General features: G+C 67.1%; 56 protein-coding genes and 1 tRNA gene (2 of these 57 running past the window's edge). 23 read left to right on the top strand and 34 right to left on the bottom strand.

All coding sequences use genetic code 11. The features are described from left to right. Positions 1–178: the 3' end of a hypothetical protein gene (locus tag ACIPRI_RS19725; RefSeq protein ID WP_446623170.1), read on the top strand. 251 nt of this gene lie to the left of the window's left edge; the window shows 178 of its 429 coding nt (coding positions 252–429); the start codon falls outside the window, past its left edge; its stop codon occupies positions 176–178. Between the two features lie 33 nt (positions 179–211). Here the strand turns inward: ACIPRI_RS19725 and ACIPRI_RS19720 are convergent, their stop codons facing one another. From ACIPRI_RS19720 to ACIPRI_RS19655, 14 genes are all read right to left on the bottom strand, one after another. Beyond that, positions 212–883 (bottom strand): hypothetical protein, encoded by a 672-nt coding sequence (locus ACIPRI_RS19720; RefSeq protein WP_446623169.1) that lies wholly within the window; start codon positions 881–883, stop codon positions 212–214. Next, positions 856–1,275, bottom strand: coding sequence for a hypothetical protein (locus ACIPRI_RS19715; RefSeq protein ID WP_446623168.1), 420 nt, complete (start codon positions 1,273–1,275; stop codon positions 856–858). Before ACIPRI_RS19715 ends, ACIPRI_RS19720 begins: the two co-directional genes overlap by 28 nt. Before the next feature lie 208 nt (positions 1,276–1,483). Next, positions 1,484–2,725, bottom strand: a complete 1,242-nt coding sequence (locus ACIPRI_RS19710) for a tyrosine-type recombinase/integrase (protein WP_446623167.1) — start codon at positions 2,723–2,725, stop codon at positions 1,484–1,486. A gap of 215 nt (positions 2,726–2,940) precedes the next feature. Further along, positions 2,941–3,017, bottom strand: a tRNA-Pro gene (locus tag ACIPRI_RS19705). Between the two features lie 26 nt (positions 3,018–3,043). After that, entirely contained in the window at positions 3,044–3,544 is a 501-nt protein-coding gene (locus tag ACIPRI_RS19700; RefSeq protein WP_446623166.1) for a MerR family transcriptional regulator, read from the bottom strand. Between the two features lie 75 nt (positions 3,545–3,619). Beyond that, positions 3,620–3,970, bottom strand: a complete 351-nt coding sequence (locus ACIPRI_RS19695; protein WP_446623165.1) for an integration host factor subunit alpha — start codon at positions 3,968–3,970, stop codon at positions 3,620–3,622. Positions 3,971–4,001: 31 nt separating this feature from the next. Next, on the bottom strand, positions 4,002–6,422 hold the full coding sequence (gene pheT / locus ACIPRI_RS19690; protein WP_446623164.1) for a phenylalanine--tRNA ligase subunit beta: 2,421 nt from the start codon (positions 6,420–6,422) through the stop codon (positions 4,002–4,004). A 25-nt stretch (positions 6,423–6,447) separates the two neighbouring features. Then, on the bottom strand, positions 6,448–7,518 hold the full coding sequence (gene pheS / locus ACIPRI_RS19685) for a phenylalanine--tRNA ligase subunit alpha (protein WP_446623163.1): 1,071 nt from the start codon (positions 7,516–7,518) through the stop codon (positions 6,448–6,450). A 116-nt stretch (positions 7,519–7,634) separates the two neighbouring features. Further along, the gene (gene rplT / locus ACIPRI_RS19680; RefSeq protein ID WP_017758897.1) at positions 7,635–7,994 is read right to left on the bottom strand and encodes a 50S ribosomal protein L20; all 360 of its coding nucleotides are present in this window, start codon (positions 7,992–7,994) and stop codon (positions 7,635–7,637) included. Positions 7,995–8,018: 24 nt separating this feature from the next. After that, positions 8,019–8,222, bottom strand: a complete 204-nt coding sequence (rpmI, locus tag ACIPRI_RS19675; RefSeq protein ID WP_286558543.1) for a 50S ribosomal protein L35 — start codon at positions 8,220–8,222, stop codon at positions 8,019–8,021. Positions 8,223–8,364: 142 nt separating this feature from the next. After that, positions 8,365–8,973 carry a translation initiation factor IF-3 gene (gene infC / locus ACIPRI_RS19670; RefSeq protein WP_446623332.1) on the bottom strand — a complete coding sequence of 203 codons (609 nt, stop codon included), beginning with the start codon at positions 8,971–8,973 and terminating at the stop codon, positions 8,365–8,367. Positions 8,974–9,083: 110 nt separating this feature from the next. Then, positions 9,084–10,991, bottom strand: a complete 1,908-nt coding sequence (thrS, locus tag ACIPRI_RS19665) for a threonine--tRNA ligase (RefSeq protein WP_446623162.1) — start codon at positions 10,989–10,991, stop codon at positions 9,084–9,086. 301 nt (positions 10,992–11,292) lie between these two features. After that, positions 11,293–12,612 carry an isocitrate lyase gene (gene aceA / locus ACIPRI_RS19660; protein WP_446623161.1) on the bottom strand — a complete coding sequence of 440 codons (1,320 nt, stop codon included), beginning with the start codon at positions 12,610–12,612 and terminating at the stop codon, positions 11,293–11,295. A 244-nt stretch (positions 12,613–12,856) separates the two neighbouring features. After that, complete coding sequence (locus ACIPRI_RS19655; RefSeq protein ID WP_446623160.1) at positions 12,857–13,249, bottom strand: gamma-glutamylcyclotransferase family protein; 393 nt, start codon at positions 13,247–13,249, stop codon at positions 12,857–12,859. Here ACIPRI_RS19655 and ACIPRI_RS19650 point away from each other — a divergent pair. Further along, positions 13,244–14,275 carry a DMT family transporter gene (locus ACIPRI_RS19650; protein WP_446623159.1) on the top strand — a complete coding sequence of 344 codons (1,032 nt, stop codon included), beginning with the start codon at positions 13,244–13,246 and terminating at the stop codon, positions 14,273–14,275. The genes ACIPRI_RS19655 and ACIPRI_RS19650 overlap by 6 nt on opposite strands. Before the next feature lie 119 nt (positions 14,276–14,394). Further along, positions 14,395–14,808 (top strand): SWIB/MDM2 domain-containing protein, encoded by a 414-nt coding sequence (locus tag ACIPRI_RS19645; protein WP_446623158.1) that lies wholly within the window; start codon positions 14,395–14,397, stop codon positions 14,806–14,808. A gap of 64 nt (positions 14,809–14,872) precedes the next feature. Here the strand turns inward: ACIPRI_RS19645 and ACIPRI_RS19640 are convergent, their stop codons facing one another. Then, positions 14,873–16,594 (bottom strand): thiamine pyrophosphate-binding protein, encoded by a 1,722-nt coding sequence (locus tag ACIPRI_RS19640; RefSeq protein WP_446623157.1) that lies wholly within the window; start codon positions 16,592–16,594, stop codon positions 14,873–14,875. Between the two features lie 104 nt (positions 16,595–16,698). Between ACIPRI_RS19640 and ACIPRI_RS19635 the strand changes: the two genes are divergently transcribed. The 5 genes from ACIPRI_RS19635 to ACIPRI_RS19615 all read left to right on the top strand — a co-directional run bounded on the left by ACIPRI_RS19635 (position 16,699) and on the right by ACIPRI_RS19615 (position 21,874). Continuing rightward, positions 16,699–17,337: a TetR/AcrR family transcriptional regulator gene (locus ACIPRI_RS19635; protein WP_446623156.1), complete on the top strand. Its 639-nt coding sequence runs from the start codon at positions 16,699–16,701 to the stop codon at positions 17,335–17,337. Positions 17,338–17,634: 297 nt separating this feature from the next. Then, positions 17,635–18,615, top strand: a complete 981-nt coding sequence (locus tag ACIPRI_RS19630) for a tripartite tricarboxylate transporter substrate binding protein (RefSeq protein ID WP_446623331.1) — start codon at positions 17,635–17,637, stop codon at positions 18,613–18,615. Between the two features lie 25 nt (positions 18,616–18,640). Continuing rightward, positions 18,641–19,804, top strand: a complete 1,164-nt coding sequence (locus tag ACIPRI_RS19625) for a Gfo/Idh/MocA family protein (RefSeq protein WP_446623155.1) — start codon at positions 18,641–18,643, stop codon at positions 19,802–19,804. Positions 19,805–19,808: 4 nt separating this feature from the next. Continuing rightward, positions 19,809–20,993, top strand: coding sequence for a dihydrodipicolinate synthase family protein (locus ACIPRI_RS19620; protein WP_446623154.1), 1,185 nt, complete (start codon positions 19,809–19,811; stop codon positions 20,991–20,993). 2 nt (positions 20,994–20,995) lie between these two features. Beyond that, a complete protein-coding gene (locus ACIPRI_RS19615; protein ID WP_446623153.1) occupies positions 20,996–21,874 on the top strand; it encodes a sugar phosphate isomerase/epimerase family protein in 879 nt (292 codons plus the stop codon). Between the two features lie 12 nt (positions 21,875–21,886). Here the strand turns inward: ACIPRI_RS19615 and ACIPRI_RS19610 are convergent, their stop codons facing one another. The 4 genes from ACIPRI_RS19610 to ACIPRI_RS19595 form a co-directional block, all read right to left on the bottom strand. Further along, entirely contained in the window at positions 21,887–23,152 is a 1,266-nt protein-coding gene (locus ACIPRI_RS19610) for a PQQ-dependent sugar dehydrogenase (protein WP_446623152.1), read from the bottom strand. A 75-nt stretch (positions 23,153–23,227) separates the two neighbouring features. Further along, a complete protein-coding gene (gene ettA / locus ACIPRI_RS19605; protein ID WP_446623151.1) occupies positions 23,228–24,889 on the bottom strand; it encodes an energy-dependent translational throttle protein EttA in 1,662 nt (553 codons plus the stop codon). A gap of 2 nt (positions 24,890–24,891) precedes the next feature. Then, the gene (locus ACIPRI_RS19600; protein ID WP_446623150.1) at positions 24,892–25,323 is read right to left on the bottom strand and encodes a type II toxin-antitoxin system VapC family toxin; all 432 of its coding nucleotides are present in this window, start codon (positions 25,321–25,323) and stop codon (positions 24,892–24,894) included. Next, a complete protein-coding gene (locus tag ACIPRI_RS19595; protein WP_446623149.1) occupies positions 25,310–25,546 on the bottom strand; it encodes an AbrB/MazE/SpoVT family DNA-binding domain-containing protein in 237 nt (78 codons plus the stop codon). Before ACIPRI_RS19595 ends, ACIPRI_RS19600 begins: the two co-directional genes overlap by 14 nt. A gap of 312 nt (positions 25,547–25,858) precedes the next feature. Here ACIPRI_RS19595 and ACIPRI_RS19590 point away from each other — a divergent pair, with 312 nt between their 5' ends. Further along, positions 25,859–27,661, top strand: coding sequence for a DEAD/DEAH box helicase (locus tag ACIPRI_RS19590; protein WP_446623148.1), 1,803 nt, complete (start codon positions 25,859–25,861; stop codon positions 27,659–27,661). A 240-nt stretch (positions 27,662–27,901) separates the two neighbouring features. On the opposite strand, the gene ACIPRI_RS19585 is transcribed toward ACIPRI_RS19590, so the two are convergent. Continuing rightward, positions 27,902–28,594, bottom strand: a complete 693-nt coding sequence (locus tag ACIPRI_RS19585) for a Crp/Fnr family transcriptional regulator (RefSeq protein ID WP_446623147.1) — start codon at positions 28,592–28,594, stop codon at positions 27,902–27,904. A 41-nt stretch (positions 28,595–28,635) separates the two neighbouring features. On the opposite strand from ACIPRI_RS19585, the gene ACIPRI_RS19580 reads away from it, so the two are divergent. From ACIPRI_RS19580 to ACIPRI_RS19560, 5 genes are read left to right on the top strand one after another with little or no spacing between them, the layout of a single operon-like run. After that, the gene (locus tag ACIPRI_RS19580) at positions 28,636–29,772 is read left to right on the top strand and encodes an aminotransferase class V-fold PLP-dependent enzyme (protein ID WP_446623146.1); all 1,137 of its coding nucleotides are present in this window, start codon (positions 28,636–28,638) and stop codon (positions 29,770–29,772) included. 14 nt (positions 29,773–29,786) lie between these two features. After that, positions 29,787–30,272 (top strand): hypothetical protein, encoded by a 486-nt coding sequence (locus tag ACIPRI_RS19575; protein WP_446623145.1) that lies wholly within the window; start codon positions 29,787–29,789, stop codon positions 30,270–30,272. Then, complete coding sequence (locus ACIPRI_RS19570) at positions 30,269–31,252, top strand: Bug family tripartite tricarboxylate transporter substrate binding protein (RefSeq protein WP_446623144.1); 984 nt, start codon at positions 30,269–30,271, stop codon at positions 31,250–31,252. Before ACIPRI_RS19575 ends, ACIPRI_RS19570 begins: the two co-directional genes overlap by 4 nt. An 8-nt stretch (positions 31,253–31,260) precedes the next feature. Continuing rightward, positions 31,261–31,644, top strand: a complete 384-nt coding sequence (locus ACIPRI_RS19565; RefSeq protein WP_446623143.1) for a RidA family protein — start codon at positions 31,261–31,263, stop codon at positions 31,642–31,644. 32 nt (positions 31,645–31,676) lie between these two features. Next, a complete protein-coding gene (locus tag ACIPRI_RS19560) occupies positions 31,677–32,456 on the top strand; it encodes a cyclase family protein (protein WP_446623142.1) in 780 nt (259 codons plus the stop codon). 37 nt (positions 32,457–32,493) lie between these two features. Here ACIPRI_RS19560 and ACIPRI_RS19555 read toward each other — a convergent pair whose 3' ends face one another. From ACIPRI_RS19555 to ACIPRI_RS19510, 10 genes are all read right to left on the bottom strand, one after another. Continuing rightward, positions 32,494–33,282 (bottom strand): FadR/GntR family transcriptional regulator, encoded by a 789-nt coding sequence (locus ACIPRI_RS19555; protein ID WP_446623141.1) that lies wholly within the window; start codon positions 33,280–33,282, stop codon positions 32,494–32,496. 32 nt (positions 33,283–33,314) lie between these two features. Beyond that, positions 33,315–34,256 (bottom strand): 2-hydroxyacid dehydrogenase, encoded by a 942-nt coding sequence (locus ACIPRI_RS19550; protein WP_446623140.1) that lies wholly within the window; start codon positions 34,254–34,256, stop codon positions 33,315–33,317. Between the two features lie 90 nt (positions 34,257–34,346). Further along, positions 34,347–35,822 carry an N-acyl-D-amino-acid deacylase family protein gene (locus tag ACIPRI_RS19545; RefSeq protein WP_446623139.1) on the bottom strand — a complete coding sequence of 492 codons (1,476 nt, stop codon included), beginning with the start codon at positions 35,820–35,822 and terminating at the stop codon, positions 34,347–34,349. Beyond that, on the bottom strand, positions 35,815–36,747 hold the full coding sequence (locus ACIPRI_RS19540) for a MurR/RpiR family transcriptional regulator (protein WP_446623138.1): 933 nt from the start codon (positions 36,745–36,747) through the stop codon (positions 35,815–35,817). Before ACIPRI_RS19540 ends, ACIPRI_RS19545 begins: the two co-directional genes overlap by 8 nt. A 21-nt stretch (positions 36,748–36,768) precedes the next feature. Beyond that, positions 36,769–38,043, bottom strand: coding sequence for an amino acid deaminase (locus ACIPRI_RS19535; RefSeq protein WP_446623137.1), 1,275 nt, complete (start codon positions 38,041–38,043; stop codon positions 36,769–36,771). Between the two features lie 7 nt (positions 38,044–38,050). After that, positions 38,051–39,034, bottom strand: coding sequence for an ABC transporter ATP-binding protein (locus ACIPRI_RS19530; RefSeq protein WP_446623136.1), 984 nt, complete (start codon positions 39,032–39,034; stop codon positions 38,051–38,053). Further along, positions 39,031–40,080 carry an ABC transporter ATP-binding protein gene (locus ACIPRI_RS19525; protein WP_446623135.1) on the bottom strand — a complete coding sequence of 350 codons (1,050 nt, stop codon included), beginning with the start codon at positions 40,078–40,080 and terminating at the stop codon, positions 39,031–39,033. The genes ACIPRI_RS19530 and ACIPRI_RS19525 overlap by 4 nt, the downstream gene beginning before the upstream one ends. Before the next feature lies 1 nt (position 40,081). Next, positions 40,082–40,939: an ABC transporter permease gene (locus tag ACIPRI_RS19520; protein WP_446623134.1), complete on the bottom strand. Its 858-nt coding sequence runs from the start codon at positions 40,937–40,939 to the stop codon at positions 40,082–40,084. Then, positions 40,936–41,886 carry an ABC transporter permease gene (locus tag ACIPRI_RS19515; protein WP_446623133.1) on the bottom strand — a complete coding sequence of 317 codons (951 nt, stop codon included), beginning with the start codon at positions 41,884–41,886 and terminating at the stop codon, positions 40,936–40,938. Before ACIPRI_RS19515 ends, ACIPRI_RS19520 begins: the two co-directional genes overlap by 4 nt. 27 nt (positions 41,887–41,913) lie before the next feature. Next, the gene (locus ACIPRI_RS19510) at positions 41,914–43,518 is read right to left on the bottom strand and encodes an ABC transporter substrate-binding protein (RefSeq protein WP_446623132.1); all 1,605 of its coding nucleotides are present in this window, start codon (positions 43,516–43,518) and stop codon (positions 41,914–41,916) included. A gap of 118 nt (positions 43,519–43,636) precedes the next feature. Between ACIPRI_RS19510 and ACIPRI_RS19505 the strand changes: the two genes are divergently transcribed. From ACIPRI_RS19505 to ACIPRI_RS19495, 3 genes are read left to right on the top strand one after another with little or no spacing between them, the layout of a single operon-like run. Next, the gene (locus ACIPRI_RS19505; protein ID WP_446623131.1) at positions 43,637–44,029 is read left to right on the top strand and encodes a RidA family protein; all 393 of its coding nucleotides are present in this window, start codon (positions 43,637–43,639) and stop codon (positions 44,027–44,029) included. Then, positions 44,026–44,913, top strand: coding sequence for a 2-dehydro-3-deoxygalactonokinase (locus ACIPRI_RS19500; RefSeq protein WP_446623130.1), 888 nt, complete (start codon positions 44,026–44,028; stop codon positions 44,911–44,913). The genes ACIPRI_RS19505 and ACIPRI_RS19500 overlap by 4 nt, the downstream gene beginning before the upstream one ends. 19 nt (positions 44,914–44,932) lie before the next feature. Then, positions 44,933–45,574: a 2-dehydro-3-deoxy-6-phosphogalactonate aldolase gene (locus ACIPRI_RS19495; RefSeq protein ID WP_446623129.1), complete on the top strand. Its 642-nt coding sequence runs from the start codon at positions 44,933–44,935 to the stop codon at positions 45,572–45,574. Between the two features lie 27 nt (positions 45,575–45,601). Here ACIPRI_RS19495 and ACIPRI_RS19490 read toward each other — a convergent pair whose 3' ends face one another. The 4 genes from ACIPRI_RS19490 to ACIPRI_RS19475 form a co-directional block, all read right to left on the bottom strand. After that, the gene (locus tag ACIPRI_RS19490; RefSeq protein ID WP_446623128.1) at positions 45,602–46,360 is read right to left on the bottom strand and encodes a sulfite exporter TauE/SafE family protein; all 759 of its coding nucleotides are present in this window, start codon (positions 46,358–46,360) and stop codon (positions 45,602–45,604) included. 127 nt (positions 46,361–46,487) lie between these two features. Further along, complete coding sequence (locus ACIPRI_RS19485) at positions 46,488–47,903, bottom strand: MATE family efflux transporter (RefSeq protein WP_446623127.1); 1,416 nt, start codon at positions 47,901–47,903, stop codon at positions 46,488–46,490. Further along, positions 47,900–49,186 (bottom strand): MFS transporter, encoded by a 1,287-nt coding sequence (locus ACIPRI_RS19480; protein WP_446623126.1) that lies wholly within the window; start codon positions 49,184–49,186, stop codon positions 47,900–47,902. Before ACIPRI_RS19480 ends, ACIPRI_RS19485 begins: the two co-directional genes overlap by 4 nt. Further along, positions 49,176–49,652 (bottom strand): MarR family winged helix-turn-helix transcriptional regulator, encoded by a 477-nt coding sequence (locus ACIPRI_RS19475; protein ID WP_446623125.1) that lies wholly within the window; start codon positions 49,650–49,652, stop codon positions 49,176–49,178. The genes ACIPRI_RS19480 and ACIPRI_RS19475 overlap by 11 nt, the downstream gene beginning before the upstream one ends. A 53-nt stretch (positions 49,653–49,705) precedes the next feature. On the opposite strand from ACIPRI_RS19475, the gene ACIPRI_RS19470 reads away from it, so the two are divergent. The 6 genes from ACIPRI_RS19470 to gloA form a co-directional block, all read left to right on the top strand. Continuing rightward, positions 49,706–50,263, top strand: coding sequence for a PaaI family thioesterase (locus tag ACIPRI_RS19470; protein WP_446623124.1), 558 nt, complete (start codon positions 49,706–49,708; stop codon positions 50,261–50,263). Positions 50,264–50,365: 102 nt separating this feature from the next. After that, a complete protein-coding gene (locus ACIPRI_RS19465; RefSeq protein ID WP_446623123.1) occupies positions 50,366–51,427 on the top strand; it encodes a Fe(3+) ABC transporter substrate-binding protein in 1,062 nt (353 codons plus the stop codon). Between the two features lie 98 nt (positions 51,428–51,525). Next, positions 51,526–53,157 (top strand): ABC transporter permease, encoded by a 1,632-nt coding sequence (locus ACIPRI_RS19460; RefSeq protein ID WP_446623330.1) that lies wholly within the window; start codon positions 51,526–51,528, stop codon positions 53,155–53,157. After that, complete coding sequence (locus ACIPRI_RS19455; RefSeq protein WP_446623122.1) at positions 53,154–53,843, top strand: ABC transporter ATP-binding protein; 690 nt, start codon at positions 53,154–53,156, stop codon at positions 53,841–53,843. Before ACIPRI_RS19460 ends, ACIPRI_RS19455 begins: the two co-directional genes overlap by 4 nt. 81 nt (positions 53,844–53,924) lie before the next feature. Further along, positions 53,925–54,617 (top strand): glutathione S-transferase family protein, encoded by a 693-nt coding sequence (locus ACIPRI_RS19450; protein ID WP_446623121.1) that lies wholly within the window; start codon positions 53,925–53,927, stop codon positions 54,615–54,617. A 44-nt stretch (positions 54,618–54,661) separates the two neighbouring features. Next, positions 54,662–55,062: the 5' portion of a lactoylglutathione lyase gene (gene gloA, locus ACIPRI_RS19445; RefSeq protein ID WP_446623120.1), read on the top strand. The gene runs 10 nt beyond the window's last position; the window shows 401 of its 411 coding nt (coding positions 1–401); it begins with the start codon at positions 54,662–54,664; its stop codon lies beyond the right edge, outside the window.

The following is a 55,062-nucleotide window of genomic DNA, read 5'->3' as shown; positions in this document are numbered from 1 at the left end:
CAAGTGCGGTCAAGCTCGCGGCCGGGTCGAACCAGGTGGTTGGCTGATCACACCGGGGCGTCAACCTCAGGAGATCGAAGTGTCCGTCTATGACGCACGGCGGCCCGGCATCGTGATCGACGTTGGCATCTTCGACGCGCGCACCGGCTCGATGATCCGCATCGTCGGCTCCAAGTAGCCGTCCGGGGCACGACGGGGTACGTAGACGACGCTACGGAGTTCTGCGATCGTCGATGATCACGACCTGCTGCGCGTCGAAGGCACTGGCCGCGGTGCAGGTTCCGTACGCATCGACGGACTGACCGGCGGCGAGTGTGCCGCCCACGCGGGTCGTGCTGGACGTGTCGGTCACGATCACCGTCATGAAACGAGTCGTCGCATCAATCGCCATGTCGACGGCGCCAGGCGCTACCGCGCAGGGGTTATCCGCCGCGCCGCTGGCGGACACGGTCGCACGGGATGCATTGACGCCGAGCACCGTTCCGCTCAGGCGCTGAACCAGTATTGGCCCCGTGTCGACCACGACAGTGCGGAGCGCAGGAATGTGCCGGACGCCGAGGCAACGACGATGCTGCCAACGGAAAGGAGTCGCCCCGATGCCAAGCTCGCCGGCGAGAGCGCGACCCCGGCCTTGGAGACGATCCGCGTGCCGTTGCCGCCCGCCGGCGCAGCCTGGAGGACAGCCTCGCTCGACGGTCGTCAGCACCCGGCCCCTGAGCGACTCCTCGTACAGATACGCGTTCGGCCGCTCGCAGCGGTACAGCACAGCGAGCAGGTGATGCACCCGCGGGTTCGCCTCCGCCGCATGCGCTAGGCTGTGCAACAGCAAGGGCGAGCGCAGCAGCCGATCCCGGGTCAAGCCGGTGGCAGGCTCGTCGGGCACACCTCATCGCCGTCGTCCCGATCTTCTGCGTCGTCCAGCCCATCGTCATCGGCAGCACGCCTCGCAGGGGTAAGCACGGCGGCAAGCTCGACCCAACGCACCGACGCGAGTTGGCGCTCTGCGACGAAGGCCAGCAGCGCGTCGGCCATCTCCACCGCAGCGCCCTGCGCATACTGCAGTTGGACCGCTCGCCCGATCACCCGAGGGCTCGCGCCTGCCGGCGCGTCGCCGACCCCGCCATCGGCCAGCACCGATTCGGACAGAAACGCCGCCCAGGAGGAGTGGCCGAACACGGCGGCCAGGAGTTCATGCACATGACTGCGTTTGACATCGCAGCCGGCACGGGTCTTGAGGGGCTGCTGCGCAGCGTGCGCAAGTTCTTTCAAGGTCATGAGTCTTCCTTCGGTCACCCTCGCCGAATCGGGTCAGACGCACGCGTTTAAGTCCCCGACGACGAGGGCTCTGAAGGGAGATCAATGACGATGAGGAGCTTGCCTGTTTCTACTCGCGTGCAAGTACGGCGGGCGCCTGAACGTGCATTCTAGCCAGCGGTCGGCACCCGACCTGATGGCCTGCCCCATCCAACGCACAAGCGCCTGATCAGGCGGCCTTCTTGCTCAGTCGCGTCAAATTCCTGGCGGCCAGCTTGTCCAGGTAGTCGGCCCATCGCTGCATCATGACGGTACGCTGCTTCACGTACTGCGTCCGGTTGTAGGCCCGACCGTTGGGGTCCTTCACCGCATGGGCGAGTTGGGCCTCGATCACCAGCGGATCAACCTCCAACACTTCCGCCAGCAGCGTGCGCGCCGTGGCCCGGAAGCCGTGAACGGTCTGCACCGTCGGCCCATAGCCCAGGGTCAGCAGCGCTGCGCGCAACGTGTTGTCGCTGATGGGGCGCTCATGACTACGTTCGCCTGGGAACACCAGCACACCATGACCGGTAACGGGGTGCAGGTTGCGCAGGAGTTCGACGGCCTGGGTCGGCAACGGCACGACGTGCGGGTCACCATTCTCCTTGCCGTCGATACGCCGCTTCATGCGCGCGGCCGGCACCGTCCACAGCGCCGCATCGAGGTCGATCTCAACCCACGCCGCGCCGCGCAGCTCGTTCGGTCGCTGGAACAGCAACGGCGCCAACTGCAGCGCGGTGCGCACGATCACGCCGCCCTGGTAGCCCCGGATGACCCTGATCAGCTCGCCCACCCTCTTCGGGTCGGTAATGGCCGCGAAGTGCCGCTTCTTGTGGGGCGTCAACGCACCCTTGAGGTCGGCCGTGATGTCGCGCGATGCCCGCGCCGTGGCGACGGCATAGCGCCAGACGGCCCGCGCTGTTTGCAACACCCTGCTGGCCACGTCCAGCGCACCGCGCTCCTCCACGCGGCGCAGCGCGGCCAGCAACTCGATGGGCTCGATTTCGCCAACGTGCCGCTCGGCGAAGTAGGGGAACAGATCCTTTTCGAGGTTGCGCTTCTCCCGGATGGCGTAGTGGCTGCTCCAGCGCGCCTCGTTTTTGCCATACCACTCCAGCGCCGTCGCCTTGAAAGTGTCGTCCGTCGCCACGGCGCTCTTGAGCCTGGCGATCTTGCGCGCCTGCACCAGATCGATGCCGGCCGCCCGGTCCCGCTTGGCGGCGTCGCGGGCGAGCCGGACGGACTTGAGCGTCACGTCGGGATAGCTGCCCAGCGCCAGACGCCCTTCCTTGCCATCGGTGTAGGTCTTCCAGAACCAGCGCTTGGACCCTGCGGGGCTGACTTCCAGATAGAGCCCGGCCGTGTCGGTCAAGCGCAGGCGCTTCTTGTCTGGTGGACAGACGGCGTTCTTGCACCGGACTTCGGTCAGCATGGGGCACCTCCGATCGGGGAACGTCGCTCTCCGAGGGAAACCGGGGAACAAAACCCCGGCTTTCGACGCTTACCCCCGCTTGTTCCCCGCAATGTTCCCCGGTTTGGGGCCGGCAGTCAACGAACCGCCCTGGACGGCCCCGGAGGCTAAATGCTTGATTTACCAATGAAAAAGGGCGTCCGATGGATGAAACCGGACGCCCTTGGACGTTTTGTTGGTCGGTGTGAAAGGATTCGAACCTTCGACCCCTTGCACCCCATGCAAGTGCGCTACCAGGCTGCGCCACACACCGAAGCGTGAAATTATAGCCTGGGAATTTCAGCGATTCAGGGTCAGGAGCTCGCGAATTTCAAAGAGTTCTCGCCGCAACTGCTGCAACTGCGACAGGCCGTTGCCATGCAACGGTGCGCTGATGCCCACGGGTGCTTCGGCCTCGGCATGCGCGTCCTCCTCTTCGTGCAGCGCGGCGTCGAATTCTTCCTGGTCGATCTCGAAGGCTTCGACGCCTTCCAGCGGCGACTCACCATTGCCACCGCTGCCCTTGCGCCGCTCGCGCTCGGTGGACACCAGTTCTTGCAACTTGTTGCGCGCACCGCTGATGGTGAAACCCTGGTCGTACAGCAGGTCGCGGATGCGGCGGATCATCAGCACCTCGTGGTGCTGGTAGTAGCGACGGTTGCCGCGCCGCTTCATGGGCCGAAGCTGAGTGAACTCCTGCTCCCAATAGCGCAGCACGTGCGGCTTGACGCCACACAGCTCGGCCACCTCACCGATGGTGAAATAGCGTTTGACCGGGATCGACGGGAGCGCCTTCTCCATTTTCTCCATTGAAATCAAGGACGTTGCGACGGGAACCTGAGAGGTTACTCCACGGGCGATGCGCTCGCAAAGAACTTATTCGGAACCCAGGCTCCATTCGATCTCTTCGGCGATGCTGCCGCTGATCTGTTCCTTGAGCTTGGCGCTGGCGTGGAAGGTGGCGACGCGTCGCGCACCGATCGGAATGGCCTCGCCGGTGCGCGGGTTGCGGCCCGGGCGCGGCGCCTTGGTACGGATCTGGAAATTGCCGAAGCCGGAGATCTTCACGTCCTCGCCCTCGATCAGGCTGTTGGCAATGAGCTCGAAGAAAGCCTCCACCATGTCCTTGGACTCGCGCTTGTTCAGGCCGATCTGCTCGAACAGCAGGTCGGCCAGGTGCGCCTTGGTAAGGGCCGGCGTCTCGATGGCTTCGATCGTGATTTCCATGGTGGCCGTCTTCTCCTTGCTTTCTTCTCTCTCAGCGCAGGCGCGCGCCAAGCTGCTGGGCGAGCGTGTCGATCACGGCACGCACCGCCGGCTCGACCTGCTCATCCGTGAGCGTGGCGCTCTGGGTCTGGAAGCTCAGGCGCACCGCCATGCTCTTCTCGCCCTGGGCCAAGGCCCCGCCGCTGGCGCCAGCCTGCGGACGGTAGATGTCGAACAGCACGGCCTGCTGCAGCAGCCCCTGCGTGGGCGCCGCGTGGATGGCCTGCATCAGCGCCGCATGCGTCACCGATTCGGCCACCACCACCGCGATGTCGCGCTCCACCGCCTGGTGCTTGGGAACCGGCTGCGCCGCCGGCACCGGATGCGCCTCGACGGCGTCCAGGTCCAGTTCGAACAGGATCGGGGCCGAAGGCAATTCCCAGCTCTGGCGCCAGCGCGGGTGCAACTCGCCCACCACGCCGATGTCGCGGCCGTCCAGCAGCACGCGCGCCGCGCGGCCCGGATGCAGCGCCGGATGCTCCACCGGCTCGAAGCGGGCGACGCGCGGCGCCAGCAGCGCCTCCACATCACCCTTGACCTCGAAGAAGTCGGCGCGATGCGCCTTGCCGTCCCAGCGCGTTTCTTCGGAATCGCCCCAGGCCAGGCCGGCCAGCCGCATCGGCTGGTGGATGCCCTTGACGGTGCTGTCGGTGGTCTTCACGCTGTCGTTGCGCATGAACACACGGCCCGCCTCGAACACGCGCACCCGCGCCGCCTTGCGGTCGATGTTGAACTTGAGCACCTGCAGCAATGAGCCCAGCAGCGAAGAACGCATCACGCTCATCTGGCTGGCGATCGGGTTGAGCAACTTGATCGGGTTCGCGTTGCCGGCCAGCTCGGCCTCCCAGTGCGCCTCGACAAAGCTGAAGTTGATGGTTTCCTGGTAGCCCAGGGCGGCGGCGCGATGGCGCACGGCAAAGCGGCTGCGCTTCGCCTCGGGGCGCACGCGCGCCGTGATGGGCGCCAGCGGCGGCGCGGTCGGCAGGTTGTTGTAGCCCACCAGGCGCGCGACCTCTTCGATCAGGTCTTCCTCGATCACGAGGTCGAAGCGGTGCGGCGGCGGCGTGACCACCAGCGTGCCCTCGCCTTCCTGGATCGGCAGGTGCAGGCGGCGCAGCGCCTCGACGCATTGCGCCTGCGTGAGCGGCATGCCGATCACGCGGGCGGCGCGCGCCACGCGCAAGGTGACGGGCTTGGCCTCGGGCAGCTTCAGGGTCTGGTCGTCGATCGGGCCGGCCTCGCCGCCGCAGATCTCCTGGATCAGGCGGGTGACGTGCTCGATGACTTCCACCGTGCGGCTCGGATCGACGCCGCGCTCGAAGCGATGGCCCGCGTCGGTCGAGAAGTTGAAGCGGCGCGAACGGCCCTGGATGGATTCGGGCCACCAGAAGGCGGCTTCGACATAGATGTTGTGGGTGCTATCGGACACCGCGGTGGCGTCGCCGCCCATGATGCCGGCCAGCGATTCGACTTCGCGCTCGTCGGCGATCACGCCGACCTTTTCATCGACGGTGACGGTATTGCCATTGAGCAGCTTGAGCTGTTCGCCTGCCTTGCCCCAGCGCACCGTGAGGCCGCCATGGATCTTGTCGGCGTCGAAGATGTGCGAGGGCTGGCCGTATTCGAACATCACGTAGTTCGACACGTCCACCAGCGGCGATACGCTGCGCTGGCCGCAGCGCGCCAGGCGCTCGACCATCCAGGCCGGCGTCTTCACCTGCGTGTTGACGCCGCGCACCAGGCGGCCGGAGAAGCGGCCGCACAGCTCGGACGCTTCGACCTTCACCGGCAGCTTGGCGGCATGGGCCACTTCCGCGGGGCGGATCGCAGGCGTCTTCAGCGGGGCGCCGGTGATGGCCGAGAGCTCGCGCGCGATGCCGTACACGCTCAGGCCATGCGCCAGGTTGGGCGTGAGCTTCAGCGTCAGCAGCATGTCGTCGAGCTGCAGCACCTCTCGCACGTCGGCACCCACCGGCGCGTCGCCGGCCAGCTCGAGCAGGCCGCCGTGGTCTTCGCTCAATTGCAGTTCGCGCGCCGAGCACAGCATGCCCTGGCTCTCGACGCCGCGCAGCTTGCCCAGCTTGATCTGGAAGGGCTTGCCATCTTCTCCGGGCGGCAGCTCGGCGCCGACCAGTGCGCAAGGCACCTTGATGCCCACGCGCGCGTTCGGCGCGCCGCAGACGATGTTGAGAAGCACACCCTGCCCTGCATCGACCTGGCACACGCGCAGGCGATCGGCATTGGGGTGCTGCACGGCTTCCTTGATCTCGCCGACCACGATCTTCGAGAAGGGCGGCGCCACCGGGCGGCGCTCTTCCACCTCGAAGCCGCCCATGGTGAGGGTTTCGGCCAGTTGTTCGCTCGACAGCGGCGGATTGCAGAACTCGCGCAGCCAGGACTCGGGGAATTGCATAACTCTTGCGATGCTCTCGTTCTGATTATTGGAATTGCGACAGGAAGCGCAGGTCGCCGTCGAAGAACAGGCGCAGGTCGTTCACGCCGTAGCGCAGCATGGTCAGGCGGTCCGGGCCCATGCCGAAGGCAAAGCCGATGTAGCGCTCGGGGTCCAGCCCCATATTGCGCACCACGTGCGGATGCACCTGGCCGGAGCCGGCCACTTCCAGCCAGCGGCCGGCCAGCGGGCCGCTGCCGAACTGGATGTCGATCTCGGCGCTGGGCTCGGTGAAGGGAAAGAAGCTGGGCCGAAAGCGCAGCACCAAGTCGTCGCTCTCGAAGAAGGTGCGGCAGAAGTCGGTGAAGACGACCTTCAGGTCCTTGAAGCTCACGTTGGCGCCCAGCCACAGGCCTTCGCACTGGTGGAACATGGGCGAATGGGTGGCGTCGCTGTCGACGCGGTAGGTGCGGCCGGGGGCGATCACGCGGATCTCCGGCGCCGTGACGCTCGGGTCCTTGGCAGCCGCTTCGAACAGCGCGGCGTGCTTCTTGATCTGCTGGTGCGCATAGCGAACCTGCATCGGGCTGGTGTGCGGACGCAGGTTGTAGGGAATGCCGTCCTCGCCCTGGATGTCGACGTAGAAGGTGTCCTGCATCGAACGCGCCGGGTGGTTGGGCGGGTTGTTCAGCGAGGTGAAGCTGTGCCAGTCGCTCTCGATCTCGGGACCGTCGGCCACATCGAAGCCCATGCTGGAGAAGATCGCTTCGATGCGCTCCATGGTGCGGCTCACCGGGTGCAGTCCACCGGCGGCGCGGCGGCGGCCCGGCAGCGTGACATCGAGCGCCTCGGCGCGCAGTTGCACGGCGAGCTCTTCGTCGGCGAGTTGCTGGCGGCGCTCGGTCAGCAAGGCCTCGATGGCCTGCTTGGCCACGTTGATGGCGGCGCCGCGCGATTTCTTTTCATCCACCGAGAGTTGGGCCATGCCCTTCATCAACTCGGTGATGCGGCCAGACTTGCCGAGGAACTGCGCCTTGGCGTTTTCGAGGTCCGCAGGCGCACAAGCTTGTGCGAAGGCGGCGCGGGCGTTGTCGACCAGGGTGTCCAGCTCGTTCATGGAATGTGTCGTCAGGGGGAACAAAAAAGGGCTGGAGCTTTTTCAAGCGCCAGCCCTTGTACCGTGGGCGTGAGCCTTCGCCTTCGAGGAGAAGGCGAGCGGCCCCACGTGCAGAATCAAGCAGCCAGCTTGGCCTTGACCTGCTCCACGATGCCGGCAAAAGCGGCCTTGTCGTGCACGGCGATATCGGCCAGGACCTTGCGGTCGATCTCGATACCGGCCTTGCGGATGCCGTTGGCGAATTGGCTGTAGGTCAGGCCCAATTCACGCGAGGCGGCGTTGATACGCGCAATCCACAGACGACGGAAGACGCGCTTCTTGGCGCGGCGGTCGCGGTAGGCGTACTGGCCTGCCTTCATCACCGCCTGTTTGGCGATGCGGAAGACATTGCCGCGACGACCGCGGAAGCCCTTGGCAAGGGCGAGAACCTTCTTGTGACGGGCGCGTGCCGTTACACCACGTTTGACGCGAGGCATGTGTGTGCTCCTTGTTCGTCTGAATTAAATGCCCATGCCGGGCAACATGGCGGCCATCGAAACCATATTGGTTTCATGCACCGTCACGGAGCCACGCAGGTGGCGCTTGTTCTTGGTGGTCTTCTTGGTCAGGATGTGACGCTTGAAGGCTTGACCGCGCTTGACGGTGCCACCGGGACGAACGCGGAAACGTTTTTTCGCGCTGCTCTTGGTCTTCATTTTGGGCATTGAATGCTCCTTTAATTTGTGCTCGTGAGGCGCCGTGGAAAACTTCCATGGACTTGTCGGCCCCGAGACACTTCTTCATCCCGCCCTCGCCTTCTTTCGAAGGCCAGGGCGAAATCCCTTCAAAACTAACAGCGTTGGCTTATCAGGCCGCTGCCGGGCTCGGCGCCGGCTGTTCGGCCGGCTTGGCCGCACCGGCCTTCTTGCGGCCCGGCGCGATCATCATGATCATCTGCCGGCCCTCGAGCTTCGGAAACTGCTCGACCATGATGGTGTCACCCAGGTCGTCGCGAATGCGCTGCAGCAGTGCCAAGCCGAGCTCCTGGTGCGTGATCTCGCGGCCGCGGAAGCGCAGCGTGATCTTGCATTTGTCGCCCTCTTCAAGAAAGCGCCGGATGTTGCGCATCTTGATGTTGTAGTCGCCATCGTCGGTACCGGGCCGGAACTTGATTTCCTTGACCTCGATGACCTTCTGCTTGGACTTCGCTTCCGCCGCCTTCTTCTGCTCGTGGTACTTGAACTTCCCGTACTCGATCAGTCGGCAGACGGGCGGGGTGGCCGCCGCGACGACTTCCACCAGGTCCACGTCGGCTTCGCCGGCCAGGCGCAATGCCTCGGCCAAGCTCACCACGCCCAACGGTTCGTTCTCGGGCCCGATCAGGCGCACTTCCGGGGCCATGATCTCCCGGTTCAGGCGGTGTTGCCGTTCCTCGCGGTGGCGGCGGTCGCGAAATGCAGTAGCGATGGTCTCAATCCTTCAGTTAGTTGCCGCGCATACCCACAGATATCCACGGCGAAAGCCGTCTCGGCACGCACCCACAACCGAAAGAACCGACCCGAGTGCCTGCTGGCATGGCGAATCGGTCAACGCTTGTGTTTTATGTCCTCGGCGATCTTTTGCGAGAAAGCATCGAGAGACATGGCACCGAGGTCAAGATTGCCTCGGGCGCGCACTGCGACGGCACCAGCTTCCTTTTCCTTGTCACCCACGACCAGGATGTAGGGGAGCTTTTGCAACGAATGCTTGCGTATTTTATACGTAATCTTCTCGTTGTGCAGGTCAAGCTGAACTCTAAGCCCTTGATTCTGCAACGATTTTGTTACTTCTGCAGCGTAATCGGCCTGTCCTTCGCTGATATTGAGCACTGCCACCTGCACCGGCGCCAGCCAGGCCGGCATGGCGCCGGCGTGGTGCTCGATCAGCATGCCGATGAAGCGCTCCAGGCTGCCGACGATGGCCCGGTGCAGCATCACCGGGTGCGCGCGGCCGCTGGATTCGGTCACGTATTCAGCGCCCAGGCGCTCGGCCATGTTGAAGTCCACCTGCATCGTGCCGCACTGCCACTGGCGCCCGATGGCGTCGCGCAGCGTGTACTCGATCTTCGGCCCGTAGAAGGCACCCTCGCCCGGGGAAATGACGAAGTCGACGCCGGAGCGGCGCAGCGCCTCCATCAGCGCGCGTTCGGCCTTCTCCCACAGCTCGTCGGAGCCGATGCGGTGATCCGGCCGCGTGGCGACCTTGTAGAGGATGTCGTTGAAGCCGAAGTCCGTGTAGACCTTCAGCAGTTGCGCCGTATAGGCCACGCACTCGTCCAGGATCTGGTCTTCCGTGCAGAAGATGTGGCCGTCGTCCTGCGTGAAGCCGCGCACCCGCATGATGCCGTGCAGGCCGCCGCTGGGCTCGTTGCGGTGGCACTGGCCGAATTCGCCATAGCGCAGCGGCAGGTCGCGGTAGCTGCGCAGGTCGCTCTTGAAGATCATCACGTGCCCGGGGCAGTTCATCGGCTTGAGCGCGTAGTCGCGCTTTTCCGATTCCGTGACGAACATGTTCTCGCGGTAGTTCTGCCAGTGGCCCGTTTTCTCCCACAGGCTCTTGTCCAGGATCTGCGGTCCCTTGACCTCTTGGTAGCCCGTGTCACGGTAGACCTTGCGCATGTACTGCTCGACCTGCTGCCAGACCGCCCAGCCCTTGGGGTGCCAGAACACCAGGCCCGGCGCCACCTCGTCGATGTGGAACAGGTCCAGCTCCTTGCCCAGGCGCCGGTGATCGCGCTTCTCGGCTTCCTCGATGCGTTGGATGTACTGGTCGAGCTGCTTCTTGTCGGCCCAGGCCGTGCCGTAGACACGCTGCAGCTGCTCGTTCTTGGCGTCCCCGCGCCAGTAGGCGCCGGCCAGCTTCGTGAGCTTGAAGACCTTCAGGAAGCGCGTGTTCGGCACGTGCGGGCCGCGGCACATGTCGACGTATTCCTGGTGGTAGTACAGGCCCATGGCCTTCTCGTCGGGCATGTCCTCGACCAGGCGCAGCTTGTAGTCCTCGCCACGCTCCTTGAAGACCGAGATCACCTCGTCGCGCGGCGTCATCTTCTTGACCACGTCGTAGTCCTGCGCGATCAGCTCGCGCATGCGGGCCTCGATGGCAGCCATGTCTTCGGGCGTGAAGGGGCGCTCGTAGGAGATGTCGTAGTAGAAGCCCTCGTCGATCACCGGGCCGATCACCATCTTGGCCGTCGGATAGAGCTGCTTGACCGCGTGGCCGACCAGGTGGGCCGTCGAGTGGCGGATGATCTCCAGGCCCTCTTCGTCCTTGGGCGTGATGATTTGCAGCTTGGCGTCCTGATCGATCACGTCGCTGGCGTCGACCAGACGGCCATCCACCTTGCCGGCCAGGGTCATCTTGGCCAGGCCGGGACCGATGGATTGGGCCACCTCGGCCACGGAGACCGGGCCGGGGAATTCGCGACGCGAGTTGTCGGGGAGCGTGATCTGGATCATGGAAAAACCTCGAGGAGAAAAACAAAAAAGCGCGGGAAGTACCGCGCCTTGTGTGGTTTGACAGCTGGATGCAACCAGCGCGCGGCGTCTACCGGCCGCGTCCTTGCAGGACCGGGCCGTTGAAGGCGCTCGCCGTAGTTCGCGGTGTCATAACCAACATGCCTTTCTCGCCCTTGTTGAAGGTGTAGATGAGGGCGCCATTCTAGCCGGTCCTCCCGGTGCGGGCGGGCCCGCTCGCAGGCGCAAAAAAGCCCGGCACGCGGCCGGGCTGAAATGTGTGACAGCGAATCTGCTTGCGTTCTTAGTGGAACTGCTCTTCTTCGGTCGAGCCGGTCAGCGCGGTGACGCTGGACTTGCCGCCCTGGATCACGGTGGTCACATCGTCGAAGTAGCCGGTGCCGACTTCCTGCTGGTGCGACACGAAGGTGTAGCCGCGGTCGCGTGCTGCGAATTCGGGCTCTTGCACCTTTTCGACATACGCGGTCATGCCGCGCTTGACGTAGTCCTGCGCCAGGTCGTACATGCCGTACCACATGTTGTGAATGCCGGCCAGCGTGATGAACTGGTACTTGTAGCCCATGGCGCCCAGTTCGCGCTGGAACTTGGCGATGGTGGCATCGTCCAGGTTCTTCTTCCAGTTGAAGGAAGGCGAGCAGTTGTACGCCAGCAGCTTGCCGGGGTGGACCGCGTGCACCTTCTCGGCGAATTCGCGGGCGAACTCGAGGTCAGGGGTGCCGGTTTCGCACCACACCATGTCGGCGTACTCGGCATAGGCGATGGCGCGCGAGACGGCCTGGTCCATGCCTTTCCTGGTCTTGTAGAAGCCTTCGACGGTGCGCTCACCGGTCAGGAAGGGCTTGTCGTTGGCGTCGTGGTCGCTGGTCACCAGGTCGGCGGCTTCAGCGTCGGTACGGGCGATCACCAGGGTGGAGGTGCCCATCACGTCGGCAGCCATACGGGCGGCGATCAGCTTCTGCACGGCTTCGTTGGTAGGGACCAGCACCTTGCCGCCCATGTGGCCGCACTTCTTGACCGAGGCGAGCTGGTCTTCGAAGTGGACGCCGCCGGCGCCGGCCTTGATCATGGCCTTCATCAATTCGAAGCCGTTGAGCACACCGCCAAACCCGGCTTCGGCATCGGCCACGATGGGCGCGAAGTAGTCGGTGTAGCCGGCATCGCCCGCCTTGATGTCCTTCGACCACTGGATCTCGTCAGCGCGGCGGAAGGTGTTGTTGATGCGTTCGACCACGGTCGGCACCGAGTCCACCGGGTACAGCGACTGGTCGGGGTACATGGCGGCGTAGCTGTTGTTGTCGGCGGCGACTTGCCAGCCCGACAGGTAGATCGCCTTCACGCCGGCCTTGACCTGCTGCATGGCCTGGCCGCCGGTCAGGGCGCCGAGGCAGTTGACGAAGGGCTCGTTGTTCACCAGGTCCCACAGCTTTTCGGCGCCGCGCTGGGCCAGCGTGTACTCGATGGGAAAGGAGCCGCGCAGACGCACGACGTCAGCGGCGCTATAGCCGCGCTTGATGCCCTTCCAGCGGGGGTTGGTGGCCCACTCTTTTTCGAGGGCGGCGATCTGCTGTTCGCGGCTGAGTTGTTCCGTCAGTTTTTGGGGCATGGTTGACTCCGAAGGGTTGATGAATCCGGTTGGGCCGTTGCGGCCATGGCTCAAACTGTACTCCGATCGCCAACTCTTATGTCTTATATAAGAGTAAATTTTGCGCAAGCAAAATCAACAACTTACAGGCACTTTTCTCAATGCGGAATTATTTTTCTTATATTGAGAAAAATTATTGCGTCGCAGCACCGTAACTTCTCATGATGCGGAACGCCGTTTGCAGTTGTGAAAGCAAGCGCCGCGTTCAAGCCTTGCGCGCGAACCAGTCCCCGCTTTCGATCACCGGCCGGCCCTCGATGCGGCGCGGATGGATCTCGTAGATCAGGCAGTCGATCCGCCGCGCGCCCACCTGCACCGGCAGTTCGCGCTTGCGGTATTCGCCCTCATCGCCCGGCATCACCTCTTCCAGCACGTCGAGCTGCGCCTCCAGTGCCGGCTCGATGCGATACACCTCGCCGCGCAACCGTCCGCTGCCGCCCAGGGTCGCGCCAGGATAGGCGCCCAGGTCGTACAAGGTGCCGGCGATTTCCCCATGCCCCACGAAGCGCGCGGGCGGACGAAAATGCGCGATGTCGTTGCTGCCGCCGGCGCGCAGGGTTCCGTAGACGAAGACATGGCGGGCTGGAGCTTCATGCATGATCGATCGAGTGTCCCCAATGCGCGCACCCGACCGTTGAGCTCCGACCACACACCCCCACGCCTCGTTGCCTATGGCTGCCTCGCCCTCAGCATGTCGCTGGTTGGCTGCTATGTGGCCCTTTCCAAGCCGCTGGTGGCGGCCCTTCCCGTGCTACTGCTGGCCTGGCTGCGCTTCGGCATCGCGGCGCTGGCCATGCCGCACTGGCTGCGCCGTCCGGCCAACGAGCCGCCCATGTCACGCCGCACCCGCTGGCTGGTGTTCCTGGAGTCCTTCCTGGGCAACTTCCTGTTCTCGATCTGCATGCTGTTCGGCATCAGCCTGACCAGCGCGGTCTCGGCCGGCGTGATCATGGCCGCGATCCCGGCCGCGGTGGCGCTGATCAGCTGGATTTTCCTGCGCGAGCGCATCAGCGGCCGCGTGCTGCTGGCCATCGCCTGCGCCGCCTTGGGCATCGGGCTGCTGGCCCTGGCGCCCGCCCAGGCGGACGCGCACACGACCTCTTCCGCCAGCGGCGCGTCCGCTTCCATGCCCTGGCTGGGAAACACGCTGGTGTTCTGCGCGGTGCTCTGCGAGGCCTTCTACGCGGTGATCGGCAAGTCGCTCACCGGCAAGCTGGGGCCGCGGCGCATCTCCTCGCTCATCAACCTCTGGGGCTTCGTGCTCACCACGCCCTTTGGCATCTGGTATGCCCTCTCTTTCGACTTCGGCTCGGTGCGGCCCGCGCTGTGGGGTCTGCTGGTGGTCTATGCCCTGGCGGCCAGCATCTGGACCGTGTGGCTCTGGATGACCGGCCTGCGCAACGTGCCGGCCTCTCGAGCCGGCGTCTTCACCGTGATGCTGCCGCTCAGTGCGGCGCTGACGGGCGTGCTGGTGCTGGGCGAAAAGCTCAGCGCTTTGCAACTGATGGCCTTCGCCGCAGCACTGCTGGGCGTGCTGCTGGCGACATGGCCGGGACGGCGCGGGGCATCGAGCCTTGGCGCTTCACTGCTGCTTCCCTCTGAAAAAAACAACAACTCCCAATGAAAAAGTGCTCCTTTCCCTTGGTAACGCGTTTTTTCTCCCTTAGCATCCGCAATGCCAGTGGAGAGAGTCGTTTTCATTGGTGAATTGGTGAATCTCTAATCCAAAAAAGGAAATCAACCATGGCAACTGCAAAGAAGGCTCCGGCCAAGAAAGCGCCGGCAAAGAAGGCTGCTCCCGCGAAGAAGGCTGCTCCTGCCAAGAAGGCCGCTCCAGCCAAGAAGGCACCGGCGAAGAAGGCTGCTCCGGCCAAGAAGGTCGCTGCGAAGAAGGCTCCCGCCAAGAAGCGCACCCCCAACGCCGCGTTCATGAAGGCCCTGACCCCCAGCGCAGCCCTGGCCGCCGTGGTCGGCTCGGCTCCGCTGCCGCGCACCGCCATCGTGAGCAAGCTGTGGGACTACATCAAGAAGAACAACCTTCAAGACAAGGCCAACAAGCGCATGATCAATGCCGACGCCAAGCTGAAGGAAATCTTCGGCAAGGCCCAAGTCTCGATGTTCGAGCTGGCTGCCCTGATCGGCAAGCACGTCAAGTAAGCGGCCCTGCGCTTTTAGAAAGGCCGGCATCAGCCGGCTTTTTCTTTGCCCGTACGAACCCGTCTCAGGTGCGGAGCCGCGCCTGCGCCGCCTGGGTGATCGAGCTCAAGGTGCCGCGCGTGGTGATGACCTCGGGGTCGAGCGGGATCTCGATCACGGTGCCGGTGTCGGCGGCCAGCGCACGCAGCAGCGCCGCTTCGAACTGCTCCGTCGCCGTCACCCGCTCGGCCGCGTAGCCATAGGCCCGCGCCAGCGCGCAGAAGTCCGGGTTGGTGAGCTGTGTGCCGCTCACCTTGCTCGGGTACTCGCGCTCCTGGTGCATGCGGATGGTGCCGAACATGCCGTTGTTGAGCAGCACGATGATGCTCTTGCCGCCATGCTGGACGGCGGTGGCCAGCTCCTGCCCGTTCATCAGGAAATCGCCGTCGCCGGCGATGGTGAAGGCCACGCGCCCGCTCACCAGGTTGGCGGCGATGCCGGCCGGCACGCCGTAGCCCATGGCGCCGCTGGTGGGCGCCAGCTGCGTCTTGTGGCCCTTGGCCAGGCCGTGGTAGCGAAAGAAGCGGTGCACCCAGCTGGCGAAGTTGCCGGCGCCGTTGGTAATGGCGGCATCGGGCGGAAGGTGCTTTTGCAAGAGCGCCACCACCTGCGCCATGTCGATCGATCCGCGCGGCGTCTCGGGCGGCATGCCGACCAGCGGCTGCGGCTCCAGGTTGGCCAGGTAGTCGGCGTGGGCCGCTTCAGTCCAGGCTTCCCAGGGCAGCTCGGGGGGCGCGCTCAGCACTTCCAGGCTGCGGGCGGCAGAGCTCATGCCGGCATTGATGGCCAGGTCGGCCTGGTAGACGCGGTTGAGCTCCTCGGCGCTGGCATGGATGTGCACCAGCTTCTGTCTGGGCCGCGGCGCCTCCAGCAAGGTGTAGCCGCTGGTGGTCATCTCGCCCAGGCGCGGCCCGATGGCAATGACGAGGTCGCTGTCCTTCACGCGCTGCGCCAACCTGGGGTTGATGGCGATGCCGACGTCGCCCGCGTACAGCGGGTGGTGGTTGTCGAAGGTGTCCTGGAAGCGGAAGGCATTGCCCACCGGCAGCCGCCAGTTCTCGGCAAAGCGCTGCAGGGCCTGGGCCGCCTGCGGGGTCCAGCCGCTGCCGCCGGCAATGACGAAGGGCCGCTGCGCGGCCAGCAGCAGCTCGCGCAGCGCGCGCAGCGAACCGGGGTCGCTCCAGGGCTGCACCGCCTCCACGCGCGGCAGCGGCTGGGCGGTCGTGCTCTTGGCCAGCATGTCTTCGGGCAACACCAACACCACCGGGCCGGGGCGGCCGTTCATGGCGGTGGCAAAGGCGCGTGCCACGTATTCGGGGATGCGGCTGGCGTCGTCGATGCGCTCCACCCGCTTGGCAAAGCCCTTGGTGCTGGGGCCAAAGAAGCTGGCGTAGTCCACTTCCTGGAAGGCCTCGCGGTCGCGGAAATCGCTGCCGACGTCGCCGATGAAGAGCACCAGCGGAGTCGAATCCTGGAAGGCGTTGTGCACACCGATGGACGCATTGGTGGCGCCCGGCCCGCGCGTCACGAAGCACACGCCGGGCCGCCCGGTGATGCGCGCATGCGCGTCGGCCATGAAGGCGGCGCCGCCCTCCTGCCGGTTGACGATGAAGCGGATGCGCTCGGCTTCGGCATGGAAGCCGTCGAGCACGGCCAGGAAGCTCTCGCCCGGCACGCCGAAGACGGTATCGACGCCCTGGGCGATCAGACACTGGACGATCAGTTGGCCGGCGGGTGTTGCGCTCATGAGGACTGCGGTGAAAGTACTGGCATCCATTATCGTGGCGCAGCTTTCGCAGCGCCCGCCGCACAATGCGGGCAACGCAACAATTCACTTGCTGGTTAAAAGACATGCCCGCCACTTCGCCCGCCCCTCGTCTGCGCGACGCCGACAAGTCGCAACTGGTCATCCTGAGTGCGGCAATGGACGAGTTCGCGCAGTACGGCTATGCCGGGGCGCGAGTCGACCGCATCGCCGAGCGCGCCGAGATCAACAAGCGCCTGATCTACTACTACTTCGGCAACAAGGACGACCTGTTCCTGGCGGTGCTGGAGCGCACCTACGCCGACATCCGCGCCGCCGAGCAGGCCCTGCACCTGGACGAGATGGACCCGGTGGAGGCGATCCGCCAGCTGGTGTCCTTCACCTGGCACTACTACCTCGACCACCCCGAGTTCATCGCGCTGCTCAACAGCGAGAACCTGCACCAGGCCGAGCACCTCAAGCAGTCCGACCGCATCCAGGAGATGAACTCCCCGCTGGTCGCCATGCTGGCCGAGGTGCTCGAGCGCGGCCGCAAGCAGGACCTGTTTCGCGACGGCATCGACCCGATCCAGCTGTACATCTCGATCGCCTCGGTCTGCTATTTCTACCTGTCGAACAACCCGACCCTCTCGACCGTCTTCGGACGCGACCTGCGCACCCCGAAGGCGCTGGCGCAGCGCTTGTCGCACATGAAGGACCTGATGCTGGGCTACGTGCTCAAGTGAGGGCGTGGCCTCGCAGGCCGCTCGAATTCACCAACTGGTTAATTTCATATTGCGAACCGGCGCCTGACCATGGGCGCAGCGCGGCTGTGCCTGCATGCTCAAGGCGACTTCGTCCCGGGCGAAATCATTCGCCTGCCGACAAGGGTTTGCACTTATCTCCAAGCGTCGGCGGCCGATTGACCGCCAGCACCGGCGCGGCCTAGAATTTCCATCAATTCACCACCCGGTGAATTAAAGAGCAGGAAATGCCCGCGCGGCGCCCCGCCGCGCGACACAGCACCGAAGGAGACACTCATGATGAATCGCACCTCCCGCCTCGTCGCCGCCACGCTCGCTGCGCTGGCCGCATTCGCCGCCGCCCCTGCCCTGGCGCAGAACGGCTACCCCAACAAGCCGATCCGGGTGATCGTGCCCTTTGCCGCCGGCAGCACCACCGACATCATTGCCCGCGCCATCGCCGACAAGATGGGCGCCAGCATGGGCCAGGCCCTGGTGATCGACAACCGCGGCGGCGCCAGCGGCACCATCGGCCAGCAGGTGGTGGCCACGGCCGCACCGGACGGCTACACCATCATGATCCACAGCTCCTCGCACACGGTCAGCCCCTCGACCTTTGCCAAGCTGCCCTTCGACACGGTGAACGACTTCGCCGGCGTCACGCCCATTTCCAGCCTGCCCAATGCGCTGGTGATCTCGCCGGCCAAGAACATCAAGACCCTGCAGGAGTTGCTGGCCGCGGCGCGCGCAAAACCCGGCAGCATCAACTACGCCTCGGCCGGCCAGGGCAGCGCCACCCATCTGAACGCCGAGAAGTTCAAGCTGGCCGCCAAGATCGAAGCCACCAACATTCCCTTCAAGGGATCGGGCGAAGCGGTGACCGAGGTGCTGTCCGGCCGCGTCGACTACTACTTCTCGCCCATCGCCCCGGTGATCGGCCAGATCAAGGAAGGCCAGCTGCTGGCCCTGGCCGTCGGCTCGCCGCAGCGCGCCGCAGCACTGCCGAACGTGCCGACCACGGCCGAGGCCGGCGTGCCGGGTTCCGAGTTCAACTTCTGGATCGGGATGATGGCCCCGGCCAAGACGCCGCGCGAGGTGGTGAACCGCCTGCACGACGAGGTCGCCAAGGCCCTGGCCAGCCCCGAGGTGAAGGAGCGCTTCGCCAAGCTGGGCGCCGACGCCTGGACGCTCAAGCCCGAGCAGTTCGACGCCTACATCAAGGACGAAATCAAGAGCAACGCCGCGCTGGTCAAGGCCGCCGGCCTGCAACCTACCCAGTAACCCGCAAGCAACACAAGACACTCACATGGCACCCCAAAGACTCGGCCTCATCATGCACGGCGTCACTGGACGCATGGGCATGAACCAGCACCTGATCCGCTCCATCTGCGCCATCCGCGCGCAAGGCGGCGTCACCCTTTCGAACGGCGACAAGGTGATGCCCGACCCCATCCTCATCGGCCGCAACGCCGAGAAGATGGAGGCGCTGGCCAAGGCGCACGGCATCGCGCGCTGGGGCACCGACCTCGACAAGGCCTTGGAGAACAAGGACGACACCATCTTCTTCGACGCTGGCACCACGCAGATGCGCCCCACGCTGCTGGCCAAGGCGATTCGCGCCGGCAAGCACGTGTATTGCGAGAAGCCGATTGCCACCAACCTCAACGAAGCCGTCGAGATCGCACGCCTGGCCGAAGGCTCGGGCCTGAAACACGGCGCCGTGCAGGACAAGCTCTTCCTGCCGGGCCTGCGCAAGCTCGACATGCTGCGCCGCGCCGGCTTCTTCGGCCGCATGCTCAGCGTGCGCCTGGAGTTCGGCTACTGGGTGTTCGAGGGCGACCTGCAGCCCATCCAGCGCCCCAGCTGGAACTACCGCAAGGAAGACGGCGGCGGCATGATCCTGGACATGATGTGCCACTGGCGCTACGTGCTGGACAACCTGTTCGGCGAGGTGAAGTCGGTGTCATGCATCGGCGCCACGCACATCCCCAAGCGCTGGGACGAAGCCGGGCAGCCTTATGAAGCCACCGCCGACGACGCCGCCTACGCCACTTGCGAGCTCACCGGCCACAACGGCGAGCCGGTGATCGCGCAGATCAACATGAGCTGGGTCACCCGCGTGCGCCGCGACGACCTGGTCACCTTCCACGTGGACGGCACCGACGGCTCGGCCGTGGCCGGCCTGTCGAGCTGCCGCGCCCAGTCGCGTGTGGCCACGCCGCGCCCGATCTGGAACCCGGACGAGAAGCAGACCATGAACTTCTTCGACCAGTGGCAGGAGATTCCGGACAGCCAGAGCTACGACAACGGCTTCAAGATCCAGTGGGAGCACTTCATCCGCCACGTGGTGGAAGACGCGCCCTACAAGTGGACCTTGCCGGAAGGCGCCAAGGGCGTGCAGTTGGTCGAGAAGGCACTGGAAAGCTGGAAGGATCGCCGCTGGGTCGATGTGGAACCCCTGAAGGTCTGACACCATGGCGCTCAGCATCAACCTCCCGACCGCCAGCGGCACGCTCGCGCCTTACCGCCTGCAGGGCGCGGTGCTGCAGCGCCCGCCGGCCGGCCTCAAGTTCAACCGCATCGCCTACTCGGCGGCGCACGTGGTGGCCGATCCGCTGGCGCCAGTCGATCCCTGGCTGACGGCCGCCGTCGACTGGGACGCCACCATCGGCTATCGCCGCCACCTGTGGTCGCTGGGCCTGGGCGTGGCCGAGGCCATGGACACGGCGCAGCGCGGCATGGGCCTGGACTGGCCCACCTCGCTGGAACTGATCAGACGTTCGATCGACGCATCGAGGGACGTGCCCGGCGCCTTCCTGGCCTCGGGCTGCGGCACCGATCACCTGGATATCGATGCGGTCAAGAGCGTCGACGATGTCATCCGCGGCTACGAGGAGCAGATGGCCGCCATCGAAGCCCTGGGCGGCAAGCTGATCGTGATGGCCAGCCGCGCACTGGCGCGCGTCGCCAAGAGTCCGGCCGACTACGAGCGCGTGTACGACCGCGTGCTGCGCCAGGCGAAGCAGCCGGTGGTGCTGCACTGGCTGGGCGACATGTTCGACCCGGCGCTGGCCGGCTACTGGGGTACGAAGAACGTCGATGCCGCCATGGACACGGCGCTGGGCATCATCGCGGCCCATCCAGCGAAGGTGGATGGCATCAAGATCTCGCTGCTCGACAAGGACAAGGAGATCGCCATGCGCCGGCGCTTGCCCGCGGGTGTGCGCATGTACACGGGCGACGACTTCAACTACGCCGAACTGATCGCGGGCGACGGCGTGGGCAGCGAAGCGACGCACCGCCAGAGCGACGCGCTCCTGGGCATCTTCGACGCCATCGCGCCGGCGGCCAGCGCCGCCCTGAGCGAATTGGCACAGGGCAAGGACGCGAACTTCCATTCCATCCTCGGCCCCACGGTGCCGCTGTCGCGCCACATCTTTGCGGCGCCCACGCGCTTCTACAAGACGGGCGTAGTCTTCATGGCCTGGCTCAACGGCCACCAGAAGCACTTCACCATGGTGGGCGGCCAGCAGAGCACGCGCTCGCTGCAGCACTTTGCCGAGCTGTTCCGCCTGGCCGACGCTGCCAACGTGCTCGAGCAGCCGGAGCTGGCGGTGGCCCGCATGAAGACCTTGCTGGCCTTGCACGGCATCGATTGAACATGCGCGACTTCACGAAGAGCCACGAGTGGCTGTCGATCAACACCGCCACCATCCGAAAGCAGCAAGGCGCCGAGGTGCCGCTGGAGCGCATCATCGACCAGTGCGCGCAGCGCGGCATCCGCGCCATTAGCCCCTGGCGCGACCAGGTGGCGGCCGCCGGCATCGACCAGGTGGCGGCGCAACTGCGTGCCCACGGCATGGTGCTGTCCGGCTACTGCCGCGGCGGCTTCTATCCGGCAGCCGACGCGGCCGGCCTGAAGGTGGCGCTGGAAGACAACCGCCGCGCCATCGACGAGGCCAAGACGCTCGACGCGCCCTGCCTGGTGCTGGTGGTCGGCGGCCTGCCCGGCGCGCTGCAAGGCCAGGCGGCCTACAAGGACATCGGCCGCGCCCGCGCCGAAGTGCGCGACGGCATCGCGGCTTCGCTCGAGTACGCCCGCGAAGTCGGCATGCCGCTGGCCATCGAGCCGCTGCATCCCATGCAGGCGGCGGAGCGCGCCTGCATCAACACGCTGGAACAGGCGCTGGACATCTGCGACGAACTCGATCCGGCGCAAAGCGGCATGCTGGGCGTGGCGCTGGACGTCTATCACGTGTGGTGGGATCCCAAGCTCGAGCAGCAGGTCGCGCGCGCAGGCACGCAACGCCTGCTGGCCTACCACGTCTGCGACTGGCTCACGCCCACGCGCGACCTGCTCTCCGATCGGGGGATGATGGGTGACGGCGTGATCGAGTTGAAGAAGATCCGCGGCTGGGTCGAGGCCGCGGGCTATGCCGGCTTCAGCGAAGTCGAGATCTTCTCGGATCTCGACTGGTGGAAGCGTTCAGGCGAAGAGACGCTGGACATCTGCATCGAACGCCACCGCAGCGCGGTGTGAAAACCCCGGCGCTCAACCCGCCTGGAAGCGCAGCAGCTTGGCGCTGCCGCCATCGGTGAGGACGTAGAGCCAGCCGTCCGGCCCCTGCCGCACGTCGCGGATGCGTTCGCCACGCTCCCCCAGCAGCGGCTCGCGCGAGACGACCGTGTTGCCGTCGAGCGTCAGCCGCCACAGCGCCGTGCCGGCCAGCGCGCCGGCAAAGAGATTGCCCCGCCACTGGGGAATCGCGTCGGCGGTGTAGAAGGCCAGGCCGCTGGGCGCCATGGAAGACTTGGCGGTGCCGCTCACCCAGGCGGACCCATCGATGGTTTCCCAGTAGCTCAGCGGCTGCTCCATGCCAGCCTTGGCCGTGCCTTCGCCGACTTGCGTCAGCGTGCCATATTCCTGGCCGTAGCTGATGACCGGCCAGCCGTAGTTGAGGCCGGCGCGCGCGATGTTGATCTCGTCGCCGCCCTGCGGGCCGTGTTCGCTCAGCCACAGCTCGCCACTCAGCGGATGCAGCGCCGCGCCCTGCGAGTTGCGGTGACCGTAGCTCCAGATCGTCGGCTGGGCCGTCGCCGAGGCGATGAAGGGATTGCCACTGGCCGGCGCCCCGTCGGTGGTGATGCGCATCACCTTGCCGTTGCCGCGCGTCAGGTCCTGCGCAAAGCCGCGCTCCGAATCCAGCAGCCGATCGCCCAGGGTGATGAAGAGATTGCCCGCCCGGTCGAACACCAGGCGCGAGCCGAAATGGGCGCCACTGGCCACCTTGGGTTGCTGCCGGAAGATCACCAGCACGTTCTCCAGCGCCCGCGTCGTCGCATTGAGCTCAGCACGCGCCACGGCCGTGCTGTTCGACGTGCTGGTGCCTTCGGAATAACTGAAATAGATGCGCCGATTGCTGGCGAACTGCGGATCCACCGCCACGTCCAGCAGGCCGCCCTGCCCCTCGAACAGCACCGTCGGCAGGCCACTGACCAGATCGCTGCTGCCGGCCGGCGTGCCGTCGGCGTTGCGCAGCCGCATCTGGCCGCTGCGCTGCGTGATCAGCATGCGCCGATCCGGCAGGAAGGCCAGGCTCCACGGATTGTTCAGGCCGGTGATGACCTCGACCAGCTGCAGCTTGACCGAGGGGGGCCTGGCGCCCTCCGTGTCGCCGATGGCGGTGGTGCCCGCCACCGTGTCGGGCTGGGTGCCCGCGGCGGGCGCCGGGCCGCCGCCGCCACCACCGCCGCAAGCGGCGACCAGGGCAGCGGCAAGAAGCACGAGAACAGGCAAGGTAGCGGCGATTCTTGGCATGGAGCACCTCCAGGCACGCAAGACCCAGAGTGTGCCGCCATCAACCGCCCGGCGCCAAGCGCCGCTCGCTTGTCCTTACTTCAGCGCCTTGTAGCGCATCCGGTGCGGCCGCGCGCCTTCTTCGCCCAGGCGCCTCTTCTTGTCGGCTTCGTACTCCTGGTAGTTGCCGTCGAAGAAGGTCCACGTGCTGTCGCCTTCGGCGGCCAGGATGTGGGTGGCGATACGGTCCAGGAACCAGCGGTCGTGGCTGATCACCAGCACGGTGCCGGCATACTCCAGCAGGGCATCTTCCAGCGCGCGCAGGGTTTCCACGTCGAGGTCGTTCGACGGCTCGTCCAGCAGCAGCACGTTGCCGCCCTGGATCAGCGTCTTGGCCAGGTGCAGGCGGCCGCGTTCACCGCCCGACAGCGTGCCCACCTTCTTTTGCTGGTCCTGGCCATTGAAGTTGAAGCGGCCCGCATAGGCGCGGCTGGCCATCTGGAACTTGCCGACGTTGATGATGTCCAGACCGTTCGAGATGTCTTCCCACACGGTCTTGTCGTCGCCCAGGGCATCGCGCGACTGGTCGACGAAGGCCATCTTCACGGTCTGGCCGATCACCACCTCGCCCGAATCGGGCTGTTCCTTGCCAGCGATCAGCTTGAACAGCGTGGACTTGCCGGCGCCGTTCGGGCCGATGATGCCGACGATGGCGCCGGCCGGGACGTTGAAGCTCAGGTTGTCCATCAGCACGCGATCGCCGAAGGACTTGCTGACGTTCTTGAATTCGAACACCTGGTTGCCTAGGCGTTCGGCTACGGGGATGAAGATCTCCTGCGTCTCGTTGCGGCGCTGGTATTCGACGTCGCTCAGTTCCTCGAAGCGGGCCAGGCGGGATTTGCTCTTGGCCTGGCGCGCCTTGGGGTTCTGGCGCGACCACTCGAGTTCCTTCTTCAACGCCTTGGCGTGCGCTTCCTCGCTCTTTTGCTCCTGCGCCAGACGCTCGCCCTTCTGCTCCAGCCAGCTGCTGTAATTGCCCTTGTAGGGAATGCCGCGGCCGCGGTCCAGTTCCAGGATCCACTCGGCGGCGTTGTCCAGGAAGTAGCGGTCGTGGGTGATGGCCACCACGGTGCCGGTGAAGCGCTGCAAGAAGATTTCCAGCCACTCGACGCTTTCCGCATCCAGGTGGTTGGTGGGCTCGTCGAGCAGCAGCATGTCGGGCTTGGACAAGAGCAGCTGGCACAGCGCCACGCGGCGCTTCTCGCCACCGGACAAGAGGCTGATCTTGGCGTCCCAGGGCGGCAGGCGCAGGGCGTCGGCGGCAATCTCGATCTGGTGCTCCGAATCGGTGCCGGCGGCGGCGATCACCGCTTCCAGCTCGCCCTGCTCCTTGGCCAGGGCGTCGAAGTCGGCGTCTTCCTCGGCGTAGGCGGCGTAGATCTCTTCCAGCCGCGCCTTGGCCCCGTTCACTTCGCTCATGGCCTCGTCGATGGCCTGGCGCACCGTGTGCTCGGCGTTGAGCTTCGGTTCCTGCTGCAGGTAGCCAATGGAAAGGCCCTGCATCGGGATGGCCTCGCCTTCGATTTCCTTGTCGACGCCGGCCATGATCTTCAAAAGCGAGGATTTGCCGGAGCCGTTCAGGCCCAGCACGCCGATCTTGGCGCCGGGGAAGAAGGAAAGGGAAATGTCCTTCAAGATCTGCCGCTTGGGCGGCACGGTCTTGGAGACCTTGTTCATGGTGTAGACGTACTGGGCCATGGCTATCTTTGCTCGGGTGTGATCAGTTTCAGTTTGGGAAAATAGCTCTTGTAGCGCGCGCGATCTCTCGAGACGAGGGTGCAGCCCATGAGCTGCGCATGCGCTCCGATGTAGAAGTCCGGCAGCAACGACAAGCGTGTGCCGCCAGCCTTGCGGTACTTGTGAAATGCCGCAGTGGCGCCCCGCGCGGCCGCATAGGGCAGTTCCAGCCGTTCATACAGCCGAGCCGGCATCGCCGCGTCCGCATCACGGTCAGACTTGAAGTACACCGATACTTCGGCGTAGATCAGCGGATTGATGGCGAGTTTGCCACGGCGCAAGCAATCACGGATGACCCCGGCGGACCAGTCCATCCATTTCGGGTCTTCGTGAATGACATCGATCAGCACGTTGCTGTCGACCAGGAAGGTTTCGACCGCCTCAGCGCTCGCCACGCGTCATCTCCAGCCATTCGTCGGCCGACAGGTCGACCTGCGACGTCGCACTGCCGCGCAACAGCGCAATCGCCTCGTCGCCAGGCGTGGTCTTGCGCATGACGGGCTTCACCACAATCTGCTTGTTGCGATACTCGAACTCGACCTCGTCGTAGGGTTTGAGGCCCGCAAGTTCTCGAATGTTCTGGGGAATGGTCACCTGGCCTTTGGAAGTGAGCCGCACGCTGCGCTCCTGGTAATACCGATAAAGTAAGAGTTTAGCGCATCACTGAAAATGGCATGGCGCGCACGGCCATTTGGCAGGCCTTGCCCAACTCGTGCGACAATGCAGCTTCGTTGACGGGTCCAGTTGCCCGCAACAGCGGCTCCTCCGCCGGGGACAAGATGGCCTTGCAAGCATGCATGTGGCCTTCGGCTCCCACCCCTTATTCATCATCCCTGACTGGCCCGGTCGCCTCGACGTTTCTTGTGCGAGCCACCGTGGCGGGTTGATGCCACTGCGCCATGGAAGGCGCTCTAGAAGAACTCTCTCTCAATGAAATTTGAAGATCTGCAGTTGGCCCCGGCCATCCTGAAGGCCGTGCACGAGCATGGCTACGACACGCCCACGCCGATCCAGGCCCAGGCGATCCCCGTGGTGCTCGAAGGCCACGACCTGCTGGGCGGCGCCCAGACCGGCACCGGCAAGACCGCTGCCTTCACCCTGCCCATGCTGCACAAGCTCAGCATGAGCCGAAGCGCAACGAACAAATTCGGCGGCACCGGCATCCGTGCCCTGGTGCTCACCCCCACCCGCGAGCTGGCGGCGCAGGTCGAGGAATCGGTCCGTACCTACGGTAAGTACCTGCAGCTCTCCTCCACCGTGATCTTCGGCGGCGTCGGCATGAACCCGCAGATCAGCAAGCTCAAGAGCGGCGTCGACATCCTGGTGGCCACGCCCGGCCGCCTGCTCGACCTGCAGCAGCAGGGCATGCTGGACCTGTCGCACGTGCAGATCCTGGTGCTGGACGAAGCCGACCGCATGCTCGACATGGGCTTCATCCACGACGTGAAGAAGGTGCTGGCCCTGGTGCCCAAGGAAAAGCAGAGCCTCTTGTTCTCTGCCACCTTCTCCGACGAGATCCGCGAGCTGGCCAACGGCCTCCTGCGTGATCCGCAGAGCGTGCAGGTCACGCCGCGCAACACTACCGTGCAGCGCATCACCCAGGTGGTGCACCCGGTGGGCCGCGGCAAGAAGAAGGCCCTGCTCGCCCACATCATCAACGAGAACGACTGGAGCCAGGTGCTGGTCTTCACCCGCACCAAGTTCGGCGCCAACAACGTGGCCGAGTTCTTGACCAAGAACGGCATCGAAGCCATGGCGCTGCACGGCAACAAGAGCCAGAGCGCGCGTACGCAGGCGCTGGCCGGCTTCAAGAGCGGCGAGATCCGCGCGCTGGTGGCCACCGACATCGCGGCCCGCGGCATCGACATCGACGAGCTGCCGCACGTCGTCAACTACGAGATCCCCAACGTATCGGAAGACTACGTGCACCGCATCGGCCGCACCGGCCGCGCCGGCAACAGCGGCGAGGCGGTGAGCCTGGTGTGCCTGGACGAAGAAGGCTTCATGCAGGAGATCGAGCGCTTCACCAAGCAGCAGATCCCGGTGAAGGTGGTCGACGGCTTCGGCCCGGAAGAAGGCGAGCGCGCCGAGCCCATCGCCATGGGCCGCCAGACCATCTGGGGCGGCGCCGGCCGTCCGCCGAGCCGCGAAGTGATGCAGGCCGCGGCCAAGGCAGCGCGCCAGGAAATGATGACGCGCATCCGCGACAACAAGGGCGCCCAGGGTGGCGGCCGCAACGGTGGCGGTGATGGCCAGCGCCGCACCGGCGGCAACGGCAATGGCAGCGAAGCCCGCAATGGCGGCAATGGCGCGAACGGCGCGAATGGCGAAGGCGGCAACGGTGCCGGTCGCCGTCGGCGTCGTGGCGGCCAGGGCGGCGGCGCAGCGCGCGCCCCGCAGCCGCACGGCACGCACCATAACCCGCACGTCAGCCATGTGCCGCACGAGGAGCGCCAGCCGCGCCATCACGGCAACAGCCACAGCCCGACGCAGGCCGACGCCGTGGCGCATCGCCGCGCCGAGCTCGGCAGCGGCGGCGCGGCTGCTGGCCAACCGGATCCGCTGCGCACCAGCGTCGACAGCATGGGCGGCCGCGGCCGTCGTAGTGGTGGCGGCGGTGGTGGATATGGCGGCGGCGGCGGTGGTGGTGGCAACCGCGGCGGCCGCTCGGGCGGCGGCGGTGGATACGGTGGTGGTGGTGGTGGCGGCGGTGGTGGCCGCTTCGGCCGCTGATCAGAGCCGGACGGTTCGACAACAAGGGCGCTTCGGCGCCCTTTTTCTTTGTGCGCAGGGCAGCGATACCCCGGAAAAGCACCTAGCCGCGCTTGTAAAGCCGTTGACATACGGCCGGTGAGAGCCTTCCTAGACTGGGCTCCAACTTGATGCGCGCACGCCGGCTCTCAAGCAAATGTGGCTCTGCCACTTTGCTGGATCCCCCGCGGGGGCGGGCCGGGCTGGCCCGGCCCTGGGGGCTCAACAGCCGGCTGCGAGTTGTCTCAACCCCTGGATGTCACGGATCACCCAATGGGACTTGGCCTTGTCGACGAAGCCGCGTGCCTGCAGCTGCAGCAGCACGTTCGACGCCATGACCCGGCTCAGCCCGGCGATGTTGGCCATTTCCTGGTGCGTGAACGAAACGCGAATGGCGACCGCGCCGCCCGCCAGCAGCTCGCCGTAGGTGTCGCCCAGCTGGACCAGGTGATGCGCCACCCGCTGCGCGGCCGAAGCCTGGCTCAGCAGCAGGTTCTGCACCGCGATCACCCGCAGCTTCATGCCGATCAGCCACAGCACCTGATGCATGCAGGCCGGATCGCTTTCCATGTGCGCCACGAGGCGCCTTCGGTCGATCTGGCGGGCCACCACATCCGACGAAGCCACGGCGCTCAGCGAGTGGCGGCCATCGAGGAAGGCGCTGCATTCGCCCACCATGCCGTTGGTGCCGACGATGGCCATGTGCTTCTCGTGGCCGGAGGCAGACAACAGCACCAGCCGCACGCGGCCCTGTTCGATCAGGTGCACCTGCGTCACCGCTTCGCCTTGCGTGAAGAGCGTCTGCCCCTTGGCGAAGCGCACGGTCGGCGCGTCTTGCGCGATCAGGCGCTCCCAAGCGAAATGCGGCAGCTCGATCCATGCGGAAGGGTTCGCCGTCGCGGCGGCACTGCTCACGCCCATCGTCTCGTCGCCCCTTTGCACGCGCTGCTCAATTCATGAAACATCCATTCTCTTCCTTCCGCAAGCTCTTCCCGATCCTTGAGCACAAGGTCCAGCTGTCCAGCTGCTCTCAGAGCGCACTCAGCCTGCCGGTGCGCCGCGCCATCGACGACTACCTGGAGGTCTGGCAGACGCGCGGCGCCGACTGGGGCTACTGGATGGAGCAGGTCGACCTGGCGCGCGCCGAGTTCGCCCGCATGATCCATGCGGACGCGGCCGATGTCGCGGTGCTCGGCAGCGTGTCCGACGCCGCCTCGTCGCTCGCGTCAACCCTGCGCTTCGACGCGGACCGGCATGACATCGTCACGACCACGCTGGACTTTCCGTCGATCTGTCACGTCTGGCTGGCGCAGGCCCCGCGCGGCGCGCGGGTGCGCTTCGTGCCCGGCGAGGCCGGCAGCAGCACGGCCACCGAGCGCATTGCCGATGCGATCGATGCGCGCACGGCGCTGGTGTCGGTGTCGCAAGCCTGCTACTACGACGGCCAGTTGGTGGACATCGCCGCCACCGGCCGCGCCGCACGCCGGCACGGCGCCATCCAGTTCGTCGACGCCTACCAATCAGCCGGGGCCATCGACATCGACGTGCGCAACCAGGACGTCGACGTGCTCGCGGCCGGCGCACAGAAGTACCTGCTGGGCATTCCGGGCATCGCCTTCCTGTACGTGCGCCCCGAGCTCGCGCAGCGGCTCACGCCGACCATGACCGGCTGGTTCGGCCGCGTGAATCCCTTCGCCTTCGATCCCCAGGGCCTGGACTTCGCGCCCGGCGCGGCGCGCTTCAATACCGGCACGCCGCCCATGATGTGCGCCAGCGTCGCGCGCGCCAGCATGCAGCTGCTCAACGAGATCGGCATCGCCCCCATCGAGGCCTACCTGGCCCAGCTTTCCGACGTGGCGCTGGAGGAGGCCCGGCGCCTGGGCCTCAGCGTTGCCAGCCCGGCGAGCCCTCAGGCCAAGGGCGCGAACACCGCGATCCGCGTCCCGAATGCGCCGCAGCTCGAGGCACGGATGCTGGAAGCCGGCTACGTGGTCTCGGCGCGCAACGACGTGATCCGCATCGCGCCGCACTTCTACAACACGGCCGAGGATGTGACAGGTGCGCTGCGCGCACTGGCACGGCTGGTGCTCTGACGGCTGAAGCGACCATGGACCATCTTTCGCCCCAATCGCATTGCGTGTCCGTCCTGTGCAATGTGCCGGCGCGACAAGCGCTGGATTTCCTGGCCAACGGACTCGAGCTGGGCCGCTGGGCACTGGGTTGCTGGGACACCGTGCCGGTGGGCGACGGCATGGTGCGCGGCCGATCGCTGTTCGACGGGCAGTCGAGCTATGTGCGCCCGGTGGCAGACCGCGCACGCCAGTTGGTCACTTACCACGTGGGCGGCGCGCCTCATGCGCTCAGCCCGCGCATCCAGGCCTTCGTCGAGCCCGTCGAGCCCGTCGAGGCCGGCGGCCCATCGGCGACCTGCCGCATCGTCCTGCATGCGGAGCGCGGGCCGGACATGGACGACGCGCGCTGGCTGCGCCTGGTGCGCTGCCACGAGGTCGAGGTGCTGCTGATCCAGTCCGGCCTGGCACTGCAGGCCACGCAACCCATTTCTGAAACCACCACCGGAGACATGCGCTCATGAACCGACGACACCTCGGCCAGGCATTTGCGGCCACCCTGCTCGCCCCCCTGCTGCAGAGCAGCTGGGCCGCCGGTGCGAAGACCTACAGCGGGCCGATCCGCGTGCTGGTGGGCTTCCCGCCGGGCGGCGCCACCGACGTGGTGGCGCGCGCCATCATCGACAAGCTGGGCAAGGCCATGAACGGCCAGGTCTTCATCGTCGACAACAAGCCGGGCGCTGGCGGGCAGATCGCGGCGCAACTGCTGAAGGCTGCACCGGCCGACGGCTCCACCATCATGCTGTCGATCGACCACACGCAGGTCATCATTCCGCTCACCGTGGCGGCGGCCGGCTACAACCCGGTGAGCGATTTCACCGCGTTGGCGGGCGTCGCCAGCTACTACAACGCACTGGCGGTGAGCAGCAGCACCGGCATCAAGAGCATGGCCGAACTCGGAACCTGGGTGAAGGCCAACCCGACAAAGGCCAACTACGGCGTTCCTGCGCCCGGCAGCGTCCCGCAGTTCATCGGCCACATCGTGGGCAAGACCTTCGGCGTCACGATGAATTCGGTGCCCTACAAAGGCGGCGCGCCCATGGTGCAGGACCTGCTGGCCGGTCAGGTGCCGATCGGCATTGCCTCCATGACCGAGCTGATCGAGCACCACAGGGCCGGCAAGGTGCGCATCCTCGCCACCTCCGGCCAGCAGCGCAACCAGACCGCGCCCGAGATCCCGACCTTCAAGGAACTGGGTTTTGTCGGCATCGACAAGAACCCGTGGCTCGCGTTCTTCGGGCCCAAGGGCATGTCCACCGAGTTCGTCGATCAGTTCGACGTCGCCGTGAAGTCCGTGCTGGCCCAGCACGACGTGCAGGAGCGCCTGGCCAAGATGGGCAATGAAGTGACCCCTGCCCGCGGCCGCGAGGTGCAGCAATGGGTGGTGGATGCCAACCTCCATTGGGGCCAGGTGATCCGCGACGCCGGCTTCAAGCCGCAATAGGAGGTCGCATGGAGCGCCAGTTCATCCAGAGCGGATCGCGCTGGGAAGACATCGCCGGCTACTCGCGCGCCGTGGTCGACGGCGACTGGATCTTCGTGTCCGGCACCGTCGGCCAGGACTTCGCCACCGGCAGTTTCCCGCCGGGCGCGGGGCCGCAATGCGAGCAAGCGATCGACACCATCGAAGCCGCACTCGCCCAGGCGGGCGCAAGCCTGGCGGACGTGGTCCGGGTCTGCGTCTACGTGCCCGACCGCCAGGACGTGATGACCGTGAGCGAAGTCCTGCGCCGGCGCATGGGCGACAACCGCCCCTGCAACACCACCCTGTGCTGCCCCCTGGCGGTGGAAGAAGCCAAGGTGGAGCTCGAAATGACCGCGCGGCGGCGCGGCTGACACACCCTCATTCCCGATTGGAGAGACGCCCGATGAAGATCCTGTCACAGCTTGCCGACGCCATGCGCGGCGGCGCGGTCCGCACCATCGACCTGACGCACACCTTGAGCGAGGACTTTCCCGCGCTCCAGTTGCCGCCCCAATTCGGCCAGGTCTCGGCCTTCAAGATGGAACGCATCTCGCGCTATGACGATGCAGGCCCGGGCTGGTACTGGAACAACTTCAGCTGCGGCGAACACACCGGCACCCACTTCGACGCGCCGGTGCACTGGATCACCGGCAAGGACCACGGCGACAACAGCGTGGACACCATCGCCCCCGGCAACTTCATCGCACCGGCGGTGGTGCTCGATGCCAGCGCGCAGGTCGCAGAAGACCCCGATTGGCTGCTGACGGTCGACTTCCTGCGCGCCTGGGAAGCGCGGCATGGCCGCATCCCGACCGGCGCCTGGGTGCTGCTGCGAACCGACTGGTCCAGGCGCCTTCGCGACCCGGCCGCCTTCGTCAACATGCGTGAGGACGGGGCCCACACGCCGGGCCCGACGCAAGAGGCCGTGGAATGGCTGATCCGGGAACGCGACGTGCATGGCTTCGGCGTCGAGACCATCAACACCGATGCCGGCCAGTCCTACCGCTGGCCGCTGGCCTACCCCTGCCACACCCTGATGCACGGCGCCAACAAGTACGGGCTGCAGTGCCTGAAGAACCTGGATCAGCTGCCGGCCACCGGCGCGCTCATCGTCTCGGCGCCGCTGAAGATCCAGGACGGCTCCGGCAGTCCCCTGCGCGTGCTGGCGCTGGTGGAGGACTGAGGCCCACAGCGGGGGTTGTCCGGCCCCGCCGGCAGGCTCAATGAACGCCCTTGACACGGGCGCGCACGGCGGCAGCTGCCGGCGGAGCCTTCAGGTGCGTCGGCGGCCGGCTCAGGCGCGGCAGCCGGCTGCGCGAGCCCAGCACCTCCTCGATGTCTGCGCGCGCGCTCTCGATCAGACGCAGCACGGCGGCCTCGGCCGCGGCCGGATCGCGCGCGATCAGGGCGTCGAGCACCGCGCGGTGCAGCGGCAGCGACAGCGCCGGCCCATTGGCCTTGCTGGTGGAAATCTCGAAGCTGGTGCGCAGCAATGCATGCAGCACCTTGTTCATCTGCGCCAGCATGCGGTTGCCGGCCGCGTCCAGGATGCCGTGATGGAAGCGCAGGTCGAAGCTGACGTAGTCGCCGCCGTTCTCGATGGCGCCCTTCATGCCGGCGTACGCCGCCTCCATCTCCTCGATGTGGCGCGGCGTGGCCCGCTCGGCCGCCAGCCGCGCCGCGGCCGGCTCCACCACGCGGCGCAGGTCCTGCAGGTCGCGCACGAACTCATGCGTCAAGCCGCAGCTGGCCTGCCAGGTGATGACATCGGGATCGAACCAGTTCCAGCGCTCCTGCGGCAGCACGCGGGTGCCGACCTTGGGGCCGGTCACGATCAACCCCTTGGCCACCAGCGACTTGACCGCCTCGCGCACCACCGTGCGGCTCACGCCGAACTGCTCGCACAGGATGGGCTCGGCAGGGATCGGCCCGCCTGCCGCATAGCGGCCGCCGACGATGGCTTCCCCCAGCAGGTCCAGCGTGCGTCCGTGGGTGTTCTTGGCGGCCATCGCGCTGCTTTCTTTTGGGGCTGCCGCCGACTTCAATGGCCCACCGGCGTCAACAGCGCCTGCCCGGCGAAGTGCGCCGCCAGGTTGGCCAGCACCAGGTTGGCCATGGCCTCGCGCGTTTCCCGGGTGCCGCTGGCCATGTGCGGCGTCAGCACCACCTGCGGCATCTCGCGCAGCTTGTCGGGGACATGGGGCTCGTTGGCAAAGACGTCGAGCGCAGCACCCGCGATCTGGCCCTGCTCCAGCGCGGCGATCAGTGCGGGCTCATCCACCACGCTGCCGCGCGCCACGTTGATCAGGAAGCCCTGCGGACCCAGCGCCTGCAGCACCTTGGCATCGATCAGCCCGCGCGTGGCGGCGCCGCCCGGCGTGATGACGATGAGGAAATCGACCGCATGCGCCAGCGCCACCGCATCGGGGAACCAGGTGTAGTTGACCTCCGAGCGCGGCGAGCGCGCCGTGTAGCTGATGTGCATGCCGAAGGCTTCGGCGCGCTTTGCGATGGCCTGGCCGATGCGGCCCATGCCGACCACGCCCAGCTTGCCGCCGCTGACCTTGCGCGCCAGCGCGATCGGCCCTTGCGGCCACCGGCCCTCGCGCACGAAGCGGTCGGCCTGCGGAATGCGCCGCGCCACCGACAGCAGCAAGGCCATGGCCAAGTCGGCCACGTCGTCGTCGAGCACCTCCGGTGTGTTGGTCACCGGAACCCCGCGCTCGTGCGCCGCCGCCACGTCGACCCCGTCGTAGCCGACGCCGAAGACCGTGATGACTTCCAGCGCAGGCAGCTGCGCGATCAGTTCGCGCGGCACCTTGGCCTCGCCATTGGCCACCACGGCGCGAATGCCGGGCGCGGCCGCCGCGAAGGCGGGCAGGTCGCTCTGGTGGATGCGGTCGTGCACGGTGTAGTCGCGCCGCAATGCCTCCATCAGATAGGGCATCAGCGGGGCGACGACCAGCACTTCGGGGCGCTGCATGCTCGTCTCCTTCGATGGAAGGCTCGGTGCCTGGACCGAGCCCGAGCAATCATATGATGATCGTTTCGGCCGCTCCGCAGAGGACAAACCCTAGACGCTGGGCGGCATCCCTTGCCCTCTGCGCACGAAGCGGCCGGCACGCGCGACGGCGGCGCGCGCCTCGCCCGTGTAGCTCAGCACGCCGTTGACCCACACCTTCTCGATGCCTTCCGAGAACTGCCGCGGCGCTTCGAAGGTGGCGCCGTCGCGCACCGTCTTCGGGTCGAAGACCACCACGTCGGCCATGAAGCCGGCGGCGAGCAAGCCGCGCTCGCCGATGCGAAAACGCCTGGCCGACATACCGCTCATCTTGTGGATGGCCTGCTCGAGTTGCAGCAAGCCACGCTCGCGCCAATAGCTCGCGAGCACGCGCGGGAAGGCGCCCCACAGGCGGGGGTGCGGCCGCTCGTCATGCGGCAGGCCGTCGGAACCGATCATCGACAGCGGATGGGTGATGACGCGGTCCACGTCGTCCTCGCGCATCTGGAAGTAGCAGGCATTGCCCGGCTTCAGGCGCCGCGCCGCCTCCTGCTGAGACAGGCCCCACTGCGCCGCGATGTCCTTCAGGTAGCGCCCGCCCATCTCCGGATGGGTCTTGCTGCCGGTGATCAGGATGTCGATCACGCCGTCCACCAGGTCTTCGCGCAGCACGGTGGAGCCGGCCGTGTAGGGGTACACGTCCATCGCCATCTCCTGGCCGCGCGCCAGCGCTTCGATCAGCGGCAGGGTCTCGCGCGTGCGGCCCCAGTTGGCCGGGCCGGCGCACTTGTGGTGCGAGATCACCAGCGGCAAGCCGGACTGGCGCGCCGTCAGCGCCGCTTCCTGCAGCGCCGGCAGGATGCCGGCCAACTCGTCGCGGATATGGGTCGCATAGACGCCGCCATTGCGCGCCGCCACCGTGGCCACCGCCACCAGTTCCGGCACGTCGGCCGCGTAGGCCTCCTCGTAGAAGATGCCGGACGACAGGCCCAGCGCGCCGGCATCCATCGCTTCCTGCATGTCGGCGGCCATGGCCGCGCGCTCGGCCTCGTTGGCCGGCCGGTCCAGCACCGGCATGTGGCGCATGCGCAAGGCGGTGTGGCCCAAAAGCGCCGCCACGTTGACGCCGGGCCGCGCCGCGTCCACCGCCGCCGCGTACGCGCGCATGCTGGCGTGGCGGAACTGGCCGCTGCCCAGCAGCGACAACGGCGCCGCTGGCGCATCGGTGACCACCGGCGCCAGCGAGATGCCGCAGTTGCCGACGATCACCGTCGTCACGCCCTGCGACAGCTTGGGCAACATGTCGGCCTTCTCGATGGCGGCGGCGTCGTCGTGCGTATGCACGTCGATGAAGCCTGGGGCCACGACCTTGCCGCTGCAGTCGATGACCTCGACATCGCCCGCCAGCAGTTGCGCCGGGATCCGGCCCGGCGCAGCCACCGCAGCAATGCGCTCGCCCACCAACAGCACGTCGCCCGGCTGGCCGGGTGCCGCACTGCCGTCCACCACCAGGCCGCCTTGCAGCAGGGTGACTCTTTGCTCAGCCATTTCGGCCTCCGTCCATCGGTCCGCGCTCCTCGTCGCGCATGGCTTCGGTAGCGCCGGAGTATTCGGCGCTGTCGAAGCCATGCTTGTGCAGCAGTTGCTTGAATTGCGCGAGGCCGCGCGTGGCCACCGGCCCGAGCTTCTGCGCCAGGCGCACCATGAGAATCTCGATCACCACCAGGTGCGCCAGGTAGGCTTCGGTGCCGACCCGCATCACCGCGTCCTGCGGCACCGACACCGCCAGCAGATGGTCGGCAATCTCGGCCAGCGGCGTGCCGGGCTGCGTCAGCGCCACCACGGTGGCGCCCTGCGAGCGGGCGAAGCGCGCCGCCTCCAGGGTGTAGGGCATGCGGCCCACGTGCGAAATGACGAAGGCCACGCCGTCGGGCCCCAAGGTGCTGGCCGACACCAGCTGCTGGTGCGCGTCGAAGATCGCGTTGGCCGTGCGGCCCAGGCGGAACAGGCGGCTCTGCAGCTCGCCCGCCATGAAGGTGGACGCCGCGCCCACCGAATAGCAGTCGATGCGTCGCGCCGTGGCCAGCCGCGTCGCCACCTGGTCGAGCACCTCGACATCGATGCGCCGGCCCAGTTCGGTGAGCGAAGAGACTGCCGCGTGCACGATCTTGCTCGTCACGTCGTTCGCGCTGTCGTCCGCCCGCACGCTGCGGTGCAGGTAGGAGCCACGCACCGCCAGGTCCTGCGCCAACGCCAGCATGAACTCGCGCACCGAGTCGAAGCCAAAGCTGCGGCAGGTGCGCACGATGGTCGGCATCGAGACGCCGGCCTGCTGCGCCAGCTGTTCCACCGTGGCGGCCACTGCGGCGCTGGGGTCGTCCAGCATGCACTGCACCACGCTGCGCTGCGCGGTGGGCAGGCCGTCCATGCGCTCACGCAGGCGCGACAGAAGATTGGTTGCTGCGTCGTTCATCGCCCGGTTCTTCTTCGTTGTTCAGAAGCGCGTGCTGATGGCGCCGCTCACCGCGCCATCGTCTTCGACGAGCGGCAGCCAGCGCCATTTGTCGAAGGTGGTGCACGGGTGCGAGATGCCCAGCACCACGCGGTCGCCCACCTGCGGCACGCGGCCTGCCGGGTCGAAGCGCAGATAGGCATGCTGGTCGTTGAGCGCGCTGATCTTCCAATCGGCCGGCACCGGCTGGGCCTGGCGCGTGCCGCGCGGCGCATGGCGCACCGGGATGGGCATCTCCAGGTCGTAGGAGATGTCGCGCCGGCCACAGGTGAGCAGCGCCAGCCCGGGCTCGGGCACCGACTGCACCATGGCCCATACCTCCAGTGCCGGACGCAGCGAAGCGTCCAGGCCCTCGCGGCGCTCCACCAGCTTCAGGAAGCGCTGGTAGTTGCCATGGTCGTGCGTGATGTAGCAGCCCGAGCGCAGCACGCCCGCAACCTGCCGCGACAGGCCCTGGGTGCGCAACAGCGGCACCACCAGGTCGAACACCGCCGAGCCGCCAGCCGTGAGCAGGATGCTGTCTTCCGAAAAGAGGTTCTCCGCATCGCAGGCGCGCGCGGCCTCGGTCACGCGCTGCACCAGCGCACTCACCTCGCGCGCGTCATGCTCGCTGTTGCATTGGGCGACGCCGCCTTCGTAGCACTCGATGCCGCCGAGCCTGGCGGCTGGCGAACGGGCGATGGCGCGGGCCAGCGCCAGCGCCTCCTCCAGCGTGCGCACGCCGGTGCGCTGGCCCGGCACGCCGATTTCCAGCAGGGTGTCGAAGCGGCGGCCGTATTTGCGGCGTCGGGCCCAGTCCTCGATCATGGCCAGCTGCGCCAGCGAATCGACCAGGAACCAGACTCGCAGGTCCTGATGCTCGGCCAGCAGCTTGGCCAAGCCGTCCAGGTCGGCATCGGCCAGCACCTGGTTGGCGATGATGGCGCGGCGCGCACCCGCTTCCACGCCGACCGCCAGTTGGAAGATGGTGGCGAAGGTCAGGCCCCAGGCGCCGCCTTCCAACTGCTGGCGGAACAGCTCCGGCGACATGGTCGTCTTGCCGTGCGGCGCCAGCGCCACGCCCTTGCGCTGCGCGAAGTCCTGCATCCAGGCGATGTTGTGCGCCAGCGCCGAGCGGCGGATGGCCGCCAGCGGATAGGGCATGTCGTCCGCCAGAACGTTCCAGCCCTTGGCGCCGATGTCGGCGGCGCGGCAGGGCGCGGCGCCCAGGGGGTAGCTCTTGTTGCGGTGGTCGAGGATCAGTTCTTCTTCAGTCATGGCGTGTTCATTCCTTCCAGCAAGCATGCCAGTGTCCGGGAGCGACTTCGCGCAAGGCCATGTCGGCGCTGGCGCAGCGCGCCTCCGCGCGCGGGCAGCGGGTGCGGAACACGCAGCCCGACGGCGGGTTCGCCGGGCTGGGCAGGTCGCCCTGCAGCAGCGGCACCTCGCGGCGCTGGGCCGGGTCGGGAATGGGCGCGGCAGCCAGCAAGGCGCGGGTGTAGGGATGCCTGGGGCTGGCGTACAGCGAATGCGTCGGCGCAATCTCCATCACGCGGCCCAGGTACAGCACCACCACGCGGTCACACAGGTACTCCACCACATCCAGGTCGTGCGAGATGAAGAGCAAAGTGAGCTTGAGCTTTTCCTTCAACTCGCCCAGGAGGTTCACCACCTGCGCCTGGATCGACACGTCGAGCGCCGACAGCGGCTCGTCCGCCACGATGAACTGCGGCTGCACCGCCAGCGCCCGGGCGATGCCGATGCGCTGGCGCTGGCCGCCGGAGAACTCGTGCGGAAAGCGATCCGCGTGCTCAGGCCGCAGGCCGACCTGCTGCAACAGTTCGTGGATGCGCGGCGTGCGCGCCGCGCCCTTGGCCAGGCCGTGCGTATCGAGCGCCTCGCCCAGCACGTCACGGATGCGCATGCGCGGGTTCAGGCTGGCGTACGGGTCCTGAAAAATGATCTGCACCTTGGAGCGCAGCGGGCGGAACTGCGCTTGAGAAAGGCCCGCCAGGTCCGTTGGCGCCGCGTCGGAGCCCTGCGGCGTGTAGAGCATCTGCCCGTCGGTGGGGTCGACCAGGCGCGTCAGCAGGCGGCCGATGGTGCTCTTGCCCGAGCCCGATTCGCCCACCAGGCCCAGCGTCTCACCCTGGCGAATGGTGAAGCTCACGTCGTCCACCGCGCGCACCGGGTGCGTTCCCTTGCCGAAGTATTTGCGCAGGCCCTTGATCTCCAGCAGGTTCCGGCTGTCTTCCAATACGGCGCTCATGCGGCCTCCTGTTCGGTGAATCCAATGCAGCGCACCATGCGCTCGCCGCCGGCTGTTTCCAGTGCCGGCATGGCGTCGTTGCAGGCCGCACGCGCGTAGCTGCAGCGCGGCGCGAAGGCGCAGCCCGGCGGCGGCGCCAGCGGGCTCGATACCTGGCCGGGAATGGCCACCAGCTGCGGCCGTTTGCCCGGCACATGAGACTGGCCGCGCTGCCGCGCCACGCCCGGCAGGCAGGCCAGCAGGCCCCGCGTGTAGGGATGCGAAGGTGCAGCAAACAGTTCGTGCACCGGCGCCGATTCGACGATGCGGCCGGCATACATCACGGCCACCGCATCCGCGTACTGCGCCACCACACCCAGGTTGTGCGTGACGAAGAGCATGCTCATGCCCGTCTCTTTCTGCAGCCGGCCCATCAGTGCCAGGATCTGCGCCTGGATGGTCACGTCGAGCGCAGTGGTCGGCTCGTCGGCGATCAGCAGGGTCGGGTTGCAGGCCATGGCCAGGGCGATCATCACGCGCTGGCGCATGCCGCCCGACAGTTGGTGTGGGTACTCGTGCACGCGCTGCTTCGCGGCCGGAATCTCGACCAGTTCCAGCATGCGCTGCGCATGGGCCAGCGCCGCCTTGCGGTCCAACCTCAGGTGCAGGCGCACCGATTCGGCAATCTGCTCGCCGATGGTCAGCACCGGGTTGAGGCTGGTCATCGGCTCCTGGAAGATCATGCCCAGCTCGTTGCCGCGCAGCGCGCGCTTGTCGGCTTCGGGCAGCTGCAGCAGATCGACGCGCTGGCCGTCGCGCCGCACGAAAAAGGCTTCGCCCGTCACCTGCGCCTGCGAGGTCTTGGCATGCAGGCCCATCAGCGTGAGGCTGGTCACCGACTTGCCCGAGCCCGACTCGCCCACCAGCGCCAGCGTCTGGCCGGGGCGGATCGAGAAGGACACGTCGGCCACGCTCTGGATGCGGCCGGCGTCGGTGGCGAAGGAGGTGGACAGGCCGCGCACTTCGAGGCGCGGCGCCTGGGTGTTCATCGTGGTGGTGGCGTTCATGTCAGGCCGCCTTCTTCAGTTTCGGGTCCAGCAGGTCGCGCACGCCATCACCCAGCATCTGCAGCGACAGCGCCGTCAGCACGATCGCCACGCCCGGACAGAAGATGGTCCAGAAGGCCTTGTCCGCGTATTCCAGGCTGCCGGCGATCATGGTGCCCCACGTGGGAATGTCCGGCGGCACGCCGACGCCCAGGAACGACAGCCCCGCTTCGGCCAGGATGGCGTAGGCAAAGATGAAGGTGACCTGCACCAGGATCGGCGACATCAGGTTGGGCAGGATGTGCTTGCCCAGAATGCGCGGCGTGCGCACGCCCAGCGCGCGGGCGGCGTCGACGAACAGCAGCTCGCGCAGCACCAGCGTGGTGGCGCGCACCACCCGTGCCACCCGAGGTGTGTAGACGATCACCAGCGCCAGCATCACGTTCCACAGCGACACACCGAGGATCGAGACCAAGGCGATGCCCAGCAGGATGTCGGGGAAGGACATCATGGCGTCGACCAGGCGCATCAGCGGTGCATCGAGGCGGCGGAAGAAGCCGGCCAACATGCCCAGCAGGGTGCCGAACAGCACCGCGCCGGCCGCGGTGACGAAGCCGATCGACAGCGAATAGCGGGCGCCATGAATGATGCGCAGCATCACGTCGCGGCCCAGTTCGTCGGTGCCGGCCCAGTGGGCGGCCGAAGGCGAATTCAGGCGCTCGCTGATCGAGATCGCAGTCGGATCGGCATCCGACAGCATCGGGTAGAACAGCGCCACGCACAGCACCATCAGCAGCACCATGGCAGCCGCCAGCACGATCTTGCGGGCAAAGAGCTTGCGCAGCATCGGGGCTGCACCACGGAAGATGGCCATGCTCATTTACCCTCCAGGCGGATGCGCGGATCGACCAGCGTGTAGAGAAAGTCCACGCCCAGGTTGATGAAGACGTAGATGGCGGCGATCACGAGCAGCGTGCCCTGGATCACCGGGTAGTCGCGCCGCAGCACCGCGCGCACCACCAGGTTGCCGACGCCGGGCAGGTTGAACACCGTCTCGGTGACCACCGTGCCGCCGATCATCAGCGCCAAGGTCAGGCCGAGCACCGTGACGATCGGCACCAGCGCATTGCGCAGCACGTGCTTCACCATGATCACGCCCTCGGGCAGGCCCTTGGCGCGTGCGGTGCGCACATAGTCCTCGCCCAGGATGTCGAGCATGGAAGCGCGGGTGAAGCGGATGATGAGGGCCGAGTTCAACAGGCCCAGCACCAGCGCCGGCAGCAGCAGGTGATGCAGCCGCTCGCCCAGGGTGGCCATTGGGTCGCCATAGCCCGAGGCCGGAAACCAGCCCAGCTTGACGGCGAAGAACTGGATCAGGATGAGGCCCAGCCAGAAGCTGGGCACGCTGGCGCCCAGCATGGCCACGCCGCTCACGGCCTGGTCGGCGCTGCTGCCGCGCCAGACGGCGGCGGCCATGCCGGCCGGGATGCCGATCAGCGCGGCAATGAAGACCGCAAACAGCGCCAGGAACAGCGTGGGCTCGGCACGCTCCAGCAGCGCCTGCGACACCGGCCGCTGCAAGAAGAGCGACTGCCCCAGGTTGCCCTGCGCCAGCTCGCCCAGCCACAGCACGAACTGCGTGGTGAGCGGCTTGTCCAGGCCGTACTGGACGCGGGCCTTGGCAATGTCGGCGGTGGTGGCCTGGTCGCCCAGCAGCAGGGCCACCGGATCGCCCGAGGCCAGCCGCGTCAGCAGGAAGACCAGCACGGCGACGATGGCCAGCACCACGAAGGCGCCGGCCAGGCGGCGCAGCAGAAAGTGAAGCATTTGGAACCCTCCCCTATCGCGCCTGGCTTACTTGGCCAGGCCGGTGTTCCAGAAGAAAGGCCAGATGGCGGGCGTGTAGCCCTCCAGCTTGGCCGAGCGCGCCGACAGGCTGTTGAACTTGCCCACCTCGATGAAGGGCACCTCGTCATACACCGTCTGCTGCACCGCGCCCCAGAGCTGGCCGCGCTTGGCCGGGTCGACTTCGGTGTTGAAAGCCGAGAGCGTGCTCTTCTTGGCAGCCGAGTCCCACCAGCCCGGCGCGCCGTCGCCCAGTTGCGGCGGCGACAGCATCGGCTCGGGGAACAGGCCCGAATGGGTGATGTAGACGTCCCACAGCTTGGCGTCGTTGCGGCGCTGCACCAGGGTGGCCCAGTCGACCACCTGCAGGTCGGTCTTGAAGCCGGCCTTCTTGAGCTGCTCGGACATCACCAGCGCCATGTTGTAGTGGAACTCGTACTGGCGGCTGGCCATGATGCGCACCGGCTTGCCGTCGTAGCCGGCCTTGGCGGCGGCTTCCTTGGCGCCCTTGGCGTCGCGCGTGTTGTACATCTTGCTGCCCGCGTCCGAGTAGTACGGCGTGCCCTTGGGGAAGAAGTTGGGCTCCACCACGAAGAAGCGGTTGTCGCCGAAGCCCGCGGCCAGCAGCTCGCCCTGCCCCACGGCTTGTTGCACCGCGCGGCGCAGGGGTTGCTGGGCCAGCACGCCCTCCTTGGTGTTGAACACGATGTAGGGGAAGCCGAAGTTCTTGGTCACGATCGGCACCACGGCAGGCTGGCCCTTCTCGATGCGGCCCGCCGCTTCCACCGGCAGCAGATCGGCGTACTGGAACTGGCCCGACAGCGCGCCTTCGACACGCGTGTTGGCGCTGGGCACCGGCACGAAGCGCAGCTCGTCGAGCAGGGCCTCGCGCTTGCCGGCGTAGCCGCTGGGCGCCTCCTTGCGCGCCGAGTAGCCGTCGAAGCGGGTCAGCACAGTGAACTGATCGGGGCGGCGCTCCTTGAACTTGTAAGGGCCGGTGCCGATGAATTCGGTGATCTGCGGCGCGATGCTTTCCTTGGCCATGATGGCCGCCATGCCGCTGGGCAGGGCCAGCTGGGCCAGGAGTGGCGCGTACGGGCTCTTCAGCTTGAGCTCGACCGTGTTGGCGCCCTTGGCCGTGAGCGATGCCACTTCCTTGCCCACCGCCTTGCCGCGCGGCGACAGTTCCATCCAGCGCTGCAGCGAGGCCACCACATCGTCGGCGTTCAGGTCGCGGCCGTTGTGCAGCTTCACGCCCTTGCGGATGGCGATGGTGTAGGCCAGCCCATCCTTGGACACCGTCGGCATGCCTTCGGCCAGCATCGGCGCCACCTTCCAGCTGGCGTCGAAGGTGTAGAGCGGCTCATACACGTGCTGCATGATGGTGCCCACCAGGTCGGCGGTGCTGGTCATCGGATCGAGGCCCTGCGGCTCGCCGACCATCGCCAGATTGGCGGCGCCGCCCTTGGCCGGCTCGGCTTGCGTGAGGCCGGGCGAAAGGACCAGCGTCAGCGCGGTGGCCAGGGCGCCCGCCAGCACGTGCCGCCTCGGGGCGGCAGCCGCGAAGGGCTTGCAAATACCAGTTGTGGCTACAGTGTCGGCAGAAGTTTGCATCGCGGCTCCATGAGTAATAACATTACATGGCAAATCGTATTTGACACGCCTTAAGGCGTCAATTTCGGGTTAATCCCTAGTTTTTCTGTAATCTTCTTACACCAAAAAGGTGCGAACCATGCCCCAAGTTGAAATGCTCGGCCAGTCACCCATCGCCTCCGATCGCCAGGCGCGCCCTCTTTCGCCGGCCACCCGCGCCGGCGATTTCGTCTTTGTCTCCGGGCAGGTGCCCACCGACGACCAGGGCCAGGTGATCGTGGGGGGCATCGAGGCACAGACGCGCCAGGTCTTCAAGCGCGTCGAGGAAGCGCTGGCGCTGGCCGACTGCAAGCTGTCGGATATCGCCAAGGTCAGCGTGTGGCTCAACGACGCCCGCGACTTCGGCAGCTTCAACCGCGTCTACATGGAGCTGCTGGGCGACCACCGGCCAGCCCGCTCCACCGTCGAATCGCGCCTGATGATCGACGCCAAGGTCGAGATCGACGTCACGGCCTACAAGCCGAAGGCATGAGCTCGCGACTGGTTGCGGTCGACTGGGGCACCAGTTCGCTGCGCGGCGCGCTGATTGACGCCGACGGCCGCGTGCTGGAAGAGCACAGCCATGCGCGCGGCATCCTCACGGTCGAGCGCGGCGCCTTCGGCGATGTGTTCCAGGCGCTGTTCGGCGAGTGGATGCGCGAGCCCGGAACGCGCTGCCTGATCGCCGGCATGGCCGGCAGCAAACAGGGCTGGGTGGAAGCGCCCTACTGCCCCTGCCCGGCCGGCCTGGCCGAGGTGCGCGCGCGGGTGCTGGAGATCGAGCCGGACCGCATCGCCATCGTGCCGGGCCTCGCCATCGAGCACGACGGCGTGCCCGACGTGATGCGCGGCGAAGAGGTGCAGATCTTCGGCGCCATGGCGCTGACCGGTGTGCGCGACGGCCTCTTCGTGCTGCCCGGCACGCACAACAAATGGGCGCGGGTCGAAGAAGGCCGGGTGACGGGCTTTCGCACCTTCATGACGGGCGAGTTCTATGCGCTGCTCAGCCAGCATTCGATCCTGGCGCGCACGCTCGACGCCACGGCGCCGCTGGATGAAGCGGCGTTTTTGCAGGGCGTGCAGCGGGCCGGCAATGGCGAAGGCCTGCTGCACAACGCCTTCGGCGCACGCACCCTGGCCTTGTTCGAGCGCATGCCGGCGAGCGCGCTTTCCAGCTATCTGTCGGGCGTGCTGATCGGCGAGGAATTGCGCGCGCAATCGCTCGTCGCCAAGACCCGCCAACTGGTGCTGATCGGCGCGCCGGCCCTCACGCGGCGCTATGCGCTGGCCTTGAAGAAGGTGCATGGCAGCGAGGCCCGCACCTTGGGCTCCGAGGCGACCTGGGCTGGCTTGCACGCACTGTCCTCCACCCATTGACGATCAAGTCCGCAAGACCATGAGCACACCCCACGAGAAATTCCAGACGGCCGCGAGCCAGCTTCCCCTGGTCGCGATCCTGCGCGGCCTCGCGCCCGACGAAGCGCCGGCCATTGGCGAGGCGATCGTCGAAGCCGGCTTTCGCATGCTCGAAGTACCGCTCAATTCGCCCGAGCCCTTGAAGAGCATCGCATTGCTGCGCCAGCGCTTTCCGCAGGCACTGGTGGGTGCCGGCACGGTGCTCGAGGTGCAACAAGTTCGGGCCGTGAAAGATGCCGGCGGCGAGCTGATCGTGTCGCCCGACTGCAACCGCGAGGTGATTGCAGAGACGAAGCGGCTCGGCATGGTCAGCCTGCCCGGCATCCTGAGCCCGAGCGAGGCCTTTGCCGCGCTGGCCGCCGGCGCGTCGGGCCTCAAGCTGTTCCCGGCCGAGGCGGCGTCGCCGGCGGTGGTGAAGGCCCTGCTGGCGGTGCTGCCGGCCGGAACAAGGCTGATGCCGGTGGGCGGCATCGCGCCGGACAACATGGCCGCCTGGCATGCGGCCGGCGCCGCCGGCTTCGGCATCGGCTCGGCCTTGTACAAGCCCGGCAAGAGCGCGGCGGCGGTCGCCGAAGATGCGCTGCGCTTCGCCGCCGCCTACCGGGGCCTCCTGCGCGCCTGAGCGGGCGCCTGGCCTCGCGGCCTTCTGTCATAGATAGTGCACGAGCGCCGGTACCGCCAGGGCCGTACCCGCCAGCACCAGCAGCAGGCAGACGATGCTGCGCACCACGCGCGGCGACCAGCCGGGCGGATGCCGGCGCATCCACCAGCTCAGGCCGACCACCAGCGGCGTGGCGAGCAGGCTGAGCCCCAGGGCCGGCAAGCCGAACTGGCCGGCAGGCACCACCAGCGCCAGGCGCAGCACGGAACTGGCGCCAAAGATCATCACCAGGGTCTGGCGCACCGCGACCGGATTCATCGGCTGGCGGTAGAGGTGATAGACCAGCGGCGGCCCGGCGGTGGAGAACAGGCCGCTCATCAGCCCCGCGACCACGCCATAGGCGCGAAAGACGGCCGGCGGCGAGCGCTGCGCCAGCGGCTGCGCCTGCAGCATCAGGATGGCGGCGCAGGCGAGGATGGTCAGGCCCAGCAGCAGGCGCAGCAGCATCACCACGTTGCCGCTCAGCCAGCCCAGCAGGAAGACGCCGGCCGCCACGCCGAACACGCTGCCGGTCAGGGTGTCGCGCAGCACCTGCAGGTCGAGCGACTTGCGCGAGCCCTTGAGCACCACGATCGCCTGCACCAGGCTCAGCACGCTGGCCACGTTGGCGGCATCGGCCAGCGGCACCAGCTCCATCAGCCCGACCAAGCCCAGCAGGATCAGCGCAAAGGCAAAACCGGTGAGCGCCTGCGCCCAGGTCGCGAGCGCCACGCACAGGAGGAAGAGGATGCCTTGTGCAAATGTCATGCGCTGCGCCCTTCTTGCAGCGCACGCGTCTCGCTGGTCGATCCGGGGGAGTCGTGCGGCGCGCCATGCGGTCGGCGCGCCACCTTGTTCGTTGTTGTCGGGAAACAGGGGAGCATCGCCCCCGAGGCTAACTGATCGTCGCCTCGAAGCGCCGCATCAGCGCTGCCGTCGACCGGGGCCAGCCGATACGCCCGAACCAGGCGCCGCCGGCAATGGCCGCGGCGATGAACACGCCATACACCAGCAGCGCCAGGCCTTGCGCCACGAACACCTGGACCAGCGCCCCGCCCCAGCGCAGCGCCAGCCAGCCACCCAGGCCCGCCACTGCCAGCCGCGCCAGGTTGCCCAGCACCGGCCACAACAGCCGCCCGGCCCCTTGCGAAGCGAAATACAGCACCAGTCCAATGCCGAAGAATCCGTAGAGCGGGCCGACTACGCGCAGGTACTGCGCGCCCGCTTCGAGCATCGCCGGATCGTTGCCGAAGAGCAGCAGCCACTGATAGGGAAAGAAGGCCGCCGCCAATCCGATGACCTCGGTCACCGCGAAGGCCATGGCAGCGCCGACCCAGGCGGCGTGCAGCGCGCGCTGCTTCTGTCCGGCGCCCATGCAGGTGCCGACCATCGCCAGGAGCGGCGCCCCGAAGCCGAACACCAGCGGCACCAAGAGGTATTCCAGCCGCGCCGCCGTGCCATAGCCCGCAATGGCGCCAGGGCCGAACTGCCCGGCCAGCGCAGTCGCGATGCCGATCGACAGGTTGGTCGCCACCGTGGACACCGTGCCGAACAGGCCGATGCGCAGGATGTCGCGAAGCAGCGGCCACTGCAGGCGCACGCCGGCGATGCGCGGCTTGAGCATGCTGCGCGGCGAACGCAGGTAGAGCCACAGCGCCAGGCTGCCGCCCAGGTAATACAGCAACAGGGCCGCGGCGCCGCCGGCGATGCCCATGGCGGGCACCGGACCCCAGCCGAAGATGAGCAGCGGCGACAGCGGGATCAGCACCACCACGCCCGCCACCGTCACGTTGGCCGGTACCGCCATGTTGCCGGTGCCGCGGATCACCGCGGCCAGCGAGTTGAAGAGCCACACCAGCACGGCGCCCGCAAAGACCCAGTTGGAATAGACCAGCGCGCCGTCCAGCGAAGCGCCGGTGCCGCCCATGGCCGCGTACAGGCGCGGACCGCCGAGCAGCAGTGCGGCGCTGAACACCAGCCCGAAGCCCAGCGCGATCACCAAGGCATGCAGCACCAGCGCATCGGCATCGGCGCGCCGCCCCGCGCCCAGCGCCCGCGCGATGGAAGACGCGATGCCGCCGCCCATGGCGCCGGCCGAGGTCATCTGCATCAGCATCACGACCGGAAAGACCAGCGCCATGGAAGCCAGCGCATCGGCGCCCAGCTTGCCGACGAAGTAGGTTTCGATCAGGCCGACTGCCGCCTGCGCCAGCATCACCAGCACATTGGGAAAGGCCAGGCGCAGCAGCGTGGGCGCAATCGGGCCTTCCAGCAGGAGGCGCGTGCGCGGGTCAAGCACAGCACCGCTCATGCCGCGGCCTTTGCGGCTGCGCGCGGCGGATGCGCCTCGCGAATCGGCAGATTCACCAGCGCCGCGCCGGCGGCCAGCAGGATGTCGATGTACCAGACCCAGTCGTAGCTGCCGGTGGCCTCGAACACGCGCCCGCCCAGCCAGGCGCCGAGGAAGCCGCCGACCTGGTGCGCCAGCATCACGATGCCGAACAGCATGGCCATGTTGGCCGGGCCGAAGAACTTGGCCACCAGGCCCACCGTGGGCGGCACGGTCGACAGGAAGGTCACGCCCATCACCGCGGCAAAGACCAGCATCACCGCAGGCGTCTTGGGCGCGAGCAGAAACACCAGCACCGCGAGCCCGCGCGTGGCGTACAGCAGCGATAGCAGCGACTTCATGCGCCAGCGGCTGACGGCCCACCCCATGCCCAAGCTGCCGACGATGTTGAACAGGCCGATCATGGCCAGCGACCAGGCACCGATCTGCGGGCTCAGGCCGCAAGCCTCCACCACACCCGGCAGGTGCGTGGCCAGAAAGGCCACGTGGAAGCCGCAGACAAAAAAGCCGATGTTCAGCAGGCGGTAGCTGGGGTTGGCCAGCGCCTGCGCCACCGCTTCGCGCGCTGACAGCGGCTTGGCCGCCGACGCCGCGGCCGCCGCTGCAGCCAGATGATTCGAATTGCCCTTGAGCACGAAGACCGCCGGCAGCGCCAGCAGGATGATGGCGCCCAGCCACTGCATGGCATTGGCCCAGCCGGTGGAAGCGATCAGCGCCACCGCGATCGGCGCCATGGCGAACTGGCCGAAGGAGCCGCCTGCGTTCACGATGCCGCTTGCGAGCCCGCGCCGCGCCGGCGGCACCAGGCGCGTGGTGGCGGCCATCAGCACCGAGGGCCCCGCCATGCCGGCACCACCCGCGGCCAGCACGCCGATGGCGAAGATCAGGCCGGCGGTGCTGGTCATCAGCGGCGTGATGATGGTGCCCAGCGCCACCAGCAGCACGCCGATGAAGATCACGCGGCCGGTGCCGATGCGGTCGGCCACCGCGCCGGCGAAGGGTTGTGTCAGGCCCCACCACAGCTGGCCGAAGGCAAAGGCCAGGCTGATGCTGCCGATGCCCAGCCCCGTGGACGTGTTGAGCGAAGACAGGAACAGGCCCATGGTCTGGCGCACGCCCATGGTCAGGGCGAAAGTGCCGGCTGCGGCCAGCAGCACCAGCCACAGGGCCAGTTGCGCCGAAGGCCGCGCCGGCACGGCGGTCGGGGAAACGGCGGCGGCCGCCGCGCTGGATTCAGGAGGCATCGCCTACTCCTTCGAGTTCGGGTTCGTCGGTGCCTTGCAGCAGCGCCAGGCTTTCGTCGATCAGGGCATGCAGCGCCAGCACGCGCTCCACGCCCAGCTGGGCATTGATGGTTTGCTGCGCCACCTTCCAGTGGCGCTGCGCCTCGCGCCGCTTCTCGCGGCCGGCGTCAGTGGCCTGCACCAGCCGGCTGCGCGCGTCGGCGCCGGCGCCCTGCACCAGCCAGCCGGCCGCCACCAGCGGCTGCAGGTTGCGGCTCAGGGTCGAAGGCGTCATCTGCATCACCTGGGCCAGGTCGGCCGGGCGGATGGGGCCCAGGTTCACGGCATGCGACAGCAGCGAATACTGCGTGGTCTTGAGGCCGCACTTGGACATCTCGATGTCGTAGTGCTGGCTCAACCTGCGCATCAGCTGGCGCACCTTGAGGTTGGTGCAGCCCTGGGGCTTCCGTTCAACGGCGGTGTTCATGCGGCAAGATTGTAGCTACAATAATTGCATATGCAACTTACAGGACATCTTTCATGAGCGAGATCAATCAATTGGAAGCATGGCTGGCAGAGGAGCAAGAGGTCGTGCAGCGTCTGGATGCAGGGGTAGGCGTGGGCGTGGCACGGCCCGAACAGGTCGCCGGCTTGACAGGCCTGCAGATGATGGAAGCGATGCTGCGCGGCGAACTGCCCTATCCGCCGATTGCCAAGACATTGTCTTTCCAGCTGCTCGAGGTCAGCCATGGCCGCGCCGTGTTCCAGGGCACGCCGCTGCCGGAACACATGAACCCCATGGGCACCGTCCACGGCGGCTGGTACGCCACCCTGCTCGACTCGGCCCTGGGCTGTGCAGTGCACACCACCATGCCGGCCGGCCGCGGCTACACCACGGCCGAGCTGGGTGTGAACCTGGTCAAGGCCCTCGGGCCGAAGGCGCCGCGCGTTCGCGCCGAAGGCAAGGTGATCCATGTCGGCCGCCAGCTCGCCACGGCCGAAGCGCGGCTCTTCGGGCCGGACGGCACCCTGTACGCCCACGCCACCACCACCTGCCTGGTCTTCGAGTTGAAGCGTCCGGATTCGGCGAGCAAGTAGGCTTTGCCTGCCTGGCGGGAACGCCAAGTGCAGTGATAATGATTCGTATCGGCATTCGTAAGGAATGGCCGATATCCGACATCCTTACCACTGGAACCCGCCATGACCGCACGTCTGTCCCAGCGCCTCTGCACGCTGACCGGCATCGCCGCCGCCTCACTCGTCATTTCGCTCGCCACCTTCGCCCTGCCCGCGCATGCCGCTGCCGACGAAGTCACGCTCTACACCACGCGCGAAGCCGGCCTGATCCAGCCACTTCTGACCGCCTTTACCGCCCAAACCGGCGTCAAGGTCAACACCGTGTTCGTCAAGGACGGCCTGCTCGAGCGCGTCAAGGCAGAAGGCGCCCGCTCGCCGGCCGACGTGCTGATGACGGTGGACATCGGCAACCTGGTCGACCTGGTCGATGGCGGCGTCACCCAGCCGCTGAAGTCGCCGGTGATGGACGCCGCGGTGCCGGCCAACCTGCGCGGCACCGACGGCCAGTGGTATGCCCTGTCGATGCGCGCCCGCGTGCTGTACGCCGACAAGAAGCTGCCGATCAGCAGCTTCCGCTACGAAGACCTGGCCGACCCCAAGTACAAGGGCAAGGTCTGCATCCGCGCCGGCCAGCATCCCTACAACACCGCGCTTGTGGCAGCCATGATCGCGCATGACGGCGCGGCCAAGACCGAGCAGTGGCTGCGCGGCGTCAAAGCCAACCTGGCGCGCAAGGCCACCGGCGGCGACCGCGACGTGGCGCGCGACATCCTGGGCGGCATTTGCGACATCGGCATTGCCAATTCCTACTACGTGGGCCAGATGAAGAACGCCAAGGAAGGCAGCGACGCGCGCAAGTGGGGCGATGCCATCAAGGTGATCCGCCCGACCTTCGCCGGCAAGAACGGCGGCACGCACGTCAACATCAGCGGCGCCGCGCTGGCCAAGAACGCGCCCAACCGCGCCAACGCGGCCAAGCTGATGGAGTTCCTGGTTTCCGATTCGGCCCAGGCCTTCTACGCCGAAACCAACTACGAATACCCGGTGCGCCGCGGCGTGGCACTGGAGCCGGTGATCGGCGAAACCATCGGCGAGCTCAAGGCCGATCCGCTGCCCATCATCGAGATCGCCAAGTACCGCAAGCAAGCCAGCGCATTGATCGACAAGGTCGGTTTCGACCAGTGACCGCAGCGGCGGAACCCGGCGCGAGCGTGCCGCGGCAGCAGCAAAGGGCGTTCGCGCTTGCGCGGCCCTTTGCACGGCGCCCGGCCGGTCCGCGCGCCGTGGGCCCGCTGTGGAAAAGCAGCTCGCTCCTCATCGCCCTGGGCGTGCTGGCTCCGGTGCTGAGCTTGCTCTGGCTGGCGCTGGGCACCGGTCTGGCGCACTGGGCGCATCTGGCGCAGTACGTGCTGCCCCAGGCGGCGCTCAACACCGCCCTCCTCTTGGCCGGCGTGGGTGTGCTGGTGCTGGTGATCGGCACCGGTTGCGCCTGGCTGGTGACCACCTGCAACTTTCCCGGCCGCGGCGTGCTCAACTGGGCGCTGCTGCTGCCGCTGGCGATGCCCACCTACATCGTGGCCTTTGCCTACCTCGACCTTTTGCATCCCATCGGCCCGGTGCAGGGCGCGATCCGCTGGCTGCTGGGCTACGAGAGCCCGCGCGACTTCCGCCTGCCGGACTTGCGCTCGATGCCCGGCGCCATCTTTTTGCTGGGCTTCGTGCTCTACCCCTACGTCTACCTGACGGCCCGCGCCATGTTCATGACGCAGCCGGCGCACCTGATGGAGGCGGCGCGCACCCTCGGTGAGAGCCGCACCGGCGCCTTCTTCCGCGTTGCGCTGCCGCTGGCGCGACCGGCGCTGGCGGTGGGCGTGAGCCTGGCCCTGCTGGAAACGCTCAACGACATCGGTGCCTCCGAGTTCCTGGGTATCCAGACCTTGACGGTGGCGGTCTACACCACCTGGATCACCCGCTCCGACCTGGCCGGCGCGGCGCAGATCGCCTGCGCCATGCTCTTCATCGTGCTGGCCCTGGTGCTGCTGGAGCGCAGCGGCCGACGCCACCAGCGCTTCGGCTCGGCGCAGCGCATGCGCGCCATCCAGCCACGCCGGTTGCGCGGCGGCGCTGCCTGGCTGGCTTGCGCCGCGGCGGCTGCGCCGGTGCTGATCGGCTTCGTCGCCCCAGCCATCTACCTGCTGCACGAAAGCGTGAAGCGGCTCGGCCAGGGCGGCGGCATCTCGCGCGAATTGCTGGCCAGCCTGGGCAACACCCTGGGCCTGGCCACCGGTGTCACCCTGGCGGCGGTGGCGGCGGGCCTGGTGGTGGCGTGGGCCGTTCGTGGCATGGGCTCGACGCCCAATCCGGCGCGCTGGCAGGCCCGCGTGGCCAGCCTGGGCTATGCGGTGCCCGGCACGGTGCTGGCCATCGGCCTCCTGACGCCTGCGCTGGCGCTGGACGCGACCCTGGGCAAGCTGCTGGGGCTGCCCGGACTGCCGCTGATGGGCGCCGGCGTAGTGCTGGTGGCGGCTTGCGCGATCCGCTTCCTGGCCATGCCGCTGGGCGGCATCGAAGCCGGGCTGGCACGCGTCTCGCCGGCGCTGGAGCAAGCCTCGCGACTGCTCGGCGAAACCGGCGCCGGCACCTTGCGCCGGGTGCATCTGCCGCTGCTGCAGCCGGCCATCGCGGCCGGCGCGCTGCTGGTCTTTGTCGACGCCATGAAGGAACTGCCCGCCACCCTGCTGCTGCGGCCGGCCAACTTCGACACCCTGGCCACCTGGCTGTACGCCGAGGCCTCGCGCGGCACTTACGAAGAAGGCGCCATCGCCGCGCTGGCCATCGTGCTGGCCGGCCTGCTGCCGGTGATCCTTCTGGCCCGCAACCGGCTGGGCAACGGGCCCGAGGAATTGAGAGCATGAGTTCAGCATTGCGCCTTGAAGGCGTACGCATCGCCTATGAGGGTGCGCGCGGCCTGCACACGGCCGTCGACAACTTCTCCATGACGCTGGAGGCCGGCCGCATCGGCTGCCTGCTGGGCCCTTCGGGCTGCGGAAAGACCACCGTGCTGCGCGCCATTGCCGGCTTCGAGCCGGTGCGCGCTGGCGCCATCTTCCTGGGCGAGCTGCCGTTGTCCTCGCCAACGACGCATGTGCCGCCGGAGCAGCGCCGCGTCGGCATGATGTTCCAGGAATACGCGCTGTTTCCGCACCTCAATGCCACGCAGAACGTCGGCTTCGGCCTGCGCCGGCTGGCGCGCGAGGAGCGCGATGCGAAGGTCGCCGCCATGCTGGCGCTGGTCGGCCTGCAGGATGCCGGCGAGCGCTACCCGCACGAGCTGTCGGGCGGCCAGCAGCAGCGCATCGCACTGGCCCGCGCGCTGGCGCCGGCACCGGCGCTGCTGCTGCTGGACGAGCCCTTCTCCAACCTCGACAGCGGCACCCGCGAGCGCCTGACGACCGAGGTGCGCGAGATCCTGAAGGCCGCCGGCCAGACGGCCGTGCTGGTCACGCACAACGAGGCCGAGGCGCATGCCATGGCCGATCGCATCGGCGTGATGCACAACGGGCGGCTGGCGCGCTGGAGCGGACAGGCCGAGCGGGCATAGGCTTTTTTAGAAAAGGGCATTGACCCTCGGAACAATCGCGTCTTTCCGAACTGCTCCTCCCAACAACGAAGGAAGTACGCGATGAATCCTCCTGCCCTCACGCTCGTCAGCCACCTGCTTTGCCCCTACGTGCAGCGCGCCGCCATTGCGCTGGCCGAGAAGAACGTTCCTTTCGAACGCGTCGTGATCGATCTGGCGAACAAGCCCGACTGGTTCGTGAAGCTCTCGCCGCTGGGCAAGGTGCCGCTCTTGCGCGTGCCGCGGCCCGATGGCGGCGGCGAGGCCATTCTGTTCGAAAGCAACGTGATCTGCGAGTACATCGAGGAAACGCAAGGCGGCCCGCGCCTGCACCCGCAAGACCCGCTGCAGCGCGCCGAACACCGGGCCTGGATGGAGTTCGGCTCCGCGATCCTCGCGGACCTGTGGGGCTACGAGACGACGCGCGATGTCGGAGTTTTCGAGCAGAAGCGCCAGGCGCTTGCGGCCAAGTTCGAGCGCGTGGAAGCCGCGCTGGCCGGCGGCCCCTTCTTCGCCGGCGAGCGCTTCAGCCTGGTCGACGCGGTCTTTGCGCCGGTGTTTCGCTACTTCGAACTCTTCGACACGCTGCACGACTCGCATGTGTTCGACCGCACGCCCAAGGTGAACGCCTGGCGGCTGGCGCTGCGCGAGCGCTCCAGCGTGCGCAATGCCGTCGTGCCCGATTACCGCAAGCACCTGCGCGCCTTTCTGGAGAAGCACGAGGCGCATCTGCTGACACTGGCCAGCGGCGACTGAACCGACAATCGGTTCATTGCACAACTACCCACGGTTTTGAAGACATGCGCCTCCTCCACACCATGCTGCGCGTCGGCAACCTTCAGCGCTCCATCGACTTCTACACCCAGGTTCTGGGCATGCAGTTGCTGCGCACCTCCGAGAACCCCGAGTACAAGTACAGCCTGGCCTTCGTCGGCTACGAAGGCAATCCGGCCCAGGCCGAGATCGAACTGACCTACAACTGGGGGGTGGAAAGCTACGAGCTCGGCACCGCCTACGGCCACATCGCCCTGGGCGTGCCCGACGCCTATGCAGCCTGCGAGAAGATCAAGGCAGCCGGCGGCAACGTCACGCGCGAAGCCGGTCCGGTCAAAGGCGGCAGCACGGTGATCGCCTTCGTCACGGATCCGGATGGCTACAAGATCGAGTTGATCCAGCGTGCCGAGGGGGCCGCGGGTGGCGG

This window comes from Variovorax sp. LARHSF232, assembly GCF_052871435.1.
The sequence above is the reverse complement of the archived record's forward strand: the minus strand, read 5'-3'. Positions and strand labels throughout refer to the sequence as shown.

Coding starts and splice junctions, on each gene's coding strand:
- ACIPRI_RS19715 (WP_446623168.1), bottom strand. CDS start 1,275: ATGACCTTGAAAGAACTTGCGCACGCTGCGCAGCAGCCCCTCAAGACC.
- ACIPRI_RS19710 (WP_446623167.1), bottom strand. CDS start 2,725: ATGCTGACCGAAGTCCGGTGCAAGAACGCCGTCTGTCCACCAGACAAG.
- ACIPRI_RS19700 (WP_446623166.1), bottom strand. CDS start 3,544: ATGGAGAAGGCGCTCCCGTCGATCCCGGTCAAACGCTATTTCACCATC.
- ACIPRI_RS19695 (WP_446623165.1), bottom strand. CDS start 3,970: ATGGAAATCACGATCGAAGCCATCGAGACGCCGGCCCTTACCAAGGCG.
- pheT (WP_446623164.1), bottom strand. CDS start 6,422: ATGCAATTCCCCGAGTCCTGGCTGCGCGAGTTCTGCAATCCGCCGCTG.
- pheS (WP_446623163.1), bottom strand. CDS start 7,518: ATGAACGAGCTGGACACCCTGGTCGACAACGCCCGCGCCGCCTTCGCA.
- rplT (WP_017758897.1), bottom strand. CDS start 7,994: ATGCCTCGCGTCAAACGTGGTGTAACGGCACGCGCCCGTCACAAGAAG.
- rpmI (WP_286558543.1), bottom strand. CDS start 8,222: ATGCCCAAAATGAAGACCAAGAGCAGCGCGAAAAAACGTTTCCGCGTT.
- thrS (WP_446623162.1), bottom strand. CDS start 10,991: ATGATCCAGATCACGCTCCCCGACAACTCGCGTCGCGAATTCCCCGGC.
- aceA (WP_446623161.1), bottom strand. CDS start 12,612: ATGCCCCAAAAACTGACGGAACAACTCAGCCGCGAACAGCAGATCGCC.
- ACIPRI_RS19650 (WP_446623159.1), top strand. CDS start 13,244: ATGCATGATCGATCGAGTGTCCCCAATGCGCGCACCCGACCGTTGAGC.
- ACIPRI_RS19655 (WP_446623160.1), bottom strand. CDS start 13,249: ATGCATGAAGCTCCAGCCCGCCATGTCTTCGTCTACGGAACCCTGCGC.
- ACIPRI_RS19645 (WP_446623158.1), top strand. CDS start 14,395: ATGGCAACTGCAAAGAAGGCTCCGGCCAAGAAAGCGCCGGCAAAGAAG.
- ACIPRI_RS19640 (WP_446623157.1), bottom strand. CDS start 16,594: ATGAGCGCAACACCCGCCGGCCAACTGATCGTCCAGTGTCTGATCGCC.
- ACIPRI_RS19635 (WP_446623156.1), top strand. CDS start 16,699: ATGCCCGCCACTTCGCCCGCCCCTCGTCTGCGCGACGCCGACAAGTCG.
- ACIPRI_RS19630 (WP_446623331.1), top strand. CDS start 17,635: ATGAATCGCACCTCCCGCCTCGTCGCCGCCACGCTCGCTGCGCTGGCC.
- ACIPRI_RS19625 (WP_446623155.1), top strand. CDS start 18,641: ATGGCACCCCAAAGACTCGGCCTCATCATGCACGGCGTCACTGGACGC.
- ACIPRI_RS19620 (WP_446623154.1), top strand. CDS start 19,809: ATGGCGCTCAGCATCAACCTCCCGACCGCCAGCGGCACGCTCGCGCCT.
- ACIPRI_RS19615 (WP_446623153.1), top strand. CDS start 20,996: ATGCGCGACTTCACGAAGAGCCACGAGTGGCTGTCGATCAACACCGCC.
- ACIPRI_RS19610 (WP_446623152.1), bottom strand. CDS start 23,152: ATGCCAAGAATCGCCGCTACCTTGCCTGTTCTCGTGCTTCTTGCCGCT.
- ettA (WP_446623151.1), bottom strand. CDS start 24,889: ATGGCCCAGTACGTCTACACCATGAACAAGGTCTCCAAGACCGTGCCG.
- ACIPRI_RS19590 (WP_446623148.1), top strand. CDS start 25,859: ATGAAATTTGAAGATCTGCAGTTGGCCCCGGCCATCCTGAAGGCCGTG.
- ACIPRI_RS19580 (WP_446623146.1), top strand. CDS start 28,636: ATGAAACATCCATTCTCTTCCTTCCGCAAGCTCTTCCCGATCCTTGAG.
- ACIPRI_RS19575 (WP_446623145.1), top strand. CDS start 29,787: ATGGACCATCTTTCGCCCCAATCGCATTGCGTGTCCGTCCTGTGCAAT.
- ACIPRI_RS19570 (WP_446623144.1), top strand. CDS start 30,269: ATGAACCGACGACACCTCGGCCAGGCATTTGCGGCCACCCTGCTCGCC.
- ACIPRI_RS19565 (WP_446623143.1), top strand. CDS start 31,261: ATGGAGCGCCAGTTCATCCAGAGCGGATCGCGCTGGGAAGACATCGCC.
- ACIPRI_RS19560 (WP_446623142.1), top strand. CDS start 31,677: ATGAAGATCCTGTCACAGCTTGCCGACGCCATGCGCGGCGGCGCGGTC.
- ACIPRI_RS19555 (WP_446623141.1), bottom strand. CDS start 33,282: ATGGCCGCCAAGAACACCCACGGACGCACGCTGGACCTGCTGGGGGAA.
- ACIPRI_RS19550 (WP_446623140.1), bottom strand. CDS start 34,256: ATGCAGCGCCCCGAAGTGCTGGTCGTCGCCCCGCTGATGCCCTATCTG.
- ACIPRI_RS19545 (WP_446623139.1), bottom strand. CDS start 35,822: ATGGCTGAGCAAAGAGTCACCCTGCTGCAAGGCGGCCTGGTGGTGGAC.
- ACIPRI_RS19540 (WP_446623138.1), bottom strand. CDS start 36,747: ATGAACGACGCAGCAACCAATCTTCTGTCGCGCCTGCGTGAGCGCATG.
- ACIPRI_RS19535 (WP_446623137.1), bottom strand. CDS start 38,043: ATGACTGAAGAAGAACTGATCCTCGACCACCGCAACAAGAGCTACCCC.
- ACIPRI_RS19530 (WP_446623136.1), bottom strand. CDS start 39,034: ATGAGCGCCGTATTGGAAGACAGCCGGAACCTGCTGGAGATCAAGGGC.
- ACIPRI_RS19525 (WP_446623135.1), bottom strand. CDS start 40,080: ATGAACGCCACCACCACGATGAACACCCAGGCGCCGCGCCTCGAAGTG.
- ACIPRI_RS19520 (WP_446623134.1), bottom strand. CDS start 40,939: ATGAGCATGGCCATCTTCCGTGGTGCAGCCCCGATGCTGCGCAAGCTC.
- ACIPRI_RS19515 (WP_446623133.1), bottom strand. CDS start 41,886: ATGCTTCACTTTCTGCTGCGCCGCCTGGCCGGCGCCTTCGTGGTGCTG.
- ACIPRI_RS19510 (WP_446623132.1), bottom strand. CDS start 43,518: ATGCAAACTTCTGCCGACACTGTAGCCACAACTGGTATTTGCAAGCCC.
- ACIPRI_RS19505 (WP_446623131.1), top strand. CDS start 43,637: ATGCCCCAAGTTGAAATGCTCGGCCAGTCACCCATCGCCTCCGATCGC.
- ACIPRI_RS19500 (WP_446623130.1), top strand. CDS start 44,026: ATGAGCTCGCGACTGGTTGCGGTCGACTGGGGCACCAGTTCGCTGCGC.
- ACIPRI_RS19495 (WP_446623129.1), top strand. CDS start 44,933: ATGAGCACACCCCACGAGAAATTCCAGACGGCCGCGAGCCAGCTTCCC.
- ACIPRI_RS19490 (WP_446623128.1), bottom strand. CDS start 46,360: ATGACATTTGCACAAGGCATCCTCTTCCTCCTGTGCGTGGCGCTCGCG.
- ACIPRI_RS19485 (WP_446623127.1), bottom strand. CDS start 47,903: ATGAGCGGTGCTGTGCTTGACCCGCGCACGCGCCTCCTGCTGGAAGGC.
- ACIPRI_RS19480 (WP_446623126.1), bottom strand. CDS start 49,186: ATGCCTCCTGAATCCAGCGCGGCGGCCGCCGCCGTTTCCCCGACCGCC.
- ACIPRI_RS19475 (WP_446623125.1), bottom strand. CDS start 49,652: ATGAACACCGCCGTTGAACGGAAGCCCCAGGGCTGCACCAACCTCAAG.
- ACIPRI_RS19470 (WP_446623124.1), top strand. CDS start 49,706: ATGAGCGAGATCAATCAATTGGAAGCATGGCTGGCAGAGGAGCAAGAG.
- ACIPRI_RS19465 (WP_446623123.1), top strand. CDS start 50,366: ATGACCGCACGTCTGTCCCAGCGCCTCTGCACGCTGACCGGCATCGCC.
- ACIPRI_RS19455 (WP_446623122.1), top strand. CDS start 53,154: ATGAGTTCAGCATTGCGCCTTGAAGGCGTACGCATCGCCTATGAGGGT.
- ACIPRI_RS19450 (WP_446623121.1), top strand. CDS start 53,925: ATGAATCCTCCTGCCCTCACGCTCGTCAGCCACCTGCTTTGCCCCTAC.